Consider the following 57,671-nt stretch of genomic DNA (forward strand, 5'->3'; position numbering starts at 1 on the left):
TGAAGCACAAGATTGGACTAATATGTTAATGAGAATGTATTTACGTTGGGCTGATTCTAGGAATTTTCAAACAGAAATAATTGAAATCTCACATAGTGATATTTCAGGTATAAAATCTGCAACAATAAAAGTTATTGGTGAATATGCTTACGGTTGGTTGCGTACTGAAACAGGAGTTCACCGGTTAGTGCGTAAAAGTCCTTTCGATGCAAATAGACGTCGTCATACTTCTTTTAGTTCTGTTTTCGTTTATCCTGAAATAGAGGATTCTACTGATGTTGAAATTAATTCAGTAGATTTAAGAATTGATGTTTATAGAGCATCAGGAGCTGGAGGTCAACATGTAAATAAAACAGAATCAGCAGTAAGAATTACTCATATTCCTACTGGTATTATAACTCAATGTCAAAACGATCGGTCACAGCATAAAAATAAAGAACAGGCATTAAGAAGATTAAAAGCCAAATTATGTGAATTAGAAATTCAGAAAAAAAATGCTGATAAAAAAGCTTTAGAAAAAAACAAAGCCGATATTAGTTGGAGCAGTCAAATTCGTTCTTATATATTAGATAATCCTCGAATTAAAGATTTACGTACAGGTATTGAGAATCGTAATACACAAGCTGTTTTAGATGGAGATCTAGATGAATTTATTGAAGCAAGTTTAAAAGCGGGATTATAGAGGAAAAAATGTTTCATAAAGAAGATCAAAAAGCATTTATTGATTTAAATAATGATAAATTTAAATCTCGTCGAGATAAATTAATGGAATTACGTGATGATAATATTGCTTTTCCTAATAATTTTCGTCGTGAACATTTATCTAGTGATTTACATATAAAATATAATCACCAAGATTCCGATATTTTTGTTAATTCAAATCTTGAATTTTCTGTTGCAGGACGGATTCTTACAAAAAGAATTATGGGGAAAGCTTCTTTTATTACTTTACAAGATATGGGTGGTTGTATTCAAATTTATGTTTCTTCTAATGATTTGACTGAAGATATTTATCAAAAAAAAATTAAAAAATTGGATTTAGGAGATATTGTAGGTGTTAAAGGTAAATTGTTTAGAACTAAAACGGGTGAATTAACAATACGTTGTCATAAAATTTATTTATTAACAAAAGCATTACGTTCATTACCAAATAAATTTCATGGACTTACAGATCAAGAAATACGTTATCGTCAACGTTATTTAGATTTAATAGTAAATAATAGATCAAGAAAAATTTTTATCATTCGTTCAAAAGTACTATCTGTTTTAAGAAATTTTATGCTTAGTAAAAATTTTATGGAAGTCGAAACACCTATGATGCAGGTAATACCTGGTGGTGCTTCTGCTCGCCCATTTATTACTCATCACAATACATTAAATATTGATATGTATTTGCGTGTATCGCCAGAACTTTATTTAAAACGTTTAGTCATTGGTGGATTTGAACGAATTTTTGAAATTAATCGTAATTTTCGTAATGAGGGTATTTCATCTTGGCATAATCCAGAATTTACTATGATGGAATTTTATATGGCTTATGCTGATTATAAAGATCTTATTTTTTTAATTGAAGAATTATTTCATACTGTTACACAAGAAGTGTTAGGTAAAACACAAATAAAATATGGTGATTATTTGTTGGATTTTGGACAACCTTTTGTGCGAATGACTATGAAAGAAGCAATAAGCAAATATTGCAAGGAAATAAATATTACTGATTTAGATAATTTTGATAAAGTAAGTATGATTATGAAATTATTTAATATTGAAGTTAAAAAACATTGGGGATTAGGACGTTTGCAATTTGAGATTTTTAACAAAAAAGTTGAAAATCATTTAATCCAACCAACATTTATTACTGAATATCCTACTGAAGTATCTCCATTATCTCGTCATAGCGATAAGAATTTTTTTATTGCAGATCGATTTGAATTGTTTGTTGCTGGACATGAAATTTGTAATGGTTTTTCTGAATTGAATGATCCAGAAGAACAATCTAAACGTTTTATTCAGAAAATTCGTCAGAGAAATAAAGAAGATTATCAAGATGGTATTTTTTATGATGAAGATTATATTATAGCTTTAGAACATGGATTGCCGCCAACAGCTGGTTTAGGAATTGGTATTGATCGTATGATAATGTTGTTGACGAATAGTCATACCATTCGTGATGTTATTTTATTTCCAACATTACGTACTGTCAAGTAAATCGCAAAATTCAGAAAATTATTTTTAATTCTGACTATGTTTTTTATTTTTTATTGCATAAAATATTTTTTTTAAATTAAAGAAATTTAATCAAATTATGGTTTTAAAAAAAAGAAATATAGTATCATAAATTAGAAATTGTACATAAAATATATTTTGATAAAGAACATTACATAATAAATTTTAATAAATTATAGTATTTTTCATATGATTATCTAAAAAAATGGTTTTAATCTTATAATTTTTGAAGGATTTTTTATATGAAAAAAATATATTTATTAACTGATGAGATATTTTAATTTTATTAAAAATTAAATTATAATTAAATTAATAATACAATTAAAATATAGTATCAATTTATAAAACAATATTTTTTGATTATTTATTTATTGTTGTTTTAATAGCACTAAATTTTGTTGATGCAGCAATATTTACAATAGTAGAAAAAATATCAGATTTTAGTGATGATTTCCCAATTAATGCACCATCAATATCAGATTGCATAAAAAAATCTCTAGCATTGTTTTCATTTACTGAGCCGCCATATTGAATAATAATTTGTTTTGCAATAGCAAGATTTTTTTTGCCAATATGTTGACGAATAAATTGATGTACTTTTTGAGCATGTTCTGGAGTAGCTGCTTTTCCTGTCCCAATTGCCCAAATTGGTTCATAAGCAATAACACTATTTTCGAAAGCATTAACACCTAAAACATTTAAGATCTGATCAATTTGATATGCACAAACCTCTTGTGTTTTTCCAGAATTGTATTCTTTTTTATTTTCACCAATACAAAGTACTGGTATTAGCCCTTGTGATTTTGCAATAGAAAACTTTTTCACAATATAAAAATTATTTTCTTTATGATATTTTCTTCTTTCTGAATGTCCAATAATAATGTATTTTGTTCCAATATCTTTTAGCATTTTTGCAGAGATTTCACCTGTAAAAGATCCAGAAAGATTTATATCAACATTTTGTGCACAAAGTTCTATTTTACTATTATTTAATTTTTTTTTTGCTTCTGTTAAATATAAAATTGGTGGTGCAATTACTATTTTACAAAAAATAACGTTTTTTAATGTATTAGATATTTTTTGTATAAAGGTTTTTACCATTTGACTATTACCATTGAGTTTCCAATTTCCTATAATTAATGGATATTTCATCTTTTTCTCCAAAAAATAGCATGTGTTATAAATGTTATTGTTATGTTAATATAATTTGATTTAAAAATATTATTTTTTATTATAGTTTTTAATAATTTTTGATATAAATTTTTGAATTTTAATTATATTAATTTGGTATTATAATATCATTTAATAAATTATTTTATAAATATAACTTATTTATTTAAAAAATAATATGTAGAATAAAAATCTTAAATATTTATCATGAAACATTATATTTTTATATATTAATATCAAAATATAAAAATATTTTTTAATAAAATTCATATAAATTTTTGTTTTTAAATTGTAAATATAATATGCATTAATAATTAATCTGATATTTTTATAATATATTAAATGGATTTTTAAAGTAATATTAACTTAAAATAAGTTGTTTATATATTTTAATTTTTAATAAAAATTATTGTTAATGATGCTTAGCACAATAGATTTTTTATCTTAAATTTTTGATTACAAAAAATAAATAACGATATTTAAATACATAATTTATATTAATTCAATATGATGTCTTCTTATTCAGAAGTATTTTGTTAAGTTTTTTAAATTTTATAAAAAAAAAGGAATATATTTAAATTTTTATAATATTTTAAAATTTAGTTATTTAAAAAATAATTATTATGATTTAAATATATAAAATATTAATATTTTTTAACAGTAATTACTGATATAACAAAAATATTTTTGTTATTTTTTATAAAACTGTAATCATACTAACATAATAGTAATTTTATAATTATTAAAATAGAATTTTATGTATAGTTATAATATTTATAGTTATAAAATATAAGAAAAATATTTTAGTAAAAACAAAAAGTATTAATAAAATATGATTTTATAAACTTTTTTTATAATAAAGAGACTTAATAATCTCATAATATTTTTTTATTTTTTGTATTGATTAATAATTATATTTTTATATTATAAATTTTTGTTTTTTATTAAAAATTTTAATACCATATAATTTTTTTTATTAATTTAATTTTTAATAAAAACAATACATATAATATATGTTTAGCATAATTTTTATTTTTTTCTCAAAGAATTTTTATTATATAGAATATATATGATTTTTTTTTATAAAAATTATATATAATAAACATATACAAAAACAATAATGAATTACTTTTTAAAAGTAAATTGCTAATTATTTTATATATATTACAAATAATTTTTATTTTATTAAAATAAAAATAACATTATTTTTATTTTTAAATGTATCCTTATTTTATTTTAAAGATATTTTTTTAAAATATAAAAATATTAAAATAAAAAATTATTTTTTTTAGAAAGTACAGATATTTATTTTTTAATTGAAGTTTTATAAACATATAAAATATTTATTTAATAATGATGATATATAATTTAAACTTTAAATATATTTTGGTTTTAATGTTTAGGATTTTTGTAGTATTTATGTAGGTGAAAAATATTAATTTTCAATTATAACTTTAATTAAAAAATACTAAAAGAAGCATGGATATTTATAAGAGAATTTATTATATTTAAGTTTTTTTTGCTGATGTCTGTAGTTTGCAAAATCGGGTGTAGTTTTGCATAAACTAAAGTACTAAATTTATAGTAAAGTACTGGTTTTTTTTGATTGTATTATATTAATATGTTAAATATGATTTGCTATAAATAACATGTAAAAAAAATATAAATCAAAATTTTTATTACTTTTAGGTAGTGATATTTCTTCAGTTTCATTATTTTTTATTATAGTTTTTGTTGTTTAATATTTCAAATTATTTAGGACGTTTTCAGATATTTTAAAATTATATTTTTATCTTCTATATAAATAACTGTATTAGCTATTTTAAGAATTAAAGCTATTTTCTAGAAAGTAAGTGTATTTTTTTTAAAAAACTAATTACATAAAGATATTTTTTAATAGTTTTCTTACTAGATAGATTTTCTTACTAGAAACTTCTTGGTGCAATATTTATTATGAATTATGATAATTGATAATAAATACTTTTTTCATGTAAGCATAATTTGTTCTAATCTCTTGATATAATATATACAAAATTATTTACTGTCTTGTTTGTAATTTTTATGTATAATTACTCAAATGTAGTTATTTAAATTTATGTAGTGTAAATTGTTATTTTGTAAAACTACTAATCTAATATAAAACAGATATTTTTACTGCTTATATAAAATATACTTTTGGTAATTGTAGATTTTTTTAAAATATTTATTTTTATTGTTTATATTATGTATTTCATATTTCTTGATAAAGAAGTGCTATAAAAAATTTTTGTATTTTTGATTTTATATTGCTATTTTTTTAGATTTTTGATTATCATATTTTTTTGATTTTTTTTGTTTGAAGGTTTTTTACAAACAAAGTAATAGATAATTTTTATTTATGATAAGAAAAAATTTAGTTTTTTTAATTTTATATGAATAAATTTAAAATTTTTTATTTGTAAAATACAGCATTAATTAAAATATTAATGGATGTTTATTAAAAATAATGTAATTATTCTTTTTTAAGTTTTTTTTATTTGAATTATATTTGTACCTAGTATTAAATAAAAAAATGATATAAAAAGTGTCATCTTTAAAAAATGTTAATTGACAAATTTATTTCATTTTTTGAAAAGTATTATTAAATAATATAACAATAATTTTATATAAAAAACAATAAATTTTAGTAAACTCTGAATTCTAGATTTTTTGAGCCTCTGTTGATAATTTTAGAGATTAATTTTTTCTTAAAATTAAAATTTGATTCTTTTTTATTGATTGATAAATTAATAAAAAAGAAAGTAATTTACTAAAATTACATTTTTAATTGTTAATGTTATTTTTAATTTTTTATATAAATAATTAAAAATGTTTATATAATAAGATTAAGAATAAATTTTTTATATATTAAAATATTTATTATATATTTTATTTTCTGAAAAAATATATATTATATTTCAACAAATTTTGAAGATTTTCTTACTATATTTGGATTTTTTTAATTAAAATATACTAAAATAATATAGTATTTTTTAATAAAAATTTAAGTAATAAAAAATGTTAATTGTCAATAAAAATATTAATTAAAAGGTTTTTGCAATGTATTATATATATTTTTTAAATAAAATTTTATTTTTATATGCATATTTTAATTAATTATTATTAACAATAACTGTCTTTTGATTGAGAATAATTTTTTTGCTATATCTAATGCTTGTTTGATTATTATCAAAGTTAGTATATATATCTAAATTTTTAACATGTAAACATATAATGATTATTAATTTTTATAAAAAATATTTTTTGTTTTTTAACATATATACAATGTCATTAGTTTTGAACAATTTTGTAGTTATGGATCTTTGTGATAATAAGGAAACTTTCAATGAATTTTTTTATTTCTGAAGCAGTAGCTCTAGTAGATGTTGGATCTCAAGAAAACACTTATTCCTTAATTATTATGTTAGTTATTTTTGGATTAATTTTTTATTTTATGATTTTACGGCCACAACAAAAACGTGCTAAAGAACATAAAAAATTGATAGATTCTATTTCTAAAGGTGATGAAATATTAACAACAGGTGGAATTATTGGACGTGTTATAAAAATATCTGCAACAGGTTATATTGTTCTTGCATTGAATGATACAAATGAAGTGACTATTAAGCAAGATTTTGTTACAGCAGTATTGCCAAAAGGTACCATGAAATTTATTTGATTTTAAATTGTGTAAAAGAGAAAAATTTTGTTAAATCGTTATCCTTTATGGAAGAATTTTTTTATAGTAAGTGTTTGGATTATTGGTATAATTTATGCACTACCCAATCTTTTTGGAGAAGATCCGGCTATTCAAATTGTTGGAGTAAGGGGAAATTTTGTAAATGAAGCAATTTTTAATAAAATTATTAGTATTTTAAAAAAAGAAAAAATAGCTATTAAATCCATAAAATTACAAAATGATGAAATTCTTGTATGTTTTGATAATGTAAATTTGCAGCTTAATGCAAGAGAAATTTTGCTTTCTAACTTAGGTGAAAAATATATTATTGCATTAAATTTAGCACCTATTACACCTTATTGGTTAAAATTTGTAGGTGCTGAACCTATAAAACTAGGTTTAGATTTACGTGGTGGTGTGCATTTTTTAATATCAGTAGATATAGATAAAATTTTAAATAAATTACAAGAATATACAATGGATAGTATCGGCAATGATTTGCGTAAAAAAAAGTTATCATATTTAAGTATACGTAAAATTAATAATTATGGTATTGAAGTGCGATTTCATGATAATTATGAATGTTTAAAATCCAGAGATTATTTGAAAGATCGGTATAATGATTTCTTTTTTGAAATAAAAAATAGTAAATTAATTGCATTAATAAAAAATGAACGGGTTGATGAAGCTCGAAATTATGCATTATCTCAAAATATTAACATTATTCGTAATCGCGTTAATCAATTAGGAATTATGGAACCATTGATACAACGTCAAGGTAATTGTATTGTTGTCGAATTACCTGGTATTCAGGATACGGCAAGAGCTAAGGAAATTCTAAGTGCAACAGCTATGCTAGAATTTCGGTTAGTCAATATGGATATTAATAATTCTATTATGCATAGTTTTTATGTTCCTGATGATTCAGAAATAAAATATACCCGTGATGGCCAGTCTGTTTTGTTATATAAACGAATAATTTTAACTGGTGATCATATTACTAATGCACAATATGATTTTGATGAAATGGGTCATGTACAGGTTAGTATTAGTTTAGATAATATAGGTGGTTCTATTATGTCTGATTTTACACGTAATAATCAAAATAAACTTATAGCAACTTTATTAGTGGAATATCAGGATACTGGACAAAAAAATGCTAATGGTGATACCATTTTAGTAAAAGATGAAAAAATTATTAATATTGCTAGAATTTCTAGTTATTTTAGCAATAAATTTCGTATTACTGGTATTACTAATCCTACAGAAGCTCGCCAGTTATCTTTATTATTAAAGTCTGGTGCATTGGTTTCACCTATTAAAATTATTCAAGAAATAACAATTGGACCAGCATTAGGATTACAAAATATTGAAGAAGGCATTAAAGCATCATTATCAGGTTTATTGGTTTCTATGTTGTTTTTGGTAATTTATTATCGTAAGTTTGGTATTATTGCAATTTTTGCTTTATTAACAAATTTAATATTGATAGTTGGTATTATGTCTGTATTACCTGGAGTTACTTTAACTATGCCTGGAATTGCTGGTATTATTTTAATTGTTGCTATATCTGTTGATGCCACTGTTTTAATTAATGAACGTATTAAAGAAGAATTAAAAAATGGTCGTTCTGTACAACAAGCTATAAATGAAGGTTATAAAGGTTCATTTTCTAGTATCGTAGATGCAAACTTAACTACTGGTATTACATCAATAATTTTGTATGTAGTAGGTTCCGGTTTTATCAAAGGTTTTGCTGTTACGACAATTATTGGTATTGTAACATCTATGTTTACTACAATTATATTTACTCGTGCTATTGTAAATTTATTGTATGGTGGTAAACGACTTAAAAAGTTATCTATTTAAGATATTTTTAAGGAATTTAATTGTGCTACAAAATTATACAGTAAAATATTTAAATAAAAAATATAAAATTATTGATTTTATGTCTTTAAATTATTTTGCATTCTCTATTTCAATAGTTTTGCTAATTATTTCATTAATGATTATTTCATTAAAAGGTTTTTATTTTGGATTAGATTTTACTGGTGGTACGGTTATTGAGATTACTTTCAGTAAATTGGTAAATCTAGATAAAATTAGAGAAAATTTGATGTTTTATAATCATAAAAAAATATTGATTCAATATTTTGGTAATGTTCATAATATCATAATTCGAATACCTCCCAATCAAATTTTGAAAAATGAAAAAATTGATCAATCAATTATTTCTATAATTAATAAAAATATTGATAATAAAGCATTTTTGAAGAGAGTTGAATTTGTTGGACCTAGTGTAGGAGATGAATTAATTAAAAAAGGATTAATAGCAATTTTATCTGCTTTTTTTGGTATTTTAATTTATGTTAGTGTACGTTTTGAATGGCGTTTAGCATTCGCTACTGTAATTACATTGATACATGATGTGATTTTTATATTAGGGATATTATCATTATTTAAGATTGAATTTGATATGACTATTATTGCTTCATTAATGTCAGTAATAGGATATTCATTAAATGATAGTATTGTTATTTTTGATCGAATTCGTGAAAATTTTCATAAAATGCATCATATATCGTCTTATATGATAGTTAATATTTCTTTAACACAAACATTAAAAAGAACATTGATTACATCCATAAGTACTTTGTTAGTAATATCAATGCTTTATATATTTGGTGGTGTCATGCTTAAAGGATTTTCATTGGTGTTTTTGATTGGTGTTATCATTGGAAGTATTTCTTCAATTTATGTTGCTTCTGCATTAGTGTTAATTATGGGAATAAAACGCAAGCATTTAATTCCATTAAAAGAAGATAATAATGAATATTTTTTGAGATAAATATTTTTATTTGTAATTATGTAAATCAATTATAACTTTTTTAAAGTTATTGATCTAGATTAGTAAGAATATAATAAGGAAATTCTGTGTATTGTGTATTTTGTAATGCTTTCAATACTAAAGTTATTAATTCACGTTTACTTGGGGATGGTTCAAAGATTCGTCGTCGTCGAGAATGCACTGTATGTCATGAACGTTTTACTACTTTTGAAATAGCTGTATTAGTTATGCCTTTTGTAGTAAAAAATAATAATATACGTGAATTATTTAATGAAGATAAGATAAGAAAAGGTATGCAAAAAGCATTAGAAAAACTGTCTGTAAGTTCTGATGTTTTAGAAACAGCCATTAATAATGTAAAATTATTTTTGCGAAAAACAGGAGAACAAGAAATTTCTTCAAATATAATAGGGAAAATAGTAATGGCGGAATTAAAAAAAATAGATAAAGTTGCTTATATACGTTTTGTTTCTGTATATCGTAATTTTGCAGATATACGTGAATTTTGTAAAGAAATTGCTACTTTACAGGATTGAAAATGATATTGTGTCATAAAATTTTTATGTATCGTGCATTATATTTAGCAAAAAAAGGGCAATTTACTACATCGCCAAATCCAAATGTTGGATGTGTAATTGTTTATAATGGAAAAATTGTTGGTGAAGGTTTTCATTATAAAGCAGGCGAATCACATGCTGAGATTAATGCTTTAAAAATGGCTGGAAAAAAAGCTCAAGGTGCAACAGCTTATATTACATTAGAACCTTGTAGCCATTATGGTAAAACTCCCCCCTGTGTTAATGCTTTAATTAATGCAGGTATAAGTTGTGTTTGTGTTTCTATGCAAGACCCCAATCCAAAAATTCAAGGACGTGGTTTGTTAAAATTGCAAAAAGCTGGAATAAAAGTATTGCACGGTTTATTAATAGATGAAGCAGAAGATTTGAATAAAGGTTTTTTAAAACGAATGCGTACTGGTTTTCCATATATTCAACTTAAATTAGCGGCATCACTTGATGGTAAGACAGCACTTGCTTCTGGTGAAAGTAAATGGCTGACTTCTTCTGAAGCTCGAAAAGATGTACAAACTTTTAGAGCAAAAGCCAGTGCAGTTTTAACTACTAGTAGTACAGTAATTAATGACAATCCTTCTTTAAATGTTCGGTGGGAAGATTTTACATCAAAATTAAAAAATATTTATCCTAAAGAACAAATTCGACAACCAATCAGAATTATTTTAGATAGGAATAATCAAGTTACTTCAGAACATGTAATTACAAAAGTTACAGGGGAGTGTTGGCTGATTCGTTCTAAACCAATCTTACAGAATTGGATGGATCATGTAAAAGAAATCATTATACCTAGTTACAAAAAAGGATTTGATTTGATGTTAGTGATGACACAATTAGGTAAACGGAACATTAATTCAATTTTTATTGAAAGTGGACCAAAATTAGCTGGTTCTTTGTTACAATTAAAATTAATTGATGAATTAATTATTTATATTGCACCTAAAATTTTAGGTAAGCAAGCAAAAGGTTTATTTGATATTCCAGCATTAGAAAAAATAAGTAATGCCTCTTTATTTAAATTTATTAACGTGGAATGTATCGGTTTTGATGTACGTTTAAGACTTAAACCATTATAAAATAATTTGCTAATTAAAATAAAATCATCAAAGTAATTTATAGAGATAACTAACAAGAAAAAATATTAGTGATATTTTTATTTTTTATAAAATTAAATCAACATAAAAAATATAATAATATTAATGTAATTTAAATCATCATGAGAGATTTTTATGCGTATTATAAAAAGTTTTATAACAGCACCTAAAGCTCGTATAGCAATAGCTATTGCACGTTGCAATCATTTTGTAAATAGTAGTTTGTTAAAAGGAGCTATTGATACTTTAGAACGTGTTGGTTTGGTAAAGAAAGAAAATATAACAGTAGTTTGGTTACCTGGAGCTTATGAACTTCCTTTAATAGTTAAAACATTATCAGATACAAAAAAATATGATGGTATTATCGCGATTGCTACTATTATACGTGGTGCAACAAAACATTTTTCATATCTTTTTGATATATGTAGTTCTGGAATTTCTAATATTGTCATGAAAAGTAATATTCCTGTTGGATTTGGGGTTTTAATAACGGAAAATATTGAACAAGCAATTGAGCGTTCAGGCACAAAATCAGGAAACAAAGGTGTAGATGCTGCTTTGTCAGTTCTTGAAATGATTAATATAATTCATGATATTAAAAGTTAATAAACATTATTTGTAAAATAGGAAAGTTTGTGAAATCTAATACTCGTCATCGAGCACGTGAGCGCGCTGTACAAGCAATTTACTCTTGGGAATTATCAGGAAATAGTATTGATGATATAAAAATAGTTTTTTTTTCTGAACAGGATATGTCTAATGTTGATATTTCTTATTTTCATGAATTAGTAAATGGAGTTTCTAACAATGTTTCTGAGTTAGATAAAAAAATAACTCCTTATCTTTTTCGTCATATGAAGCAACTTGGTTATATAGAAAAATCTGTTTTACGTTTAGCTACTTTTGAACTTTGTTATTGTAACGACGTACCTTATAAAGTTATTATTAACGAAGCTATTGAATTGGCAAAAATATTTGGTGCGGAGAAAAGCCATACATTTGTTAATGCTATTTTAGATAAAGTTGTCAATATTGCACGTAAAAAGTAATTTTTAAAAATTATCAATAAATATGTATAATTATATTATTTTAATAGTATTTTTATAGTAATTTTTTAAAAATTTTGATTTTTTTTATAAAATTATATAAATAATTTTACTTATAATATAATTATTTATAAATGCTATTGTTTAATTTTTGTATAATTTTTAAAATTTTTTATAAAAAACAAATTTTATGAAAATCTATAAAACTTAATGATTTTTTATTTTTTTGTGAATAAAAAATGAAACTTTTAAAGTTTTTAATATTATTTACGATAAAAAATATTTTTTACTCATAAAAAATAGATTGGTATACTTTTAAAATATAATTTCTTGTAAAAAATATTTGAATACATTTTAAAATTATGAATAAAAAATATTTTTTGACTATTTTTCATCCTTTGTATTTTTTTGGAACTGGATTTGGTAGTGGTTTCTCTCCTTTAGCTCCAGGAACAATAGGTTCATTAATTTCTATTCCATTTTGGTTATTGATGCATTGGTTATTGTCTTTCTGGTGGTGTTGTTTCTTTATTGTTTTTTGTTTTTTAATAGGTATTCTAATTTGTCAAAAAATTTCAGATGATATGAAAGTATATGATCATAGTAGTATTGTTTGGGATGAGTTCGTTGGAATGTGGTTGACACTTATGTCTATTTATAACATTAATTTAGTTTGGGTATTAATAGCATTTATGATTTTTCGTTTTTTTGACATATTAAAGCCTTGGCCTATTATTTGGTTTCATAAAAAAATTTTAGGAGGTTTTGGTATTATGTTCGATGATGTAATAGCAGCTTTTTTTTCTGTAATTATTTTGTTAATTTTACAATATTTTGTATTATTTTTTAGTGTTTATTTTGATCGTTTATTTATATAGTTTTTTCTTTTTTGCATGTTTTTTATTTTTCTTATGATAAAAATTTTTGATTGATTCTATTATTCCTGTTGAATGAAGGCCTAATTCAGTTTGTATTTCTTTTTTGTTACCTTGTTTTATGAATTGATCAGGTAAGCCAAGATTAATTACAGGTATCATATAATTATTTTTTAGTAAAAATTCATTGACACCACTACCAGCTCCTCCAATAATTGAATTTTCTTCTAATGTTACTAATAACGTATGTTTTTTGATTATTTGCAGTATTAATTTTTCATCTAAAGGTTTTACAAATCTCATATCAACAACAGTTATATTAAGTATTTCTCCTGCTTTCATAGCTTCAATTAATAATGTGCCAAAATTAAGAATTGCAATTTTTTTGCCTTTTCGGCAAATTATCCCTTTACCGATTTGAATTTTTGATAAAGGTTGTAAAGTAACGTCAGATACCCCTCCTTTTGGATAACGAACTGCTATTGGCCCATTTTTATAATGATGAGCAGTATGTAACATTTTTCGACATTCATTTTCATTGCTTGGAGACATAATAATCATATTAGGCAAACAACGTAAAAAAGATAAATCAAAAGCACCTTGATGAGTTTGTCCATCTTCTCCCACTATACCAGCTCTATCGATAGCAAAAAGAATGGGTAATTTTTGAATAGCTACATCATGAATCACTTGATCATATGCGCGTTGTAAAAAAGTGGAATAAATAGCAACAACAGGTTTGTAACCCCTGATGGCAAGACCGGCTGCAAAAGTAACGGCATGTTGTTCAGCGATAGCTACATCAAAATATTGTTTTGGATAAGTTTTTGAAAATTTAGTCATGCCTGATCCTTCTCGCATGGCTGGTGTAATTGCTATTAATTTAGGATCATTGGCGGCTTCTTCACATAACCATTCACCAAAAATTTGTGAAAAAGTTAATTGAGTATTATGATTTTTAGGTAAAGAAAAATTTGATAAATTAAATTTAGGTACGGCATGCCAGGTAATTGGATCTTTTTCAGCTGGCGTATAACCTTTTCCCTTTTGTGTGATCACATGTAAAAATTGTGGACCTTTTAGTTCACGAATTTTTTTTAATGTTTGTACTAATTTTAATACATCATGACCATAAATTGGTCCTATATAATTAAATCCTAATTTTTCAAATATAGTATTTTTTGTTATTATTCCTTTAAGATTTTCTTTTGTTTTTTTTAGAAAAAAATTAATTAATGGTATATTAGAAAATATGTTTTTTTCTTTTTTACTTAAACCAGTATATATATTAGCAAATGAAATTTTTGATAAATAATTATTTAGTGCACCAACATTTTCTGATATAGACATTTTGTTATCATTTAAAATTACTAGTATATCTTTATGAATATCACCAGCATGATTCATTGCTTCAAAAGCGATACCTGCAGTAATTGCTCCATCACCAATGATACAAACAGTTTTTCTGTTTTTATTTTCATATTCTGCCGCTACTGCCATTCCTAATCCTGCACTTATAGAAGTGGATGAATGACCAACGCTAAAACTGTCATATTCGCTTTCTGTATGACAAGGAAATGGGTGTAAACCATTTTTTTTTCTTATTGTACAAATTTTATCACGGCGCCCAGTTAATATTTTATGTGGATACGCTTGATGTCCCACATCCCAAATAATGTTATCAAATGGTGTTTTGTAGACATAATGCAAAGCAATAGTTAATTCAACAGTTCCTAATCCAGAAGCAAAATGTCCACTAGAAAGGCTGATAGTGTTTAATAAAAATTCTCTTAATTCTTGAGATAATTTTTCTAGATTTTTTTTTGGTAACAGTCGTAATTCTTTTGGTGTATTTATTAATGATAAAATTGGATAAAAAGTGGTATCAATACTCATATTTTTTTGTAATATAATAATTATTTTTTGTTAATTTTGATAATATAATAATTTTTTTAAAAAATTATATAATAATAAAATTCTATTTTTTAGAAAATTAACTTTTTCGTTTGATCATGAAGTTTGTAAAATTTTTTAATGTTGTTGTATTAAATTCATATTTTTTTTTTAAAATATCAAGAATATTTAAAGCTTGTGTATATAATTTTTTTATTTTTTTCTTTGTTGCATTAAGACCGATTAATAATGGATAAGTATTTTTTTTATTTGTGTATTTATTTTTTTTTGAAATTCCTGCATCATTTCTTATATCAAGAATATCGTCATGTATTTGAAACATTAAACCGATAGTATTAGCGTAATCATCTAATAATCTTAATAATGCTACTTCTTGATAATGAGAAATAAATGTGCTCATGCGGATTGCTGCTCGAATTAAGGCACCTGTTTTTTTATTATGAATACATTCTAATCTTTTTGTATCAATTTTTCCTTTTGATTCAATCTCTAATGCTTGACCACTGCACATACCTGTTATTCCAGAAGCATTTATAAGTTCACGTATCATAGCAAGACGATGATGATCATTTGCATTAGGCATATTACCATTTGATAAGATGTCAAATGCTAATGTTTGTAATGCATCTCCAGCTAAAATTGCATGTGCTTCACCAAAAGTGGCATGGCATGTAGGTTTTCCACGACGTATGGAATCGTTATCCATTGCAGGTAAATCATCATGGATTAATGAATATGCATGAATACATTCGATAGCTGCAGCAGGTGTGTCTAGATTTTCTATAGAAACATTTAACATTTCACCAATACTATATACTAAAAAAGGTCTAATTCTTTTTCCACCAATTAATGTCCCATATTGCATTGCTGTAATAAGTTGTGTTTGATTAAATGGAAGGTTTTTAAATTGCTCTAATAATATTTGATTAATACGATTTTTTACCCATTGCAATTTATTTTTAAATGATAGTTTTGGTGTTTTAGATATCATTATTTTTATTTTCCAAAATCAAGTATTGATGAATACAGTATCATGTTCTTTTGATAAAATTTATGTTTATTTTTCTTTTTTATATTTTTTGTTTTTATTGATAGATGATTTTAATTTTCCAGATTATTGATTATTATTAAGTTACCCACACTAATCTAGAAGATGATATTGAGTATTTTCGTAAAATTAATTTTAATGATAAATGAGTAATATTATATTTTGATACGTGATATATTTATTCTATAAAATAATAATAAATGAAGAAAAGATTTATTTGATTTTTTTTTGTTTTTATTTTTTACAAATACTTTTTATTATATTTGTATAATAATAAACAATATATTTTTTATTTAAAATTTATGAAATTTTATTTAAATTTAAAAGAGGTATGTATTTTAAAGTTTATTAAAAACCAAAATATACAAAAAAACATTCCTGCAATAAAAATGTAATTATCATTACTTAATTGTAATAGCCATCCACCTAAAACTCCTCCTAAGGCAACACCGAGAAATTGACTAGTAGAATAAATTCCCATTGCAGCTCCTTTGTATTTTTTATCTACTTTTTTGCTGATAAGTGAAGGTAATAATGTTTCCATAATATTAAATGCGATAAAAAATAGTTGAAGTCCAGTTAGTATGAATAAAAATTGCTGGTTAAAAAAATAAAATATTAATTCAGATATAAATAAAATTATGATACATAGTAAAAATACTTTTTTTGTTCGATATGGATTATTTGCATAAATAACAAAAGGTATTATGCTTATAAAAGAAATAAGCAAAGTACTTAAATATATTTTCCAATGTTGATGAGTTGGAATACCTAAATCAATCATTATTAATGGAACAGCTATAAAATTTATTATTAGTAAACTATGTAAACAAAAAATTCCATAATTAATTTTTAGTAGTTCTGGATTTTTTATTATTTTTTTTATTGTGTTTTTTATGAAATTTATATCATTATTCAAAACTTTATATGGAGGGTTTGGTACATAAAGCTTTATTATTAATATTCCTAGTAAGCCAAATAAACTTATTATCCAAAAAAGACCATGTAATCCGATTATATGAGTGATAATTGGACCTATAATTATTGAAATAGCAAAAGTAATACCAAAACTTATACCCATAAAAGCTATGGCTTTTGTTCTGTTTTTTTCATGAATTAGATCTGTAAGTAATGCCATAATAGTAGCAGAAATAGCACCTGAACCTTGTAAGGTTCTACCTATTATAATACCCCAAATAGAATTTGTTGATGCAGCGATGATACTGCCAATGACAAAAATCCATAAACAATTAATAATTATTTTTTTTCTTCCAAATCTATCAGACATTAAACCCATTGGAATTTGAAATAAAGCTTGTGTAATACCATACATTCCAATTGCTAAACCTAATAAAAAATCATTAGCATCTTTTAAATTTCGTCCATAGCTGGTTAGTATTGGTAGCACCATTAACATACCTAGCATACGTAATGTGAATACTGATCCTAATCCAAAAATTGTTTTTACTTCTTTAGGTGTCATGAAAATACTATGATTAATTTTTAATTATGAATTTTTTATATGAATATTATAAAACTATTTTCTAAATTAGTTAATATACTTTTAAAAGTATTATTAGATATAAAAAATGATTGTTGTTGATAGAATAATATAACTTTTTAAAATATATAATTCATTTTTAATATTTTCTATGAAAATCATAATATGATATTGATAAGTATTGGTTTAATAGAAACACTATGGTCGATAGACATCATAATACTAAGAAATGTAATAGCTATGAGAGAAAAAATGAATATTTTTCGTGCCCATAGTTTGTTATTATGATTTTTTTTGAAACCAGATATAGAAATTTTTAGCCAATATAGACTAATTATAGTAGAAACTATAAGGTATTTGTATCCAGTGTAACCAGTAATAGTTAGCATTGTAGTTGCTATTATAAAAGCTGTAATATATAAAAAAATATGATTTTTTGTTATATGAATGTCTTTAATAACAGGTAATATCGGAATATTTGCATTTTTGTAGTCTTGAAGGTGAAAAATAGCGATTGCATAAAAATGTGGCATTTGCCATAAACTAAAAATTAACAATAAAATTAAAGCAGCTAAATCACATTTATTCGAAACAGCACAATAACCGATAACTGGTGGTGTAGCACCAGATAAACTCCCTATTATGGTTCCATATAAAGAATTGCGTTTCATATATAGACTATAAATAAAAACGTAAATTATGAAACCTATTATGCTAAAAACGACTGATAAAATATTAGTATTAATATATAATAATATTATGCCAGAAATTCCTAGTATAGAAGCATAAATTAAATATTTTTTTATGTTTATTATTTTTTTAGTGAAAAGACGATTTTTTGTTCTTTCCATTATTTTATCAATATCTCTATCAATATAGTTATTAAAAACACATGCGGAAGCAACAATTAATGATACGCCTAGTAATGTATTGATAAATAAAAAATAATTTATGTTTCCTTTAGATGCTAGTAAAAATCCACCAATAACAGAAATCAAATTACCTAAAATAATTCCTGGTTTAATAACTTGTAAATATTCTTTTAACATATCAGATTTTAATCTAGTAACATATTTATATTTAAATTATACATGATCCATATAGAACCTGTTACTATAATAATAATTACTAATATAGTAAATAGTAAAGATATTATATTCCAATTATTATTTGATGTAGTATGTATATGTAAAAAATAAATAAGATGTATTAAAATTTGACTGATTCCTGTAATAATAATAGTTAAAACAATATTATTATGAGATGTAGTATTGTTTATAACCATTAAAAATGGGATAATTGTTAAAATTATGGATAATATAAAACCGATAAGATATGTTTTAATACTGCTTTGCTTGCCTTTTAAACATTCTATGAATGAAATATTATTCATTTTATTACTCCAAATAAATATACGAAACTAAATATAAAAATCCAAATAATATCCAAAAAATGCCAAAAAAGACTTAAGCAATGTAAACGTGTTTGATTAATTATAGTTAGTCCACGATATGAAATATGAATCAACATTATAATAATCCATATTAAACCAAAACTGATATGAATCCCGTGTGTGCTAATTAATGTAAAGAAAGCAGATAAAAAAGCACTTTTATTAGGTCCATAACCCTGCGAAATTAATGTATGAAATTCATAAAGTTCCATATTTATAAAATATGAACCTAATAAAAAAGTAATAACCAACCATAATTTGACGTAATTTATCTTTTTTTTATGCATAGAAAATATTGTAAATGCATAAGTGAGACTGCTAGATAATAAAAGTAAAGTTTCTTTTAGTACAAAATCAATTTTAAAAATTTCTTTTCCTGTTGGTCCCTCTGCAACATTATTAACTAAAACAAAATATGTAGCAAAAAGACAGGCAAACAAAATTAGATCACTCATTAAATAAATCCAAAAACCAAATATTTTTGTTTCACTATTATAATTTTCATGATTTTTATTGATATTAAATTTCTTGTTGATTAAGTTTATTGACATTATTAAGACCTATTTTTTATTTTGTTATAATAAAAATTTTCAATTTGCCTGATTTTATTTCCAGGAATATAATAAGCAATGTTTTCGTCAAATGTTTTAGCAATCCAAGTTAGTATAATACCAGTAAATCCAATTATCGCTAAATACCAAATATGCCATACCATAGCAAAACCTAAAATTAAAGAAAATATTAAGATAATGAAACCTATAGAAGTATTTTTTGGCATATGAATTGATTTATATATTTTTGGTTTTTTATAAGCAAGACCTTTTTCTTTTGTATCCCACCAAGCATCACGTGTATTAATTTTTGGTATTATGGCGAAATTATAAAAAGGTGCAGGAGATGATATTGCCCATTCTAGAGTACGTCCATTCCATGGGTCTCCAGTAAAATCACAATTTTTTTTACGATCAAAAATGCTGGTAATGATTTGGATGATTTGGCATAATATTCCTATACCAATCAGTGTAGTTCCAATAACAGCTATTATAAGCATGAATTGATATTGTGGATCAATATTTTGACTTAATCTACGAGTCATCCCCATAAATCCTAGTATATAAAGTGGCATGAACCCAATAAAGAAACCAGTAATCCATAACCAAAAAGCACGCATCCCCCATTTTTCATTTAATTTAAAACCAAATGCTTTTGGAAACCAATATGTTATGCCGGCAAAACAACCAAAGATAACCCCACCAATAATTACATTATGAAAATGAGCAATCAAAAATAAACTGTTATGTAAAATAAAATTTATACCTGGAACAGCTAATAATACTCCAGTCATTCCACCAATAGAAAATGTGATTATAAAACTAATAGTCCATAACATTGGTGTTGTGTATTGAATTCGCCCATGATACATGGTAAATAACCAATTAAATATTTTAACCCCAGTTGGAATGGCAATAATCATAGTAGCTATACCAAAAAATGCATTAACATTTGCACCTGAACCCATAGTAAAAAAATGGTGTAACCATACTATAAATGACATTATAGTAATAACAATTGTAGCCCATACAAGCGATGTATAACCGAATAAACGTTTTTTACAGAATGTTGCTGTCACTTCAGAAAATATTCCAAAAGCAGGTAATATTAATATGTAAACTTCTGGATGACCCCAAGCCCAAATTAGATTAACATACATCATCATATTTCCACCAAAATCATTAGTAAAAAAGTGAGTATCTAAGTATCGATCTAATGTTAAAAGTCCAATTGTAACTGTTAAAATAGGAAATGCTGCAATAATTAATACGTTGGTACAAAGTGCAGTCCAGGTAAAAACTGGCATTTTCATCATTGTCATGCCAGGAGCGCGCATACGTATAATTGTTGTAAAAAAATTGATTCCAGTAAGTGTGGTTCCAATTCCAGATATTTGTAAACTCCATATCCAATAATCTACTCCAACTCCAGGATTATATTCTTTTCCGGATAATGGAGGGTATGCTAACCAACCTGTTTGGGCAAATTCACCTATTCCTAATGATAAATTAATTAATATTACACCAACAATAAATAACCAAAAGCTGATAGAATTTAGAGATGGAAATGCTACATCTCGAGCACCAATTTGTAATGGTACTATTAAGTTTATTAATCCTATAACAAAAGGTGTTGCCATAAAGAAAATCATTATTACACCATGAGCAGTAAAAATTTGATCATAATGATGTGGTGTTAAAAATCCATTTTCACCAGATGAAACCAGTGCTTGTTGGGTCCGCATCATGATTGCATCTGCAAAACCACGAAGTAGCATTATCATTGCAGTAATAATGTACATTATGCCAATTTTTTTATGATCTACGGTGGTTAACCATTCATTCCAAAGCCATTTCCATTTTCCATAATAGGTTATAATTCCTAAGATAGTAAAACCAGTTAATAATACAAAAATTAAAGTTATTATAATTATTGGTTCATGGAAAGGAATTGCATCAATTGTTAATTTACCGAACATATTATTTATTCCTTTATTTATTTTTCTGTTTTTTCTGTAAAGAATGCTGTTTAGAATTTATGATTTGATGAGTATTCTGAATGTGATGTGTATGTCCAAATTTTGATATAATATCTTCGTATAAATTTGCTTTTACATTAGAAAAGTAAGTAACATCTACATTGTAGCTCGGTTTTGCTAATTCATTAAATTGAGATATGCTATTTATATTTTTTTTTGATTTTTTGACTTTTTCAATCCATTTTTCAAAACTTTTTTTATTAATAGTTGTAATAACATTAAATTTCATATCTGAAAATCCATGACCACTATAACTAGATGAAAATCCTTTATAGATTCCAGGTTTATTAGCTATTAGGTGTAATTTGCTTTGCATGCCTGCCATGGCATAAATTTGACTACCTAAAGCAGGAATAAAAAAAGAATTCATTACTGAAGCTGATGTTACTTTAAAGTTGATTGGTACATTTATAGGAAAAGCGATTTCATTAATAGTAGCTATATTTTTTTCTGGATAAATAAATATCCATTTCCAATCGCTAGCGATTACTTGAATAGTAATAGGATTTTTTTTGTTTATGAGTGGTTTATAAGGATCTAATTTATGAGTAGTTTTCCATGTAATAATTGCGAGAATAAAAATAATAAAAATAGGAATTGTCCAACAAAATAATTCAATTTTATGTGATTTGTCCCAATTTGGTCGATAAGTTGCGTATTTGTTATTTTCACGATATTTTATTGCAAAAAAAATAGTCATAAAAATTACTGGAATGACAATAATTAGCATTAAAGTAACTGATGTTATTATGAGTTTTTTTTGTTCAACGCTGATTGCTCCTTTTGGATCCATTAATGTTATACTGCATCCAGTAAGTATAGAGAAAACAGTAATCAATGAGATAATTTTGATGCTTTTTTTATATTTTATAACTCTCATTTAGTCACTCCAATCTTAGAAATCATGCTAATTTATTTTTTGTTTGTTTTTTAGATATAATCGTTGATTTTACCATTAATTTCATAATATTCAGAGAATATATAAACAATATATAATTAAATACAATTAATTTAAAAATATTCGACTAAATCATTTTTATGTTTGATAAATATATTTTTTTGTATATTTGATATTAATTTTGAAAGTATATAAATATAAAATTTTTAAAAAATTTAATACAGTAATTAATTTATTTTTTGTTAAAAATATTATATATTATCTTGATTATAAAATAAATTATCTAGAGTTAAAATTTTTTAAAAATACTATTTATTTGTATAAATATAAATTTTGATTAGAAATTGATCATTATATTTTTGAATACATATCACATATGAAAAAGAATGTTATTTTTTAATCGTTTTTGATATTTTAATTTTAAAAATATTTTAAATAAATGATATTAAATATAATTTTTTATATTATTTTTATTAATATTTAATACAAAAAATATAAAGTGATTATGTATATAAGATATCTGGTAAGATATGTTGAAAATAAATATAAAAGAGATATAAATACAATAAGCATAGAAAATATATCTTTTTTTATGTTTTATTTTTATTTTGTATTTTTTATATTTTAGTTTGGTTGTTATTTTTTATTGAATTGGTTATTATTTCTTATTAAAATTTTGTTATGTTATATATTTTTTATATTTTTTCGAAAAGTATTAAATTTTTTCTATTGAAAAAAATATATTTTGATGTTTATATTTTTTGCATTAATAAATTTGATTTGATTAATAAGTATTAATATGATATAGATATTTTAGAATATATAAATTTTATTAAAATAAAAGTATTAATTAAAAATGTTAATAAATTATATGAATAATATTTCTAATATTGATAATATGTCTATAAAAATTAAAAAAAAACTTACAAATTTTTTTTTGCCTCTGTATTTAATAGTTAAAAATGAGAGTATGAAACATAATTTTTCAAAAAATATGGCAACTCATTTTAAAATTATTTTAGTTACGGAAAAATTTATTCAAAAAAATCTTTTACAGCGTCATAGAACTGTATATCTTGTTTTAGAAGAAGAATTATCTAATGGCGTTCATGCATTGGGACTACATACTTATACGCCAATTGAATGGAAAAAATATCAGAATGTAAATTTTTTTTCACCAACTTGTTTAAAAAGATAAGTTCAATTATTTACACGTTTTTTATATGATTTGTATATATTTTTTAATGCATTAAAAATAATACATGCTATTTTGCAAAATAGCATTTTATGCTGGTAATCATTTTTTTGTAAGTTTTTGTTCATTTTGTTAATTATTGTAATAATAAATTTATTAAAATACTAGCAATTTTATAAAAATTAATTAATTGATATATAATATCAAATCGTATTTATTTCTTTGAGTAATAAAAATATTTTTGTTGTGCAAGCTTTAATAAACTTTGAAAATTGTACATAATAGATTAGATGTTTTTTCGAATTAAAAATGCGTATTCAAGTATTATTTAATTAATTTCATATCATTAATTTTAAAAGAAAAATTAGCTGTTTATATTTGTTTTTTAAAATAAAAAATTTGCTTTATTTTTTTTGAAAAATGTAATGTTTACACAAAGTTTTAACGAAATTTTATTTGATAAAAATAAAAATAATGTTTTTAATATCAATATATTTTTTTAATATATCAGTCAGATTTTTGATTATAAAAAACTAAAATAGCTATATTAGCAATTTTTTAAAAAATTGATTCAAACTTCTATTTTTATTTTTTTTAAAAAAGTTTATATAAAAAAATTGTGAAAAAATATGAAATATAAACTTTTTTATAAAAAGTATATTAAAAAGAATTATAGGTGTATTTTTTTTATAAAAAATAAATAAAAAATACCATCTATAACGATTAATGATACAATTAATATATTATTGTAGATCAAGAAAATTTTTAATGAAAATAATTTTTTGTGATAAAAATTAATATTTCAAAAAAGTTATGATTAAAATTATTAAAATTATTATAAGATTTAATTAAAATTATTAATATAAAAATATTTTTAAGTTTTTATAATAAATTAGACATAAATCATTAAAATTTAAAAATGTGATTAATATTTAGTTAGAATTAGATTAACGAGTTATTAAATAATTTTAAATAGACTTTGAAGAGAGTAGTGATGATTATTAAGGTAATGATTTTTGAAAATACCAGGTTTTGGTAAAATAAGTTATTTTTAAATTGACTATTATTTTAAGTCATAAAAGTAAGTTAATACAAATAGTTATATAAAAATTAGTGTTCTTAATATTTTTAAATAATCGATATTACGATTTTTTAAAAAATAAAAATGATATTTTAAAAAAACATATTTTGATTTAAATTTTTTGGTTTATATAGATCAAAGGTTTCTATAAAAAATATATAAATATAGTTCCTTGTAATAATAAAATTATTAATAAATAAAAGTAAATACAAATAATACTAAAAAGTTTTTTATTATTTTTGACTAATGATTAATTTTAAGATTATTTAATATAAGAAGATTAATTTGTTTGTTAAATAAAAATATTATTTTTATGATTTAATACTAATGAATAGATTTAATACTAATCAATATAAAATATTTTCATAAAAAATATAATATATATTACAAACAAGTTTATAATTATAAATTTTTGAATAATTCATTTAATAAATTCATATATCATTAAAAGAAAAGGAAGATCTGAAAAATATTTTTTATCAAAATTTTAAATCAATATTTTTTGTGATTAAGAAATGAATTATGTGGGTTATAAAAATGAATAATTAATAAAAAATCATAAAATTAAAGCAAATGAAATTTTAACTTTTTTCAGATCAATTTTTGTAAAAATAATCATAAAGATTAATTGGTTACTAATATATAATATTTTTGATAAATTTTTATTTTAACAAGAGAAAAGAAAATTTCTTTTCTTTGAAATAATTAATTATTAAAAAAATCTTACATGATTACTTATATTTTTTTATTTTCATTATTCATGATTGGTATATTATTATCTTTATGAGATCTTTATGAGATCTTTATGAGATAAGGTTGTTTTTTTGATTTTTATTGTTACTTAAAAAGTATTTAATTGTTTTTATTATAAAGTAATTAATAATGTGGAGATAAACATGTCATATCATAATAAAAATCAATTTTTTGAAAATATGGCATCATTATTGCCAATGGTTATTGAACAAACTTCACGTGGTGAACGTTCTTATGATATTTATTCAAGATTATTAAAAGAAAGAATTATTTTTTTAACAGGAATGCTTGAAGAATATATGGCGAATTTAGTAGTTGCCCAAATGCTTTTTTTAGAAGCAGAAAACTCTGATAAAGATATATATCTTTATATTAATTCACCTGGTGGAGTTATTACTGCTGGTATGTCAATTTATGATACTATGCAATTTATTAAACCTGATGTTAGTACACTTTGTATGGGACAAGCATGTTCGATGGGTGCATTTTTGTTAGCTGCTGGTACTAAAGGGAAACGTTATTGTTTACCTAATGCACGTATTATGATACATCAACCGTTAGGAGGATTTCAAGGGCAAGCTTCTGATATTGCAATTCATGCTGCAGAAATTTTGACTATTAAATCACGAATTAATAAATTAATGGCTAGACATACAGGTAAAAAAATTAAAGATATTGAAAATGATACTGAAAGAGATCGATTTTTATCTGCAGAAGAAGCAGTAATTTATGGTTTGATAGATAAAATTTACATTAATCGTATGTAATTAATTGGTACTAATGTATGGTATATTTGATATGATTATGAAGAATTATGCTAATAATTCTTATGGTATAGATTTTAAATCTGACTTTAATAATTTTTAAAAGTGAGGTTATTTTAAATGACCGATAAACAAAAAGAAAGTTCAAAAAAATTACTTTACTGTTCTTTTTGTAACAAAAATCAGGATGAAGTGCGTAAATTAATTGCTGGTCCGTCAGTTTATATTTGTAATGAATGTGTGCAGTTATGTAATGATATTCTTGTAGAAGAAATTAAAGAAATTTCGCTCAATAATACATTTGGCGAATTGCCTACACCACATAAAATTTATCATCATCTTGATAATTATGTTATTGGTCAATCAAATGCTAAAAAAGTATTAGCTGTAGCAGTTTATAATCATTATAAACGATTAGGCAATATATTTAATAAAAAATTTAATTCTGATGTAGAATTAAGTAAAAGTAATGTTTTGCTTATTGGACCAACAGGTAGTGGTAAAACTTTACTAGCCGAAACTTTAGCACGTTATTTAAATGTACCATTTTCTATGGCTGATGCGACAACATTAACAGAAGCTGGATATGTTGGGGAGGATGTTGAAAACATTATTCAAAAACTTTTGCAAAAATGTGATTTAAATATAGAGAAAGCACAACGTGGTATAATATATATTGATGAAATTGATAAGATATCTCGTAAATCTGATAATCCATCTATCACACGAGATGTTTCAGGCGAGGGAGTGCAACAGGCCTTGCTTAAGCTTATTGAAGGTACGATTGCTGCAGTGCCTCCTCAAGGAGGACGAAAACATCCACAGCAAGAATATTTGCAAATTGATACATCTAAAATTCTTTTTATTTGTGGAGGAGCTTTTTCAGGTCTTGATAAAATAATTGCTCACCGGTTAAATATACATTCAGGTATTGGTTTTTCTGCTGAAGTAAACAGTAAGTCAGATGATAAGTTAATAAAAAGTAGGTTACTTTCTCAAGTAGAACCAGAAGATTTGATTAAGTTTGGTTTAATTCCTGAGTTTGTTGGTCGGTTACCTGTTATAACTACTTTCCATGAATTAAATGAAGAAATGTTAGTTAAAATATTAACAAAACCAAAAAATGCATTAATTAAGCAATATCAAGCACTTTTTGAAATGGAAGGTGTAAATCTTGAATTTGATAAAAAAGCATTACAAGTAATTGCCAAGAAAGCCATGGCTAAAAAAACAGGAGCACGTGGTTTACGTTCTATTATAGAAATAATTTTATTAGAAACAATGTATAATTTACCTTCAATGAAAAATGTAGAAAAAATATTAATTGATGAAATGGTAATATCAGGGGAATCAAAACCTTCTTTAATTTATACTCAAAGAGATATACAAGCATTAGGTGAAAAATAAAGCGAAATATTTTTTAGTGAGAATTATATAACATAAAATGCTTTGATATTTTAAGATTTTTATCTTGATGATATATTTAATAAATAAAATTATTATATGTTACAATTTTATCTCATAATAACTATATATTTAAAATTAGGTTTTTAAAAATTTTTATAAAAACCTTGAAATTGGTATAAGCTAAACGGAAGAGGAAAGCTTATGAATCTTGAGCGTCGTGAACGCATTGAAATTCCTGTATTACCTCTGCGTGATGTTGTGGTTTATCCACATATGGTGATTCCTTTATTTGTTGGTCGAAAAAAATCAATTCATTGTCTTGAAGCTGCTATGGAGCATAGTAAAGAAGTAATGTTAGTAGCTCAAAAAAAAGCGTCTACTGATGAACCAAATATTAATGATTTGTTTTATGTAGGAACAGTTGCATCTATTTTACAAATGTTAAAATTACCTGATGGTACTGTAAAAGTCTTAGTAGAAGGTTTACGTCGTGCGGAAATTACAAAACTAACAGATAATGGAGAATATTTTATTGCTGAAGCAGAGTATTTTAATAATCCTATTTTGGATGAAAAAGAACAAGAAGTGCTAAATCGTACAACAATTAATCAGTTTGAAGGTTATGTTAAATTAAATAAAAAAATTCCTCCTGAAGTATTAACTTCATTACATACAATCGAACAGTCAGATAAATTAGCTGATACCATAGCTTCCCATATGCCACTGAAATTAACAAATAAACAACGTGTTTTAGAAATGATTGATGTTGTGGAACGTCTTGAATATTTAATGGCAATGATGGAGTCTGAAATTGATATTTTACAGGTTGAAAAACGTATTCGTAATCGTGTAAAAAAACAAATGGAAAAAAGTCAACGAGAATACTATTTAAATGAGCAAATGAAAGCTATTCAAAAAGAATTAGGTGAAATGGAAGATTCACAAGATGAATATGAAATGTTTAAACAAAAAATTAAAGATGTTAAAATGCCAAAAGAAGCACGCAAAAAAGCAGAGGGAGAATTACAAAAATTAAAAATGATGTCACCTATGTCTGCTGAAGCAACAGTATTGCGTAGTTATATTGATTGGATGGTACAAGTACCATGGAATACGCGTAGTAAAGTAAAAAAAGATTTAATAAAAGCTCAAGAAACTTTAGATAGTGATCATTATGGTTTAGAACGTGTTAAAGAACGTATTTTAGAATATTTAGCTGTACAAACTCGTATTAGTAAAATAAAAGGTACCATTTTATGTTTGGTAGGGCCTCCTGGTGTTGGTAAAACATCGCTAGGTCAATCTATTTCTAAAGCTACAGGAAGAAAATATATTCGTATGGCATTAGGTGGGGTGCGTGATGAGGCAGAGATTCGAGGACATCGACGCACTTATATTGGATCTATGCCTGGAAAACTTATCCAAAAAATGGCAAAAATTGGTGTTAAAAATCCTTTGTTTTTGTTAGATGAGATAGATAAAATGTCTTCGGATATGAGAGGTGATCCAGCATCGGCGTTACTAGAAGTTCTTGATCCAGAACAAAATATTGCTTTTAATGATCATTATTTAGAAGTAGATTATGATCTTTCTGATGTAATGTTTGTTGCCACCTCAAATTCTATGAATATCCCAGCACCTTTATTAGATCGTATGGAAGTTATTCGTCTTTCTGGTTATACTGAAGATGAAAAATTGAAAATTGCAAGAAAATATTTATTACCTAAACAAATTAAACGTAATGCTTTAAAAAGAAATGAATTAAGAATTGATGATAGTGCAATTATGGGTATAATTCGCTATTATACTCGTGAGTCTGGCGTACGTGGTTTGGAACGAGAAATTTCTAAATTATGTCGTAAAGCAGTAAAGGCATTATTAATAAATAATTCATTGAAAAATATAGTTATTCAAGATAATAATTTAAAAGATTATCTTGGTGTGCGTAAAGTAGATTACGGTCGTGCAGATACTGAAAATCGCATTGGTCAAGTAACCGGTTTAGCTTGGACAGAAGTTGGTGGTGATTTATTAACTATTGAAACTGTTTGTGTACCTGGTAAAGGGAAATTAACTTATACTGGTTCTTTAGGAGAAGTTATGCAAGAATCTATTCAAACAGCATTAACTGTAGTGCGAGCTAGAGCAGATAAATTAGGAATAAATATTAATTTTTATGAAAAACGAGATATACATGTACACGTACCAGAAGGTGCTACTCCAAAAGATGGACCTAGTGCTGGTATTGCAATGTGTACGGCACTAGTATCTTGTTTAACTAGTAACCCTGTCAGGGCAGATGTTGCAATGACAGGTGAAATAACATTAAGAGGATTAATATTACCTATTGGTGGTTTAAAAGAAAAGTTATTGGCAGCTCATCGTGGTGGCATAAAAATCGTGCTTATTCCAGATGAAAATCGTCGTGATTTGGAAGAAATACCACACAATATTATTGAAGATTTAAAAATTTATCCAGTAAAAACCATCGAAGAGATTTTTTCAATTGCTTTTCAAAACCCACCTTTTGATATGGTATAACAGTAGTTAAAAATATTTATTTATAATGCATTTATTTGTTAATCTGCAGTATTTTTTATAATAAATATTAATAGTTTGTATCTCTTATCTTTTTTTTATGTTTTAGTAATGATTTTTATAAATAATTTTCATACATTAATAAGAGTATTTATATAGAATTGATATAAATTTTTATATTATTGATTGTGATGTTTTGTTATAAATTAGATTTAAATATAGTATCAAAAATTTTGGTAATATTTTTGATAAGATATCCAAATTATTATGTTGGTTTTTTTGTTAAATAGATAACGTTTTAATTTGGTTAAGTATATTTTTTAAAATTTTATAATTAGTCCATAAATATGGAGATTAGCATATTAATGTTGGATAAATTACGTGTGATGGCAAATAGTTTTTTTTTAAAAATAATATTTATAATTATTGTTGTATCTTTTCTCTTTACTGGTATGGGTAACTATTTAATAAGTAATGCAAATAATTATGTTGCAAAAGTTAATGGTTCAATTATTACTTCATTGCAATTGCAAAGATTGCTGGAACAAGAAAAGACGGTATTAAAGGAAAGGTTAGGTGATCGTTTTTATAAAATCATTAATAATGAAAAAGAAATGACAATATTACGTCATCAAGCATTAGAACGTTTAATTGCAATTACCTTATTAAATCAATATTCCAATGATTTAGGACTAACTATTAGTAATAATGAAATTCAAAAGAACATATATAATATGGCTATATTTCAGACAGATAATCAGTTTGATTATAAGAAATATAAAGCTTTTTTATTAGAAAATAATATTAATTCTGATGATCTTGCTAAAGAAATACGGAAAAAAATATTAAATAAGCAAGTCTATAAAATGTATGTCAATGATGAGTTTGTATTACCTCAAGAAATTGAAATGTATACTAAATTACTTTTAGAAAAAAGAGAAATAAAAAAAGCAATATTATCAACAGATAAATATGAATTAAAGCAATCTGTTACAGATAAAGAATTACAAGATTATTATGATACACATCACCAACAATTTTTGATTCCTGAAGAAGTAAAAATCAGTTATGTTAAATTAGATATAGCTTTGCAAAACATTCCTCTAGATGACATTAAAGATAATGAACTACAAAGATATTATGAAAAAAATATTTCTGATTTCACAGAACCAGAAAAAAGACATTATAGTATGATTCAGTTAATAACAGAAAAAGAAGCAGATGCAGTTAGTAAGGCTTTATCTAAAGGTTTTGATTTTAATAAATTATTTGATAAAAAATCTACAGATAAATTCAGTATAAAAAATTATGGTTCTATTGGCTGGATTCCAGTAGGTTTAACACCTATTGAAATCATTAATGCTAATTTGATCAATAAAGGACAAATTTCAGAAATAATTAAATTAGGAAAATATTACACAATAATTCGTCTTGACGATATAAAACCTAAAATAGTGAAATCCTTTGATTTAGTAAAAAATCAAATTAAAGAAATATTAAAAAACAAAAAAATGATTGATTCATTTCATGTGTTGCAAGAAATTGCAAAAAATGCAGCAATGAATGATAATGAATCTTTACATGAAGTCGAAAAAGTTACAGGCGTTAAGGCAATAAAAACAGATTGGTTTAATCGTAATAATCTTCCTGCTGCGATCAAATTTAAAAAAATTGCTGATGCAATTTTTGATGGAGATTTATTACGTAAAGATAAAATAATAGGTGTTAATTCTGGAATTATTAATATTGATAATAATAATGTTTTTATTATTAGAATTGAAGATTATAAACCAGAAGAACTAAAAAAAATTAATTTAGTCAAGCAATCAATAATTAAATTAGTAAAACGGAAAAAAGCTATGAAATTAATGGAAGAAGAAATTAAAAAAATACTTATTGTTTTGAATAATGGTGATGATAATGGTGAAGTTTCTTTGAAAAAAATAGGTATCGTTTTCGGGAAATCAAAGATTTTTGATCGTTTTAAGCAGGATGATCAGTTAACTGAGGAAATTTTTAACATAGAATTCAATAATCAAAAAAATAAACCAAAATTTTTTTTACTAAAAGATAAAGATAATTTTGTAATTATTAAATTAATTAAATGTATTTACAGTCAACCAAAAAATAATGAATTTGAACTTTTTTCAGAGCATTATAAATACATATTTGGTAACACGATGATGGAATCACTTATATCAAATTTACGTAAGAAAGCTAAGATACATTTTGGAAAAGTTCAGTAATTTATAATTTTGTTATCAATAAATAATTCATAAAGAATATTATTGTATGATTTTTGTGAATTTTATAGATCTTCAATTAATAGAATGATTCTCTATCATTTATGTTTATAAAAATTTTGTAATTAATTGATATCCATAAATTGTATGAAATAGTTATTAAAATAATTCTAAATTATTAATTGGTAAATAATTTTATTAAAAATAGCCATATAATTTATTAGTGTTATTTTTTATTTTATTTTTTATAAAATAACCCATAATTTTTTTGTTTTTATAAATTTGTTTTAGATAATTGAATAATTTTTTTTAAAGGAGTAATTTGATTTTTAAATTTAACTTATAAACAAAAAATAACTTTTGTTAAAAAAAATAATTTAAAATTTAACTAATATTTTTTTTGCAAAAAAATATTAGTTACCAATACTTCTAGGCAATAAAAATTGGCAATAAAATCTGAATGTCATAAAATATTTTTATTAAAAAATATCTGCAAGAAAAATTTTATCTTACATATTTCCAAACTGATGAAGGAATTTTGTCATATAATTTATTCATCGTAAGTTCTGCTAATCTATGATCTGCAGCAGAATAAAATAACTCTAGTTCATCTTCTGATAATTCGTATTTGTTTTTTTCAATTACTCGTTCTAATGTTTCTATAGTTGTACATTTTCTTAAACGTAATAGATAGTCCATTTTAGTCATAATGCTCTTTCTTTAAAGTCATGTATATAAAAAGTATATAAGAGAGATATATAAAAATATGAATGTTATTATTTTTTATGTTAAGTGTTACTTTTTAAAAAATATTTGTTATCATTATTTTTTTTTGTAAAAAATTAACGAGATTAAATATTTTTTAATTTTTTTAGAAATAACATTAGATAGCCTATATCTTTATTTAAATATTTGTCAATAAAAATAAAGATTTTTTGATTATCATGAGTTTAGAATTAATAAAAAAATAATTTTTTAATAATTTAAAAAATCAAATTATTCTTTTTAAGAATTTAAATATTCATAATATAAATTATGAATATTTAATATTCTGATGCAATTTATATTTTTAATTTTAAAAGAAAATCTAGTATATGAAATTTTGCACGAATATTATATAATAATAATTATTTTTTGTTTTTGATTTGTGAATATATAAATTTTTTATAAAAATATTTTATTTAATTTTCTTAAAGTTATCTCTAAGAAAGAATTTTTATATCTCATTTTCTAATATGTTTTTATTTTTGATTTTTGCATCTTAAAAATTTAATCTTCATTAAGATTAAATAAAAAGTTTTTATGTAGTTTTTTTATTTAATTATTTTTTTAAGAAATTTTTAAGAATGTTATTTCTTAAAAAACTAAATTTAATAACGTATTAATAATCAAATATTATATACTTTTATTATAATATATTTTAATTATTTTTGCTAGTAATTTTTTAATAATTTTTGACTTAGAGAGTTATTAATAATCAATATTAAGAGATAGGTTTAAGAAATATAGAATTAAATAAAATATTTTATAATCAGCTTGCTTATAGTAGAAAATCAATATATGATTTTTTTAAATATGCTGTAGAAATAATTCTAAAGTTAGAAAATAATATTCGTTATTATAATAAATATTATAAATATTTGTTATTTGTAATGCATGATTATGATTAAAATCTATTAGAATTTTGATGTAATTTTGATACTATTTTTTATATTAAGTAATTATTAGGTAATATTTTTTATTTTTTCTATTTTTTTTCCGTGTTTTTAATTTTTATTAATATTATGTTTATATTCAATATATTTAATTATTTTTAGTAATATCATGAAATATTTTTTAAAATAAAATCATAAATTTTAAAAAACTATTTTAAATATATATTTTAATTATTTAATTTATTTTTTATAGATCTAATATCTCATAAAATTAATTAATGCTGTTTTTTCAATTATATATTTATGATGTAAAAAAAATAGTAAAAATTCTTAACATTAAGAACTTTATTTCATAAAAATTTCATATAACTTAATGATAAGTTTTTACTTATTTGATAAAAAATAAATAATCAAATATTTTAAAATAAATTGTTTAATTTTATAAAAAATTATATTTATCAAGAATTTTTTAAATGTATCCAAAAATAGTAATTTATATTTATTTTATAAAGAATATAATAAACATTAAGAAATACATTTATATATGATAAAATATCTATTTTATAGAAAAATTTTTGAAAAAAATATTTAAAAGGATATATAAAAACAATATTTTGTAATTTAATGAATATATAGAATATTTGTTTTTAAATGTTTTTTTATAAAGAGTAATGTATTGATATAATTTATTTTTAAATTAACAAAAACAAAGTTATTATAATACCATATACTATACTTTAAATATGATCTTTATTTTAAAAACGACGATATGACTTACCAAGTACTTGCAAGAAAATGGCGTCCACAAACATTTATTGATGTTATTGGGCAAAAACATGTTTTAACTGCTTTAGAAAATAGTTTACAAAACAATCGTCTTCATCATGCTTATTTGTTTTCTGGAATGCATGGTGTGGGAAAAACAACCATTGCGCGTCTTTTTGCTAAAGGGTTAAATTGTGTATTAGGAATTACTAATAATCCTTGTGGTCAATGTGTTAATTGTCTTGAAATAGCTTGTGGTCGATTTATTGATTTTATTGAAATTGATGCTGCTTCACGTACAAAAGTTGAGGATACACGTGATTTATTAGATAATGTTCAATATTTACCAACACGTGGTCGATTTAAAGTATATTTAATAGATGAAGTACATATGCTTTCACGTCATAGTTTTAATGCTTTGTTAAATATTTTAGAAGAACCACCAAAACATGTAAAATTTTTATTAGCAACAACAGATACACATAAATTACCAATAACAGTCTTATCACGTTGCTTACAATTTCATTTAATATCATTAGATATTGATCAAATTACTAATCAAATTGAACGCATCTTAATTGCCGAAAAAATATCAAGCGATCATTGTGCCTGTGAATTAATTGCAAGAGCTGCAGAAGGAAGCTTGCGTGATGCGTTAACTTTAACTGATCAAGCGATTGCAATGGGTAAAGGTATTATATCGAAAGAATTAGTTATGAAAATGTTAGGAACATTAGATGATGAACAACCATTAACTATTATTGAATCAATTTTTTACAAAAATTCTCAAAAAATGTTGGATTTAGTAGAAGATCTTGCTTTACGTGGAACAGATTGGGATTGTGTATTTGTTAGATTATTATCCCTCTTGCATCGTATTGCTATGATTCAGTTAGTAACGTTAGATATAGAAGAAATTAAATCTTCAGTAGAAGAACGTTTATGTTTTTTAGCTCGTTCTATTAAACCCATAGATTTACAGTTTTATTATCGTACTTTATTAATTGGACGTAAAGAAATGCAATATGCGCCAGAAAAACGCATTGGAGTTGAAATGGCTCTATTGAGGTTATTGATATTTCAAAATACACATTTTAGTAAAAATTAAAGGATAAGTTTTATTGTAGGTAAATCATTTTTAAAATTATAAAATGACTATTTTAATGCATTGTTCATGAAATATAATTATATTAAAAATGCAAAATTGCTGTAAATAATTAAAGCAATAAAAAATGATATTTTTTATATTATTTTTTATTGTAATTTAGTTTACAATTATTTGATTTTACTAAAAGTATTATAAAATTCATATTTTATAAAATTTTGTATTTTTTAATAAAATGATATGGTATCTTAAGTGTAAGGTTTAATTTATTAAAATTTATTAATATTTTAAAGAGCACTTACATTATATAATTATTAATAAAAAAAATTTCATATTTTTGTTTTTTTAAAAAAAAGTTTATAATATAGTGAATGCTTATTTATAATTTATGATTATCATTTAAAAATGATGTTAACATAAAAAATTTACATTTTTTTAAAATTTTTTCTGTTAATTATATAAAAACTGATCAAGTAAATAAAAACAAGATTTTTTATTTGAATCAAAATTTTTATTTAAATCAAAATTAAAAATAATAAAAGTTTTTGAAAATATTAATTTTTTATTAACAATAATATATTTTTAAATGATTTTGATAGTTTAATAATTTTTAGATTTAGTTATTTTATCAATTTATTAATAGAATATGATATAAAAATATTAAGATATTTGATTTTTCATTTATCTGATCTTGATTTTTTTGTATATATTATTATATTTTATAATTGTCTATTTATGTACATTAAAAATAAAATTTGAGGCTATACTATAAGTATGAAAGGAAAAGAAACTCGTGGATTTCAATCTGAAGTAAAAGAATTATTACAATTAATGATACATTCTCTTTATTCTAATAAAGAGATATTTTTGCGTGAATTAATTTCAAATGCATCTGATGCAGCTGATAAATTACGTTTTAAAGCACTTTCAAAACCAGATTTATATGAAAATGATGCTGATTTAAAGGTTAGAATTTCTGTCAATAAAAAGAACAAGACTTTAACTATTAGTGATAATGGTATAGGGATGACACGTGAAGAGGTCATTGATAATTTAGGAACTATTGCTAAATCAGGAACTAAAAATTTTTTGAATTCATTAGGAAAAGAAAACGAAAAAAATACTCAGTTAATTGGTCAGTTTGGTGTGGGGTTTTATTCAGCTTTTATTGTTGCTGATAAGGTAACGGTATCTACTAGAGCAGCTGCTGCACCTAAGGATAAAGCTATTTTTTGGGAATCAACTGGGGAAGGTGAATATACAGTTGCAGATATCAATAAAATAGAACGAGGTACTGAAATCATATTGCATTTACGTGCAAAACAAGAGGAATTTTTAGATATTGTACGTTTGCGTTCTATTATTAGCAAATATTCGGATCATATTGCACTTCCAGTAGAAATTCAAACTAAAAATGAAAAAGATGATACTCTGATTTGGGAAAAAATTAATAAAGCACAAGCATTGTGGACACGTAATAAAAATGATATTTCTTCTAAAGAATATAAAACTTTTTATAAATATATTTCAAATGATTATGAAGATCCGTTATTATGGAGTCATAATCGTGTAGAGGGAAAGCAAGAATATACTAGTTTATTATATGTACCTAGTAAAGCACCTTTTGATTTATGGAATCGTGATAATAAGCATGGTCTAAAGCTTTATGTTCAACGTGTTTTTATTATGGACGAAGCTGCACAATTTATGCCTCACTATTTACGTTTTATTCGTGGATTAGTGGATTCAAATGATTTGCCATTGAATATTTCTCGAGAAATTTTACAAGATAGTGATATTATTCGTAATTTGCGAAATGCACTTACAAAACGTGTACTACAAATGTTAGAAAAATTGTCTAAAAATAAAGATGAAGATTATCAAAAATTATGGCAGGAATTTGGATTGGTTTTAAAAGAAGGTCCTGCAGAAGATATGATTAATAAGGAAATAATAACTAAATTATTACGTTTTGCATCTACTATTAATGATACCGATTTGCAAAATGTTTCTTTAGATGCTTATGTTGAGAGAATGATTGATGGTCAAGAAAAGATATATTATATTATTGCAGACAGTTATCTTGCTGCAAAAAATAGTCCGCATTTAGAATTCTTTAATAAAAAAGGTATCGAAGTCTTGTTGTTATTTGATCGCATCGATGCATGGATGATGAATTATTTATCTGAATTTAAAGGAAAATCTTTTCAATCTATTAATAAAAAAGATGAATCATTAGAAAAATTGTCTTTTCAAGATAAAAAAGAGCAGGAAGAAACAAAAAAACAATTAGAACCTTTTGTAGAGAGAGTAAAAAAAATATTAGGTGAAAGAGTTAAAAAAGTTAAATTAACTTGTTGTTTAACAGATACGCCTACTGTTGTAACAACAGATGCTAATGAAATGAGTACTCAAATGGTTAAACTTTTTTCTGCCGCTGGCCAACCAGCACCGGAAATAAAATATAATTTTGAAATTAATCCTGAGCATCCATTAGTCAAAAAAGTGATTAGTATTAAAGATGAGCAATTATTTTCTGAATGGATCGAAGTATTATTAGAACAGGCATTATTGGTAGAAAAAAGCTCTTTAGAAGATCCTAATCAATTTATTCATCGTATCAATAAATTGCTTTTGCAGTAAAAGCTATTTTATTACATTTTTTTGAAAGGAATAAATTGATATATTTTTTTTCGGTTTTTATTAAAATTAATTAATAGATAATAAATTGGTTATAAAATTTATGGAATACGTATATTTTAATAATTTGTGTTTTTTGTAAATTTAAAATATAAATATAACAGGATTATGTAATGTTCATTATTCTACTTGGCGCTCCAGGATCAGGTAAAGGTACTCAAGCAGAATTTATTGTCAAAAAATATGGGATACCTAAAATTTCAACTGGTGATATTTTACGTGATGAAATAAAACTAAATAAAAAATTAGGTGTAAAAATAAGAAAATTCATAAATAATGGTAAACTTGTCACGAATGAAGTAGTAATGACTTTGATTAAAAATCGCATAATGCAAAATGATTGTAAAAATGGATTTTTGTTAGACGGATTTCCTCGTACCATTGTTCAAGCAGAGCTAATAAAAAATATAGGTATTTCAATAAAATATATTTTAGAATTATATGTATCTGACAATATTATTGTTGAACGCATAGCTGGTCGGCGTGTTCATAAATCATCTGGTCGTATTTATCATATTCAATTTAATCCACCAAAAATAAAGAATAAAGACGATATTACTGGTGACGATTTAATTATTAGAGAAGATGATAAAGAAAGTATTGTACGTAAACGATTAATGGAATACCATAAGTTTACTGAACCTGTAATCGATTATTATCGTCAGGAAGCTATTAATGGGCATACTAATTTTGTTAAATTAAATGGTAATAGTGATATTGTTGAAATTAATAAACAATTAGTAAATATTTTAGGCTAATTTATACAGATACATGTATATATATTGTATATATACATTTTGTTTTTTCTATGTTTTTTTAGTTAAATAAAATATCTAAAAACTATAATATAGCTATGAATTATGATTGATATATAAATTAATTGAAATTTTATAAATATGACAATTAAAAAACATGGTGTTTTATTAGTAAATCTAGGCACCCCAGTTGCACCTAAGTCATTATTTGTGAAACGTTTTTTAATTGATTTTTTAAGTGATTCACGAGTTGTTGATCTTTCTAAGATTATTTGGAGCCCATTATTATATCTTCTTATTGTACCATTACGTTTGTCTAAATTAGTAAAATTTTATCAATCAATTTGGACAAAAGATGGTTCTCCACTATTATATTATAGTGAAGAACAAAAGAAAGCATTATCAAGACGATTATCTGATATTCCTGTTGAAATAGGGATGACTTATGGTTTTCCTTCTGTTTCACAAGCAATCAATAAATTATTAATAAAAAATATTAATAATATGATAGTTTTACCACTTTATCCACAATATTCTAGTACAACTACAGCTGCTGTTTTTGATGCTATCAGTTTAGCATTTAAAAAATATCGAACGATACCTGGATTAAATTTTATTCGGAGTTATGCAAATCATCCTTATTATTTAAATGCATTAAAAAAATCTATTCAGTTAAGTTTTTTTAGATATGGAATACCTGATCGATTATTGTTTTCGTATCATGGTATCCCTAAACGTTATGTGGAATCTGGTGATATTTATCCACAAGAGTGTAAGTTAACGACGTTTTTGCTGAGTAAGTTAATAAATTTTCCTAGTAATAAAATTATAATGACTTATCAATCTCGTTTTGGATGGGAAGCTTGGCTTGAACCATATACAGATATTACTTTAAAAAACTTAGCAAAGAATGGCGTTAGACATGTTCAATTGTTATGTCCAGGTTTTTCGGTAGATTGTTTAGAAACTTTAATAGAAATTGCAGTAGATAATAAAAAAATATTTTATGCGGCTGGTGGAAAAAAATATTTCTATATCCCTGCATTAAATGCTTTGGATAGTCATATAATTTTGATGCAGGAGTTAATTAGTAGTTATATATGATTCGAAAATATTGATTTTTGTATATTTAATTTTTCATGAAAATTATATCGTATATTATATGCTATTTTATAAAAAATAAAATTTTATAAAATTAGTGCATAAAATATCTATAAATAAAATTTTTATATAAACTTTAATTTTTTAAGAATATTTAAGTAATTTTTTTAGAATTTTATAAAAACTATGTACAATGATATAAAAAATATTTTAAGTTGTTTTTTATTAAAAAAATTAAAAATACTAAAAATATTTGATATATATTTTTTCATTTTGTAAATATATTAATATTTATTATTTTATAAGTATATTATACATATCTCAAAATTAAAATTATTAATAAGATTTCATAAAAATACATTTTTTGTAAAATCAATTTTTTGTATTAATGCAATAAAATTATATATTGCTTAATAAAATATAAAATTATATATTTTTATATTTTATGTTTTTAATTTTTTTAAAATAATAGTCCAGTAAATTAAATAATAATGGATTAATCATAATAGAAATTATAGAACCAGATAAAACTAAATTTGATGTGTAATGATCAAATACATTCAGCATTGTTCCCATTTCTGCTAAAATAAAAGAAAATTCACCTATTTGTGCTAAACTAATGGCAATTGTAAATGCAAAATAGCTATTTTGAGTAAAAATTTTTATTAAAATTAATGCTGCAAGTGATTTACCAATAGTAATAATTAATAATATCAATAAGATAGCTAATGGATTTTCTAAAAAAATTATAGGATCTAATAACATGCCTACTGAAACAAAAAATAAAACCATAAATGCATCACGTAAAGGCATTGTATCTTGTGCAGCACGATGACTAAGTTTAGATTCTTTTAACATCATTCCAGAAAAAAATGCTCCAAGTGCAAATGAAGAATTAAATAGTGTTACAGATATATAAGCAATTCCTAATGCTAGGACTAAGACGGCTAATGTAAATAATTCACGAGAACCAGTTTCTGCAGTATGTCTTAATATCCATGGAATTAATTGCCGACCCATTAACAATGTAATGATAATAAAAATAACTATTTTACAGATAGCAAAAGTTAATTGAATTATTAATTCTTTGAAGCTGAGATGATTATCTAAGATACCAGCAATTCCAGGCAATAATATAAGTATTAATATCATAACTAAATCTTCGACTATTAACCAACCAATTGTAATTTTTCCTGTTTCTGTATTAATGAGTGCTCTTTCTTCTAAGGAGCGTAATAAAACTACAGTACTAGCTGTTGAAAGGCAAAGACCAAAAATAATTCCTTTAAATATTTCCCAACCGAAAAATATTGCTAAACTCATTCCTAATAAAGTTGCAGTAAATATCTGGATAATAGCACCAGGTATTGCAATTGATTTTACTGATAAAAGATCTTTAAATGAAAAGTGTAAGCCAACACCAAACATTAGTAATATAACACCGATTTCAGCTAATTGATTTGCTAAATTAGTATTTGCTACGAATCCTGGTGTAAATGGACCTATAAGAACACCAGCAAATAAATAACCTACTAAAGGTGATATTTTTAATTTTTGTGCAATCATACCTAATAGATAAGCAAGAGCGAAACCAGTAATAATTGTTGTAATGAGCCCTGTTTTTGAATAATCCATCTAATTTCCTTTTTGAATAGATTTAATGTATTCTTTATTTTTTAAAATTTAATTTTTAATAATTATGAAGTATAAATTTTTGTGCAACAATAATTATGAAGAATCACACTAGAAAAAACAAGAATAGTTTATTTTATGAAGATTAAATAATTAATAATATTTAGATGTGATTGATTATTTCTTTTTTAAAAAATTTTTATTTTTTCTGATTGCATTATTTTTTTTAAAATTGTTCTTTCTTTTAAAAATATGGATTATTATTAGTTAACGAGATTTTTTTATTTAAAAAAAATTATAAAATTATACTTGTATTACATCAAGTTTACTTGAATTTAATTTAGTAACTATTGAATTTATATCTTATAAAAAATAATCTCATAAATTTTTTATAATAATGTTTTAATTAAAAATCAAAAATATGATTTTTGTTTTATATTAAACCAATATTTTTTCAAAATTGATAATAATAATTATATTAATATTTATGATAATTAATTTTAATTATATTTGCAGTATTTTTTTTTAAAATATATTTTATGAATCTGTAATTTTATTAATTGAAAAATAATGTTTAAATTGATTAATTAAAAGATCAAAGTTATATTATATATTAAAAATGTAATAATATTTTTATTTAAAAAATAACTATAAAAAATATTTTTGTAGCGTTGTAATATATTAACAATATCTTTTTTTTTATATCTATTTTTGTTTTTTAGATATTATTTTATTTATGCATAAAGCATGTGTTAGTAATTTTAATTAAAATTTTTATGAGTATAAATTTTATATTTTTTATTTCATTAAAATTATGCTGATAATTAAATTTATTAAAATTAATTTTAATGAATTTAATTATTTTATTTTTTTTAATATTTATTAATAATTTTTAGTAGATATAGTATATCTAATATAGATTAAATATACTTGATTAAATATTAAAATATTACTTTTAGTTTTATAAAATTCTTAACATAAAAATAAAAAAGAAAGTTTATAAACTTAATTGTTATTATGTATAATAAAAACATAAAATAATTCTGTAAAATTTATATAAAAATATGATGTTTTTTTAGGTCATTATTATTTAAATATTTTTTAGTATGCATATCAGCATAATTTAAAAATAAAGTTATTAGAATACTTGTTATTTTTATAGAACCATATTTATTATAAAGTATAAATATGTTATTTTATGTATAGTAAAAAATATTTTTTTCAAATATAAAATTTTTATGAGTATTATTTTTATATGTTGTTTTAAAACAATATAAAAAATTAAATTAAGTTTTATCAACACTTAATTTATGTAAGTTAAATATTGTGGATGATTATTTTTGTTAGATTTTCTATTATATTTTTATCTTTAATATTAAAACAAGTGCATTTGAAAATTCTTTATATAGAATATTATTTTTGAAATGTTGATAATGCATAAAGATATATTGCTAAATTGTAATATATTATAAATTACTATAGTAGTAGTTTTTAAACTGTTGATATTAATTTTATTATTTATAATATAAAAAGATATTAAATATTAATTATTACAATATTAATTTTCTTAAAATTATGATTTTTTGTTAGTTTATCAATAAAGTGTTTTTTGATTTTTTATTTGTATGGAAAATAATTATGTTAAAAGTTTATCTTGTTCGTCATGGAGAAACTGAATGGAATGTTGCTAAATGTATTCAAGGGCAATCTGATAGCCCTCTTACTAAAGTTGGTATACAACAAGCTAAATTAGTTGCTAAAAGAATTCGATCAATTGGTATAACGCATATTTTGTCTAGCGACTTAGAACGTACCAAGAAAACAGCAGAAATTATTGCAAAATTTTGTCATTGTGATATTATTTTTGAACCAAGATTAAGGGAATTAAATATGGGCGTACTTGAAGGTCGGCCAATAAATTCTTTAAATGATGAAGAAAAAAGTTGGTGTCATAATTTAGTCAGTGGCTTACCTGGTGCGCGTATCCCAGAAGGTGAGTCTATGGAAGAAATAACAGAACGTATGTTTTCTACTTTAGAGGAATGTCGTTTATTACCAGTGGATAGTAAACCTTTGTTAGTAAGTCATGGAATAGGATTGGGTGCATTATTAAATCATATACTTGGTGTCCCACTTAATGCTCAAAGACGTTTACGTTTACGTAATTGTTCTCTTTCAAAAGTAGATTATCAAAAAAGACCTTGGTTGCGATATGAATGGATTTTAGAAACAGCAGGAGATATTTCTCATTTAGAACAATAGTTTTAAAAGAAAAACACAAATTTAATAATTAATAAAATCCTATTTTTCATAATTTCTATTAATCATTTTGATTTTTCTAAAATTAACATATATAATAAATATGTTCGGTTATTGCTTTTGTAATTTTTTGAAATATATGAAGATATTTTTCATAGATTTTTATAGTAAATATAAAATTATCAGTGTATTCAGTGTATAATTAGATTTTTTCTAACTATTCATATATTCTAAATATATGTTTTAATTATGATAAGTTTATTTTATGAATTAAGATTCTTCATTAACTGTTTTTTGTGATTTTTATAATTTATGTATTTTGATATAATTTTTGATAAAAAATCAATTTTATGAATTGATAAATTAATTTTTATTAGTCTGATATTTTTTGTTATTTGCTATTTTTTAACTAAGACGTATTTATTCAAAATAAGAATTGAAAGAATATCATGTATTTTCATAAAAACTATTTTTTTTAATAAAAATAGTTTTTATAGAATCAATACTTTAAAATAGTATTATATTTTTTGTCATTTAGTTTTTGAGCATATAAATTAAAATTTTAATTTTATTAAATATTTATTATTGAAATTAAGCAGATTGGATTAAAATTTTTTAAAAATTTATACTTATTTTTTATTTTATTAATAATTTTATTAATAAATAAAGTTAGAAAATAAATTATAATGTTAAATATATTGTAAAAATTTCAATCAAAATAAAAATTTTTCATTATTTTTATAATAATAAAATTTTGTTATAAAGTTAATAACTTTAGCAAAAATATATTTAAAGTATTATTGCTTATTTACTATTTTACAACAATATTTTGTTTATTAATAAATATATTAGATTCTGTAGCCTAATTTATATTTTTTATAAAATTCAGCATAATGAATATTATTATTTTAATAAAAATTGATTGTTGTTAAAAAACCAACAATTAAAATTTTTAAGAAAAAATTTTATTATATATTTTTATATATTTTCAATAAATGTATTTTGATGATTTATATATCGTAGAATATTTTTATTTTAAATTTTATGTTATTAAAAAAGGATAAAATTTAAAAATGATTGATAAATTAACATCTTTACGTGAACTCACAAGAGTTGTAGCTGATACTGGTAATATTATTGATATAAAAAAATATAAGCCAGAAGATGCAACAACTAATCCTTCTTTGATTTTGAATGCAATAAAAATCCCAGAATATAAGAAACTAATAAATGAAACAATAAAATGGGCAAATAAAAGTAGTATTTCAGATAAGCAAAAAATAGCTAATGCATGTGATAAACTAGTAGTAAATATTGGTACAGAAATTCTGAAGTATATCCCAGGAAAAATTTCAACAGAAATTGATGCTCGTTTTTCTTATGATGAAGATGGTTGTATTAAAAAAGCTCGTCGTATTATGGAACTTTATAATAATTTAGGTATTAATAATGATCGTATTTTAATAAAATTAGCTGCAACTTGGCCAGGAATTCGTGCTGCAGAAAAATTAGAAAAAGAAAATATTCATTGTAACATAACTTTGTTATTTTCTTTTGCTCAGGCACGTGCTGCTGCTGAAGCTGGTGTTTATTTAATTTCACCTTTTGTAGGTCGTATTCTTGATTGGTATAAAGAGCATGTGTATCAAAAAGGTACTGAATTAAAAGAAGATCCTGGAGTTATTTTTGTAAAAAATGTTTATACTTATTATAAAAAACATGGTTATAAAACTATAGTTATGGGAGCTAGTTTTCGTAATATTAATGAAATTTTACAGTTAGCAGGTTGTGATTGTTTAACTATTGCTCCAAAATTACTCAAAGAACTTTCTGAAATAGAAGGAACAGTGGTTCCTCAATTGAAATTCAATGGTCAAGTTTCTGATTTACCTAAATCTATGACAGAAAAAGAATTTTATTGGGAACATCATTTTGATGCAATGGCATCAGAAAAATTAGCGGATGGAATTCGTAAATTTGCTATTGATCAAGAAAAACTAGAAAAGATTTTAGCTCAAGTAATATAGGATATATTTTCAATCAGTATAAAAAATACAGTAATATATTATCTTATTCTTGCATGCATAAATTTTTAATTGTTATTTTTAATTTATTGATAGTTATAGATAGTAATATTTATGTAAAAATATTATAAATATCATAAATATTTAATGAATTTTAGTATTGGTATGTAAATAAAATTTTGTAATTCAATTAGATATATAATTTTTTAATATTACTTTTCAAAGAAAAGTTTAATATATAATATATATTTTGAATAGATAAAAACAGTGCATAAAAAAAATATTTTTTGCTTATCCCCCTTGATGAATATTTTTATGCCCCCACTTTATTTAAAAGTGTAGTTACTAATTGGTCAATCTATCAACTTATCGTAGAGTATTCGTAGGTAGATTTTTTGAGGTCAGGGAAAAAAATCCTTGAAAAAAAGTTTTTTAAGCCTCATATAGTTTTTGGTAACTAAAGTAGTTAACAATTCCCTTTGGAGGCTTTAGATGGGTAAAATAATTGGGATTGACCTGGGTACAACTAACTCTTGTGTAGCTGTTATGGATGGCAATAGTGCGCGTGTATTAGAAAATAGTGAGGGTGACCGTACTACACCTTCTATTATTGCATATACTCAAAATGGCGAAATTCTTGTAGGTCAACCGGCAAAACGTCAAGCTGTAACTAATCCGGAAAATACACTTTTTGCAATTAAACGTTTAATTGGTCGTCGTTTCCAAGATGAAGAAGTGCAACGTGATGTTTCTATCATGCCTTATAAAATCGTTGCAGCAAAAAATGGTGATGCTTGGTTAGATATAAAAGGACAGAAAATGGCTCCCCCCCAAGTTTCTGCTGAAGTTTTAAAAAAAATGAAAAAAACAGCAGAAGATTACATTGGTGAACCAGTCACTGAAGCTGTTATCACTGTACCTGCTTATTTTAATGATGCTCAACGTCAAGCTACTAAAGATGCTGGTCGTATAGCTGGTTTAGATGTAAAACGTATTATTAATGAACCAACAGCAGCAGCTTTAGCTTATGGCTTAGACCGTGAAGTTGGTAATCGTACTATTGCAGTTTATGATTTAGGTGGTGGAACTTTTGATATATCAATTATTGAAATTGATGATGTTGATGGTGAAAAAACTTATGAAGTATTAGCTACTAATGGTGATACTCATTTAGGTGGTGAAGATTTTGATAATCGTTTGATTAATTTTTTAGTAAATGAATTTAAAAAAGAGCAAGGTTTTGATCTGCGTAATGATTCCCTAGCTATGCAGCGTTTGAAGGAAGCAGCAGAAAAAGCTAAAATTGAACTATCTTCTGCTCAACAGACAGATGTAAATTTGCCTTATATTACTGCAGATGCAAGTGGACCTAAGCATATGAATATTAAAGTAATGCGAGCAAAACTTGAATCATTAGTAGAAGATTTAGTTAAGCGTTCAATGGATCCAGTGAAGGTTGCATTACAAGATGCAAGTTTGACTGTAAATGACATTAATGATGTAATTCTTGTTGGCGGGCAGACTCGTATGCCTATGGTACAAAAAGCAGTGGTTGATTTTTTTGGTAAAGAGTTGCGTAAAGACGTAAATCCTGATGAAGCGGTTGCTATAGGAGCTGCAGTACAAGGTGGTGTATTAGCTGGTGATGTTAAAGATGTCTTATTACTTGATGTAACTCCACTATCTTTAGGAATTGAAACTATGGGTGGTGTGATGACGACGTTAATTTCTAAAAATACAACTATTCCAACTAAACATAGTCAGGTTTTTTCAACGGCAGAAGATAATCAGTCAGCAGTGACAATTCATGTATTACAAGGTGAACGTAAACGTTCACATGATAATAAATCTTTGGGACAATTTAACTTAGATGGTATTCAACCAGCACCACGTGGTATGCCTCAAATTGAAGTGACTTTTGATATTGATGCTGATGGTATTTTACATGTTTCAGCAAAGGATAAAAATACTGGTAGAGAACAAAATATTACAATTAAGGCATCTTCTGGTTTAAAAGAAGATGAAATTCAAAGAATGGTGCATGATGCAGAGGCAAATGCAGAAGCAGATCGTAAATTTGAAGAGTTAGTGCAATTACGTAATCAATCTGATCAATTAGTTCATGGTACACGTAAACAAATTAAAGAAGCTGGTGATAAATTAACTTCTGAAGATAAAAGTGAAATTGAAAAAGCTATTTCTGCACTTGAAATGGCTGTGAAAAGTGAAGATAAAGCGGTAATAGAATCAAAAATTCAAGCTTTAATTCAAGTTTCTGCTAAATTATTAGAGTTAGCTAAACATCAGAAAAAAGCAAATACAGAAAATGTAAATACTCAGTCTAAAAAGGATGATAATGTTGTTGATGCTGAATTCGAAGAAGTGCACGAAAAAGATAAAAAATAGTTTTTTAGTGTAGTAAAGAAAAGCAGTTAAGAGTTTTATTTTTTATTATTGTAAAAATTAAGTACGGGCGTTGAAGGAAACTTTACGCCCGTTTGTGTATGTAAGGATAAAATAAATATGGCAAAAAAAAATTATTATGATGTTTTAGGTGTTACTAAAACAGCTGATGAAAAAGAAATTAAAAAAGCCTATAAACGTTTAGCAATAAAATATCATCCAGACAGAAATCAAGGTAATAAGCAAGCAGAAAACAAATTTAAAGAAATTAAAGAAGCTTATGAAATTTTAACGGATTCACAAAAACGTGCTGCATATGATCAATATGGGCATGCTGCTTTTGAACAAGGAAATATGGGTAGTGGTGGATTCAGTGGAAGTTTTACTTCTAGTGCTGATTTCAGCGATATTTTTGGTGATGTATTTGGAGATATTTTTGGTGGAAAACATCAGAGATCCGCTCGTGGTTCTGATCTTCAATATGATATTACATTAACTTTGGAAGAAGCTGTTCGTGGTGTAATTAAAGAGATTCGTATACCAACTTTAGAAAAATGTAGGTTATGTAATGGGAGTGGCGCAAAAACTGGTACGAAACCAGAAATGTGTCCAACATGTCATGGTACAGGTCAAATTCAAATCAGACAAGGATTTTTTGCTGTTCAACAAACTTGCCCTAGTTGTCATGGAAGAAGTCAAATTATTAAAGAATTTTGTATTAAATGTAATGGACATGGGAGAAGAAAGGAATATAAAACTTTATCAGTAAAAATCCCAGCTGGAATGAATACTGGGGATCGCATTCGTTTAAATGGTGAAGGAGAAGCTGGTGAAAATAAAGGTTCTTCAGGAGATTTATATGTACAGGTAAATATAGCAAAACATTCTATATTTAAACCTGATGGTAATAATTTATATTGTGAAGTTCCAATTAATTTTGTAACAGCAGCATTAGGTGGTGAAATAGATGTACCAACATTAGATGGTCGAGTTAGTTTAAAAATACCTGCTGAAACACAAACAGGAAAAATTTTTCGTATGAAAGGAAAAGGAATTAAACCCATTCGTGGTATTACTGGTGATTTAATGTGTCGTATTGTTGTAGAAACCCCTGTAAAACTTAATGAAAGACAAAAAGCGTTATTAGAAGAATTTGGCGAATTTTTGAACAGGGATAATGGTAGTAAAAATAGTCCTAGGACTAAAAGTTTTTTAGATAGTGTAAAAAAGTTTTTTGATGATTTAACTAATTAATGTATTCATTGTTAGTATTTATTTTGATTATTATCAATAACATAATAAATATTATATTACAACTTCAGTTTTAGTATTTATAGGAAAATGATTTAAAACTGGAGTTGTAGTATTATAGATTTTTACAACAAAAAATTGTATTCCAAAATTAGAGTTTTTTTAATTTTATATGATTTATATAAATCTTTGATTAGAAAATATTTATTTTTATTTATTATTTTATAATAAATATTATATTTATCAAATATTAAAAATATTGAAAATAGTTATAATATTATTGTTAATATTTGCATTATAATTAATTTTTCTAAATTTATATCATTTATTTTTTTAAAAAAAGTATATTAAAATTTTAACATACTAGAAACTGGTTATTTCTTATGAAAGTATTATTATAATGATTTGAAATGTAATCATACTAGATTAATTTTTTGAGATTGTAATACTATATTTCTTGTTAATAAATATAATTTTTAATAAATATAATTTTTTAAAATGATTATTTAAAAAGCATTATAACAATTTTTGTTTTATGTTAATAACAATTTAATAATTTTTAAATAAATTTCATTTTTTCAAAAAATAATTAATCGATATATAGTTTCTAATATAAGAAATTGATGCTAAAAGATTAAATTAATTTTTTAATAATTAAATTTATTAAATTTTAGTAAGTTAAGTAATAAATTATTTGATAGTATTGTTACTAAATAATATGTAAACTATTTTTTTGTTATACACTTAATATGAATCTTTTTTGTTTTTATCTTTTTAATTTATAGAAACTTATTTTTAATATTTTATATATAAGTTTTAAAATAATGAGTTTAATTGATATTTGAGGTTATCAAAAAATGACAGCAATTATAAGACAATTTTTAAAATTAGAAGCAGCAGGAGGTATTCTGCTGATTATTGCTGCTTTTTTAGCTTTGATAATGGCTAATACTTCATTAAAAGATATTTATCATCAATTTTTAGATATTTCTATATCAGTTAAAATTGGTATCTTAAATTTTGATAAATCGTTTTTATTATGGATTAACGATGGATTAATGTCTATTTTCTTTTTAGTAGTGGGTCTTGAAGTAAAAAGAGAACTTATAGAAGGTTCATTAGTTGGTCGTGATAAAACGTTATTTCCTGTTATTGCTGCGATAGGAGGTATGTTACTTCCTGCTATGGTATATTTGTTTTTTAATGCTGATAATAAAATTATTCGACATGGTTGGGCTATTCCTACTGCTACGGATATTGCATTTGCACTTGGTGTTATTACATTATTAGGGAAACGTGTACCTACAGAATTAAAAGTATTTTTGCTTGCTTTAGCAATTATTGATGATATTGGTGTAATTTTTGTAATTGCTTTATTTTATACAAAATTTATCCTTCTAAAAGGATTAACTTTTGGTATACTTACTATATTAGTGTTAGTATGGCTGAATTGGTGTAAAGTAGAAAATATTTTTGTTTACTTATCTTTGGGGATAATTTTATGGATTTTTATTTTGAAATCTGGTATTCATGCAACTTTGGCAGGTTTTATAGTTGGTTGTATAATACCATTAAAAAGTAATAAAAATTATTCACCTTCTAAAAATTTACAAAAAGTTTTACATCCATGGATTGCTTATTTAATTTTGCCATTATTTGCATTTGCTAATGCCGGTATAGAAATTCAATTTAATAATTTAAGAGATTTTTCTGGTGCTTTACCAATAGGTGTGGCATTAGGTTTATTAATTGGAAAACCAATGGGTATTTTTCTTTTTAGTTGGATTGCTATAAAATTAAGAGTAATAAAATTACAGAAAAAAATTAATATGAAGTATATATTTGCTGTTTCAGTGCTTTGTGGTATCGGATTTACTATGTCTATTTTTATTGCTAGTTTAGCATTTGAAGATTCAGAAATTTTTAAAAATCATGCAAAATTAGGGATTCTAATGGGATCAACATTGGCAGCAATCTTTGGATTATTTTTGTTAAATTTTGTTTTGCCAAAAAAAAATAAGTTAAATAATATTTAATTAATTTAAAATTGTTTATTTTTTTAATTGTATATAATTTTAAAAAATATATTTATAGTAATCGATTAAATGATATTTTGAAGTAATAAAATTTTGATAGTAAGTTTAATATAATCTAAAGATTTAATTATTTTTTAGAGTATTTATAGAAGTAGAAAAATTTCTTAAAGTATAAAGTATGTTGATGTGTTTGATATAATAAAATTGTTTTGGATTTTTTTAGTGTTTCTTAGATAATATATATAATTTTTTTAGATAATTCTTAAATTCTAAATTTAAAATATTGACGTATTTTTCACGAAATGTTTTTAATTTTAATAAAGATTTTATCTTTAGTCATTTTTAATTCAATCATTAAAAATGACTAAAGATTATATTTAAAATCTTTTAAAGTAACACATAAAATAATTATAAAATTTTACGATTTATTTTTAAGAATAAGTTTTGTAAAAAATAATAGTCTTATAAAAACATATTTTCAATAAAAATTTACATTGATTTGATATGTGCGATTAAATTTGATTTATGACGTGCAGCTTTGTTTTTATGAATTAAACCCTTACTAGCATAACAATCTACAACAGATTGCATTTTATAAAAAGTTTTTTTTGCTAATTCTTTATCACCTAAAGAGATAGCAGAATATACTTTTTTGATAAAAGTGCGCATAGCAGAGCGTTGACTTGCATTATGTTGTCGACGTTTTTCTGCTTGTATAGCGCGTTTTTTAGCTGATTTGATATTAGCCAAAATTTACACTCCAAAATATTTATTTAAGAAAAAAGAAAATATACAACATATAGAAATATGACGATTAAAGTTTCATTTGTCAATCAATAAATTTATGTAAATTATATAATAATATCATTAATATTTTATTTTTTATAATTTTTTATGCGATTTTATATGTAATATGTAATAAGATCATATCTTTTAATATTTTAATTAATTGTTAAAATTTTATAAATTTTTAAATTTTTGAGGTAGCAGAAATAAAAATTTAATTTTTTATATTGAGTCAATTATGAAGTTCATTCGTGGTATATATAATATTCGAAAAGATCATCATGGTTGTGTGTTAACTATTGGTAATTTTGATTCTGTTCATCGAGGGCATCAAGTATTATTAAAATGTTTAAAAAAAGAAAGTCATTTCCGTAAATTACCAACTATGGTAATGATTTTTGAACCTCAGCCATTAGAATTTTTTTGTGGAAAAAAATCACCAGTACGTTTAACACCTTTGCGTGATAAAATAAGATATTTTTTTGAATATGGAGTTGATTATTTATTATGTATTAAATTTAATCATAAATTTGCTTCATTAACTCCTAGAATGTTTGTTTTGGAATATTTAGTAGATAAATTAGGTATCAATTTTTTAGCTATTGGTGATGATTTTCGGTTTGGTAAAGATAGGAAAGGTGATTTTGAATATCTTTTTGAAGCCGGAAAACAATATGGATTTACAGTAGCCAATACTAAAAGTTTTTGTATTAAAGGTCAACGTATTAGTAGTACTGCTGTAAGAAAAGCTTTATTAAGTGATAACTTTGTTCTTGCTGAGCATCTTATGGCACATCCTTATAGATTAAGTGGTCGAATTGTTCATGGTAGAAAGTTGGGTACTAGAATTGGTTTTCCAACAGCAAATTTACAATTAAAATCTTGGGTAGTACCTGTTAAAGGTGTTTATATAGCAGAAGTATATGGTTTGTCTAAAAAACCATTTAAAGCAGTTACGAATATTGGTACAAGACCAACAGTAAATGGAATAAAACAACAAATCGAAATTCATTTAATTGATATGTATATAAATATATATGGACGTTATATTGATCTTGTATTGCGTAAAAAAATACGAGAAGAAAAACGATTCGCTTGCATTAATGAATTAAGTAAGCAAATTAGAAAGGATATCATCGTTGCAAAAGAATTTTTTGATTTTTTTAATAAAAATATTTAGAAGAACACTGGAAGCAATAATTTTTATGAACAATTATAAAAATACTCTTAATTTGCCGGAAACAGATTTTCCAATGCGTGCTAATCTTTCTAGAGAAGAACCGCAAGTATTAATGCGTTGGTTTAAAGAAGGTTTGTATCAGCATATTCGTCGAAATAAAGCAGGTAAACCAATGTTTATATTGCATGATGGTCCGCCATATGCCAATGGTAATATTCATATTGGTCATGCAGTTAATAAAATTCTAAAAGATATTATTGTGAAGTCTAAAGGACTTGCAGGTTTTGATGTACCATATATTCCTGGATGGGATTGTCATGGTTTACCAATTGAACATAAGGTGGAACAAATTATAGGTAAAGTTGGAGAAAAAGTATCTCCAGTTATTTTTCGTGAGGAATGTCGTAAATATGCCAAAAAACAAATTGAAGTGCAAAAAAATGATTTTATTAGAATGGGAATATTAGGTGATTGGGACAATCCATATTTAACTATGGATTTTAAAACAGAAGCAAATATTATTCGCGCATTAGGTAAAGTTATTGAAAATGGTCATTTAGTTAAAGGTGTAAAACCAGTACATTGGTGTATTTCTTGTCGATCTTCTTTAGCTGAAGCTGAAGTTGAGTATTATAATAAAAAATCATTTTCTGTTTATCTTCGTTTTAGATCAGTTGATCCGAAAAGTGTTTATTATAAATTTGGAATAAAATCAGCAATATTGTCAGTTTCAGCTATTATTTGGACAACAACACCATGGACGTTACCTGCAAATCGTGCTATTGCTGTTAATTCTGATTTTAAATATCAATTAATACAAATTAATACTGATGAATGTTTTATTGTTTCTAAAATGTTTGTTCAATCACTTATTCAGTATATAAAACCACAAAAATGGAAAGTTTTAGGTGAATGTTTTGGTTTTTTATTAGAATCATTGCTTTTTTGGCATCCATTTATGAATTTTCATGTACCTCTTGTTTTAAGTGATCACGTAACATTAAATTCTGGTACAGGGATTGTACACATTGCACCAGCTCATGGCCCCGAAGATTATATGATTGCTCAAAAATATAAATTAGAAATTGTAAATTTAATTGATTCAAACGGTTTTTGTTCATTAAATGTTTATCCTATTTTAGATGGTATTTCTGTATTTAAAGTTGATGAATTAGTTATAAATATTTTGATAAGCAAAAATATTTTATTGTATAAAACAATATTGCAACATAGTTATCCACATTGTTGGAGGCATAAAACACCAGTGATTTTTCGTACAACACCACAATGGTTTATTAGTATGGAAAAAAATAATTTACGTAAAAAATCATTACAAGAGATCAAAAATGTTCAATGGATTCCTGGATGGGGAGAGCTACAAATAAAATCGATGCTTGAAAAGTGTCCTAATTGGTGTATTTCGCGTCAACGAACTTATGGTATACCTATGACATTATTTGTACATAAGAAAACAGAAGCATTGCATCCTAATATATTAGAGATAATTGAAAAAATTGCTAAAAATGTTGAAAAATGGGGTATTGAGGCATGGTGGGATCTAGATCCTTTCACTATTTTAGGAAAAGATGCGATAGATTATATTAAAGTTCAGGATACTCTTGATGTATGGTTTGATTCTGGTTCAACACATTATTCAATTGTAGATGTGCGGCCTGAATTTCAAGGTCGTTCTGTTGATATGTATTTAGAGGGATCTGATCAGCATCGTGGTTGGTTTTTATCATCTTTAATGCTTTCAAGTGCTATAAAAGATAAAGCTCCTTATCGGCAAGTTTTGACACATGGTTTTGTAGTTGATGAAAAAGGATATAAAATGTCAAAATCTTTAGGAAATATACTTAATCCACAAGAGATAATGAATGATTTAGGTGCTGATATTTTAAGATTGTGGGTTGCATCAACAGATTATACTACTGAAATTTCTATTTCAAAAAAAATTTTAAAATGTTCTGTAGATCAATATCGACGTATTCGTAATACAGCTCGTTTTTTATTAGCCAATTTAAAAGGATTTGATCCTGTAGTGGATAAGGTATTGCCAGAAAAAATGATGGTTTTGGATCAATGGGCAGTGGGAAGAGCCAAGTTTATTCAAGATGAAATTATAAAATATTATGCTAGTTATAATTTTCATGAGGTAGTTCGATCTTTAATGCAATTTTGTTCAATTGATATGGGATCTTTTTATTTTGAAATTATAAAAGATCGTCAGTATACTGGAAAAAGTAATAGTTTAGCTCGTCGTAGTTGTCAAACTGTTTTATTTCATATAGCAGAAGCTTTAGTACGATGGATTTCTCCAATTCTTTCTTTTACTGCAACTGAAATTTGGGATAAATTGCCAGGTCAACATACAAAATATGTTTTTACCGAAGAATATTATGATGCTTTGTTTGAATGCAATATTAATAAAACGCTTGATGATAATTTTTGGAATAACTTATTTATTATTCGTAGTGCAGTTAATAAAGTTTTTGAAAATGCACGTGCAGATAAGTTAATTCGTAGTTCATTAGAAGTTTCAGTAATTTTATATGTCAATGAAAAATTTGCTAAAATACTTAATTATTTTGGCAATGAATTACGTTTTATATTGTTAACTTCAGAGGCTCAAGTTGTTGATATTTCTGAGGCGCCTTCCTTATTAGAGAATAGTGAAATTAATGGTTTAAAAATTGCTTTTAAAAAAGCAAAAGGTAATAAATGTCCTCGTTGTTGGCATTATGCTACTGATATTGGTCGAGTAGAGAGATATATGGAGTTGTGTGGTCGCTGTATTGTTAATATAGCTGGTAATGGTGAAATACGTAAGTTTGCTTAATGAAAAAAAAAAATAGTTCTAATGGATTGTCTTGGTTGTGGTTAAGTACTTTAATATTTTTTGTTGATATTTTTACTAAAAAAATAATTGTTAATAATTTTGAATTATATTCATATATAACATTGATGCCTTATTTGAATATTACTTATGTAAGAAATTATGGAGCTGCATTTAGTTTTTTAGCTCATGAGAAAAGTTGGGAATTTTGGTTTTTTGTATTTATGGGGATTATTATTTGTATAATACTAATTTTTATTATGTATC

At 24.0% G+C, this 57,671-nt stretch carries 36 protein-coding genes and 3 pseudogenes (2 of these 39 cut by a window edge); 27 read left to right on the forward strand and 12 right to left on the reverse strand.

Annotation, left to right across the window (positions count from 1 at the left end; translation table 11 throughout):
- Together prfB and lysS are read left to right on the forward strand one after the other, a co-directional pair.
- Positions 1 to 682, forward strand: a protein-coding gene (gene prfB, locus ABNS14_RS00320; RefSeq protein WP_348666392.1) for a peptide chain release factor 2 (it extends 417 nt beyond the left edge of the window). Within the gene, positions 1 to 682 belong to an annotated coding region that runs on past the window's edge; the region does not span the whole gene.
- A gap of 8 nt (positions 683 to 690) precedes the next feature.
- On the forward strand, positions 691 to 2,208 hold the full coding sequence (lysS, locus tag ABNS14_RS00325) for a lysine--tRNA ligase (protein WP_348666393.1): 1,518 nt from the start codon (positions 691 to 693) through the stop codon (positions 2,206 to 2,208).
- Positions 2,209 to 2,586: 378 nt separating this feature from the next.
- Here the strand turns inward: lysS and tpiA are convergent, their stop codons facing one another.
- Positions 2,587 to 3,378 (reverse strand): triose-phosphate isomerase, encoded by a 792-nt coding sequence (tpiA, locus tag ABNS14_RS00330; RefSeq protein WP_348666394.1) that lies wholly within the window; start codon positions 3,376 to 3,378, stop codon positions 2,587 to 2,589.
- A gap of 3,382 nt (positions 3,379 to 6,760) precedes the next feature.
- On the opposite strand from tpiA, the gene yajC reads away from it, so the two are divergent.
- The 8 genes from yajC (at position 6,761) to ABNS14_RS00370 (ending at position 13,531) form a co-directional block, all read left to right on the forward strand.
- Entirely contained in the window at positions 6,761 to 7,093 is a 333-nt protein-coding gene (yajC, locus tag ABNS14_RS00335; protein WP_348666395.1) for a preprotein translocase subunit YajC, read from the forward strand.
- Positions 7,094 to 7,120: 27 nt separating this feature from the next.
- Complete coding sequence (secD, locus tag ABNS14_RS00340) at positions 7,121 to 8,962, forward strand: protein translocase subunit SecD (RefSeq protein ID WP_348666396.1); 1,842 nt, start codon at positions 7,121 to 7,123, stop codon at positions 8,960 to 8,962.
- A gap of 22 nt (positions 8,963 to 8,984) precedes the next feature.
- Positions 8,985 to 9,941, forward strand: coding sequence for a protein translocase subunit SecF (gene secF / locus ABNS14_RS00345; RefSeq protein WP_348666397.1), 957 nt, complete (start codon positions 8,985 to 8,987; stop codon positions 9,939 to 9,941).
- An 86-nt stretch (positions 9,942 to 10,027) separates the two neighbouring features.
- A complete protein-coding gene (gene nrdR / locus ABNS14_RS00350) occupies positions 10,028 to 10,477 on the forward strand; it encodes a transcriptional regulator NrdR (RefSeq protein WP_348666398.1) in 450 nt (149 codons plus the stop codon).
- A 2-nt stretch (positions 10,478 to 10,479) separates the two neighbouring features.
- On the forward strand, positions 10,480 to 11,589 hold the full coding sequence (gene ribD / locus ABNS14_RS00355) for a bifunctional diaminohydroxyphosphoribosylaminopyrimidine deaminase/5-amino-6-(5-phosphoribosylamino)uracil reductase RibD (protein WP_431603642.1): 1,110 nt from the start codon (positions 10,480 to 10,482) through the stop codon (positions 11,587 to 11,589).
- 153 nt (positions 11,590 to 11,742) lie between these two features.
- Positions 11,743 to 12,213 (forward strand): 6,7-dimethyl-8-ribityllumazine synthase, encoded by a 471-nt coding sequence (gene ribH, locus ABNS14_RS00360; protein WP_348666399.1) that lies wholly within the window; start codon positions 11,743 to 11,745, stop codon positions 12,211 to 12,213.
- Positions 12,214 to 12,242: 29 nt separating this feature from the next.
- Positions 12,243 to 12,656 carry a transcription antitermination factor NusB gene (nusB, locus tag ABNS14_RS00365; RefSeq protein ID WP_348666400.1) on the forward strand — a complete coding sequence of 138 codons (414 nt, stop codon included), beginning with the start codon at positions 12,243 to 12,245 and terminating at the stop codon, positions 12,654 to 12,656.
- Between the two features lie 359 nt (positions 12,657 to 13,015).
- Positions 13,016 to 13,531, forward strand: coding sequence for a phosphatidylglycerophosphatase A (locus ABNS14_RS00370; RefSeq protein ID WP_348666401.1), 516 nt, complete (start codon positions 13,016 to 13,018; stop codon positions 13,529 to 13,531).
- Here the strand turns inward: ABNS14_RS00370 and dxs are convergent.
- The 8 genes and pseudogenes from dxs to cyoA all read right to left on the reverse strand — a co-directional run bounded on the left by dxs (position 13,520) and on the right by cyoA (position 22,914).
- Positions 13,520 to 15,424 (reverse strand): 1-deoxy-D-xylulose-5-phosphate synthase, encoded by a 1,905-nt coding sequence (gene dxs / locus ABNS14_RS00375; RefSeq protein ID WP_348666402.1) that lies wholly within the window; start codon positions 15,422 to 15,424, stop codon positions 13,520 to 13,522. The genes ABNS14_RS00370 and dxs overlap by 12 nt on opposite strands.
- Positions 15,425 to 15,521: 97 nt before the next feature.
- Positions 15,522 to 16,433 (reverse strand): (2E,6E)-farnesyl diphosphate synthase, encoded by a 912-nt coding sequence (gene ispA / locus ABNS14_RS00380; RefSeq protein ID WP_348666403.1) that lies wholly within the window; start codon positions 16,431 to 16,433, stop codon positions 15,522 to 15,524.
- Positions 16,434 to 16,800: 367 nt separating this feature from the next.
- Positions 16,801 to 17,973 (reverse strand): MFS transporter, encoded by a 1,173-nt coding sequence (locus tag ABNS14_RS00385; protein ID WP_348666404.1) that lies wholly within the window; start codon positions 17,971 to 17,973, stop codon positions 16,801 to 16,803.
- A 176-nt stretch (positions 17,974 to 18,149) separates the two neighbouring features.
- Complete coding sequence (cyoE, locus tag ABNS14_RS00390; protein ID WP_348666405.1) at positions 18,150 to 19,040, reverse strand: heme o synthase; 891 nt, start codon at positions 19,038 to 19,040, stop codon at positions 18,150 to 18,152.
- A gap of 8 nt (positions 19,041 to 19,048) precedes the next feature.
- Complete coding sequence (gene cyoD / locus ABNS14_RS00395) at positions 19,049 to 19,384, reverse strand: cytochrome o ubiquinol oxidase subunit IV (protein WP_348666406.1); 336 nt, start codon at positions 19,382 to 19,384, stop codon at positions 19,049 to 19,051.
- The gene (cyoC, locus tag ABNS14_RS00400; RefSeq protein ID WP_348666407.1) at positions 19,381 to 19,995 is read right to left on the reverse strand and encodes a cytochrome o ubiquinol oxidase subunit III; all 615 of its coding nucleotides are present in this window, start codon (positions 19,993 to 19,995) and stop codon (positions 19,381 to 19,383) included. Before cyoC ends, cyoD begins: the two co-directional genes overlap by 4 nt.
- A pseudogene (gene cyoB / locus ABNS14_RS00405) lies at positions 19,964 to 21,974 on the reverse strand (cytochrome o ubiquinol oxidase subunit I). The gene cyoC and the pseudogene cyoB overlap by 32 nt, the downstream one beginning before the upstream one ends.
- A 13-nt stretch (positions 21,975 to 21,987) precedes the next feature.
- The gene (gene cyoA / locus ABNS14_RS00410; protein ID WP_348666408.1) at positions 21,988 to 22,914 is read right to left on the reverse strand and encodes a ubiquinol oxidase subunit II; all 927 of its coding nucleotides are present in this window, start codon (positions 22,912 to 22,914) and stop codon (positions 21,988 to 21,990) included.
- A 988-nt stretch (positions 22,915 to 23,902) separates the two neighbouring features.
- Here cyoA and ABNS14_RS00415 point away from each other — a divergent pair.
- From ABNS14_RS00415 to ppiD, 5 genes are all read left to right on the forward strand, one after another.
- Positions 23,903 to 24,130, forward strand: coding sequence for a BolA/IbaG family iron-sulfur metabolism protein (locus ABNS14_RS00415; RefSeq protein ID WP_348666409.1), 228 nt, complete (start codon positions 23,903 to 23,905; stop codon positions 24,128 to 24,130).
- Between the two features lie 1,974 nt (positions 24,131 to 26,104).
- Positions 26,105 to 26,728: an ATP-dependent Clp endopeptidase proteolytic subunit ClpP gene (gene clpP, locus ABNS14_RS00420; protein WP_348666410.1), complete on the forward strand. Its 624-nt coding sequence runs from the start codon at positions 26,105 to 26,107 to the stop codon at positions 26,726 to 26,728.
- Positions 26,729 to 26,845: 117 nt separating this feature from the next.
- On the forward strand, positions 26,846 to 28,132 hold the full coding sequence (gene clpX, locus ABNS14_RS00425; protein WP_348666411.1) for an ATP-dependent protease ATP-binding subunit ClpX: 1,287 nt from the start codon (positions 26,846 to 26,848) through the stop codon (positions 28,130 to 28,132).
- A gap of 201 nt (positions 28,133 to 28,333) precedes the next feature.
- On the forward strand, positions 28,334 to 30,673 hold the full coding sequence (gene lon, locus ABNS14_RS00430) for an endopeptidase La (RefSeq protein WP_348666412.1): 2,340 nt from the start codon (positions 28,334 to 28,336) through the stop codon (positions 30,671 to 30,673).
- Positions 30,674 to 31,035: 362 nt separating this feature from the next.
- A complete protein-coding gene (gene ppiD / locus ABNS14_RS00435; RefSeq protein ID WP_348666413.1) occupies positions 31,036 to 32,916 on the forward strand; it encodes a peptidylprolyl isomerase in 1,881 nt (626 codons plus the stop codon).
- A 501-nt stretch (positions 32,917 to 33,417) separates the two neighbouring features.
- Here ppiD and ABNS14_RS00440 read toward each other — a convergent pair.
- Positions 33,418 to 33,621 (reverse strand): HHA domain-containing protein, encoded by a 204-nt coding sequence (locus ABNS14_RS00440; protein ID WP_348666414.1) that lies wholly within the window; start codon positions 33,619 to 33,621, stop codon positions 33,418 to 33,420.
- Positions 33,622 to 35,337: 1,716 nt separating this feature from the next.
- Here ABNS14_RS00440 and dnaX point away from each other — a divergent pair.
- The 4 genes and pseudogenes from dnaX to hemH all read left to right on the forward strand — a co-directional run.
- Positions 35,338 to 36,414: pseudogene (gene dnaX, locus ABNS14_RS00445) on the forward strand (DNA polymerase III subunit gamma/tau); the annotation flags it as partial.
- A 798-nt stretch (positions 36,415 to 37,212) separates the two neighbouring features.
- Positions 37,213 to 39,081 (forward strand): molecular chaperone HtpG, encoded by a 1,869-nt coding sequence (gene htpG / locus ABNS14_RS00450; protein WP_348666415.1) that lies wholly within the window; start codon positions 37,213 to 37,215, stop codon positions 39,079 to 39,081.
- Positions 39,082 to 39,251: 170 nt separating this feature from the next.
- A complete protein-coding gene (gene adk, locus ABNS14_RS00455; RefSeq protein WP_348666416.1) occupies positions 39,252 to 39,896 on the forward strand; it encodes an adenylate kinase in 645 nt (214 codons plus the stop codon).
- 138 nt (positions 39,897 to 40,034) lie between these two features.
- A complete protein-coding gene (gene hemH / locus ABNS14_RS00460) occupies positions 40,035 to 40,997 on the forward strand; it encodes a ferrochelatase (protein WP_348666417.1) in 963 nt (320 codons plus the stop codon).
- Positions 40,998 to 41,435: 438 nt separating this feature from the next.
- Here the strand turns inward: hemH and ABNS14_RS00465 are convergent.
- A pseudogene (locus tag ABNS14_RS00465) lies at positions 41,436 to 42,629 on the reverse strand (cation:proton antiporter); the annotation flags it as partial.
- A gap of 1,635 nt (positions 42,630 to 44,264) precedes the next feature.
- Between ABNS14_RS00465 and gpmB the strand changes: the two are divergent.
- From gpmB to nhaA, 5 genes are all read left to right on the forward strand, one after another.
- Positions 44,265 to 44,888 (forward strand): 2,3-diphosphoglycerate-dependent phosphoglycerate mutase GpmB, encoded by a 624-nt coding sequence (gpmB, locus tag ABNS14_RS00470; protein ID WP_348666418.1) that lies wholly within the window; start codon positions 44,265 to 44,267, stop codon positions 44,886 to 44,888.
- Positions 44,889 to 45,958: 1,070 nt separating this feature from the next.
- Positions 45,959 to 46,912 (forward strand): transaldolase, encoded by a 954-nt coding sequence (gene tal, locus ABNS14_RS00475; protein ID WP_348666419.1) that lies wholly within the window; start codon positions 45,959 to 45,961, stop codon positions 46,910 to 46,912.
- 489 nt (positions 46,913 to 47,401) lie between these two features.
- Positions 47,402 to 49,315 (forward strand): molecular chaperone DnaK, encoded by a 1,914-nt coding sequence (gene dnaK, locus ABNS14_RS00480; protein WP_348666420.1) that lies wholly within the window; start codon positions 47,402 to 47,404, stop codon positions 49,313 to 49,315.
- Positions 49,316 to 49,432: 117 nt separating this feature from the next.
- A complete protein-coding gene (gene dnaJ, locus ABNS14_RS00485; protein WP_348666421.1) occupies positions 49,433 to 50,566 on the forward strand; it encodes a molecular chaperone DnaJ in 1,134 nt (377 codons plus the stop codon).
- A gap of 854 nt (positions 50,567 to 51,420) precedes the next feature.
- Entirely contained in the window at positions 51,421 to 52,599 is a 1,179-nt protein-coding gene (gene nhaA, locus ABNS14_RS00490; RefSeq protein WP_348666422.1) for a Na+/H+ antiporter NhaA, read from the forward strand.
- Positions 52,600 to 53,088: 489 nt separating this feature from the next.
- On the opposite strand, the gene rpsT is transcribed toward nhaA, so the two are convergent.
- Positions 53,089 to 53,349 (reverse strand): 30S ribosomal protein S20, encoded by a 261-nt coding sequence (gene rpsT / locus ABNS14_RS00495; RefSeq protein ID WP_348666423.1) that lies wholly within the window; start codon positions 53,347 to 53,349, stop codon positions 53,089 to 53,091.
- A gap of 274 nt (positions 53,350 to 53,623) precedes the next feature.
- On the opposite strand from rpsT, the gene ribF reads away from it, so the two are divergent.
- The 3 genes in view from ribF to lspA are tightly spaced (at most 25 nt apart) and all read left to right on the forward strand, a layout consistent with a single transcriptional unit that may run on beyond the window.
- Positions 53,624 to 54,565 (forward strand): bifunctional riboflavin kinase/FAD synthetase, encoded by a 942-nt coding sequence (gene ribF, locus ABNS14_RS00500; RefSeq protein ID WP_348666424.1) that lies wholly within the window; start codon positions 53,624 to 53,626, stop codon positions 54,563 to 54,565.
- 25 nt (positions 54,566 to 54,590) lie between these two features.
- Entirely contained in the window at positions 54,591 to 57,407 is a 2,817-nt protein-coding gene (gene ileS / locus ABNS14_RS00505; RefSeq protein WP_348666425.1) for an isoleucine--tRNA ligase, read from the forward strand.
- On the forward strand, positions 57,407 to 57,671 hold the 5' portion of the coding sequence (gene lspA, locus ABNS14_RS00510; RefSeq protein ID WP_348666426.1) for a signal peptidase II. The gene runs 215 nt beyond the window's last position; only the first 265 of its 480 coding nucleotides appear in the window; the start codon lies at positions 57,407 to 57,409; the stop codon falls past the right edge of the window. The genes ileS and lspA overlap by 1 nt, the downstream gene beginning before the upstream one ends.

Origin of the sequence: Arsenophonus symbiont of Ornithomya chloropus, from assembly GCF_964026495.1 — a bacterium.
Lineage (GTDB): Bacteria > Pseudomonadota > Gammaproteobacteria > Enterobacterales > Enterobacteriaceae > Arsenophonus.

Excerpts from the sequence above, each read along its gene's own strand:
- lysS (WP_348666393.1), top strand. The coding sequence starts at position 691 with ATGTTTCATAAAGAAGATCAAAAAGCATTTATTGATTTAAATAATGAT.
- tpiA (WP_348666394.1), bottom strand. The coding sequence starts at position 3,378 with ATGAAATATCCATTAATTATAGGAAATTGGAAACTCAATGGTAATAGT.
- yajC (WP_348666395.1), top strand. The coding sequence starts at position 6,761 with ATGAATTTTTTTATTTCTGAAGCAGTAGCTCTAGTAGATGTTGGATCT.
- ribD (WP_431603642.1), top strand. The coding sequence starts at position 10,480 with ATGATATTGTGTCATAAAATTTTTATGTATCGTGCATTATATTTAGCA.
- ribH (WP_348666399.1), top strand. The coding sequence starts at position 11,743 with ATGCGTATTATAAAAAGTTTTATAACAGCACCTAAAGCTCGTATAGCA.
- ABNS14_RS00370 (WP_348666401.1), top strand. The coding sequence starts at position 13,016 with ATGAATAAAAAATATTTTTTGACTATTTTTCATCCTTTGTATTTTTTT.
- dxs (WP_348666402.1), bottom strand. The coding sequence starts at position 15,424 with ATGAGTATTGATACCACTTTTTATCCAATTTTATCATTAATAAATACA.
- ispA (WP_348666403.1), bottom strand. The coding sequence starts at position 16,433 with ATGATATCTAAAACACCAAAACTATCATTTAAAAATAAATTGCAATGG.
- ABNS14_RS00385 (WP_348666404.1), bottom strand. The coding sequence starts at position 17,973 with ATGACACCTAAAGAAGTAAAAACAATTTTTGGATTAGGATCAGTATTC.
- cyoE (WP_348666405.1), bottom strand. The coding sequence starts at position 19,040 with ATGTTAAAAGAATATTTACAAGTTATTAAACCAGGAATTATTTTAGGT.
- cyoD (WP_348666406.1), bottom strand. The coding sequence starts at position 19,384 with ATGAATAATATTTCATTCATAGAATGTTTAAAAGGCAAGCAAAGCAGT.
- cyoC (WP_348666407.1), bottom strand. The coding sequence starts at position 19,995 with ATGTCAATAAACTTAATCAACAAGAAATTTAATATCAATAAAAATCAT.
- cyoA (WP_348666408.1), bottom strand. The coding sequence starts at position 22,914 with ATGAGAGTTATAAAATATAAAAAAAGCATCAAAATTATCTCATTGATT.
- ABNS14_RS00415 (WP_348666409.1), top strand. The coding sequence starts at position 23,903 with ATGAAACATAATTTTTCAAAAAATATGGCAACTCATTTTAAAATTATT.
- clpP (WP_348666410.1), top strand. The coding sequence starts at position 26,105 with ATGTCATATCATAATAAAAATCAATTTTTTGAAAATATGGCATCATTA.
- clpX (WP_348666411.1), top strand. The coding sequence starts at position 26,846 with ATGACCGATAAACAAAAAGAAAGTTCAAAAAAATTACTTTACTGTTCT.
- lon (WP_348666412.1), top strand. The coding sequence starts at position 28,334 with ATGAATCTTGAGCGTCGTGAACGCATTGAAATTCCTGTATTACCTCTG.
- ppiD (WP_348666413.1), top strand. The coding sequence starts at position 31,036 with ATGTTGGATAAATTACGTGTGATGGCAAATAGTTTTTTTTTAAAAATA.
- ABNS14_RS00440 (WP_348666414.1), bottom strand. The coding sequence starts at position 33,621 with ATGACTAAAATGGACTATCTATTACGTTTAAGAAAATGTACAACTATA.
- htpG (WP_348666415.1), top strand. The coding sequence starts at position 37,213 with ATGAAAGGAAAAGAAACTCGTGGATTTCAATCTGAAGTAAAAGAATTA.
- adk (WP_348666416.1), top strand. The coding sequence starts at position 39,252 with ATGTTCATTATTCTACTTGGCGCTCCAGGATCAGGTAAAGGTACTCAA.
- hemH (WP_348666417.1), top strand. The coding sequence starts at position 40,035 with ATGACAATTAAAAAACATGGTGTTTTATTAGTAAATCTAGGCACCCCA.
- gpmB (WP_348666418.1), top strand. The coding sequence starts at position 44,265 with ATGTTAAAAGTTTATCTTGTTCGTCATGGAGAAACTGAATGGAATGTT.
- tal (WP_348666419.1), top strand. The coding sequence starts at position 45,959 with ATGATTGATAAATTAACATCTTTACGTGAACTCACAAGAGTTGTAGCT.
- dnaK (WP_348666420.1), top strand. The coding sequence starts at position 47,402 with ATGGGTAAAATAATTGGGATTGACCTGGGTACAACTAACTCTTGTGTA.
- dnaJ (WP_348666421.1), top strand. The coding sequence starts at position 49,433 with ATGGCAAAAAAAAATTATTATGATGTTTTAGGTGTTACTAAAACAGCT.
- nhaA (WP_348666422.1), top strand. The coding sequence starts at position 51,421 with ATGACAGCAATTATAAGACAATTTTTAAAATTAGAAGCAGCAGGAGGT.
- ribF (WP_348666424.1), top strand. The coding sequence starts at position 53,624 with ATGAAGTTCATTCGTGGTATATATAATATTCGAAAAGATCATCATGGT.
- ileS (WP_348666425.1), top strand. The coding sequence starts at position 54,591 with ATGAACAATTATAAAAATACTCTTAATTTGCCGGAAACAGATTTTCCA.